The sequence below is a fragment of the Priestia sp. FSL W8-0001 genome, from assembly GCF_038050335.1.
Classification (GTDB): Bacteria; Bacillota; Bacilli; order Bacillales; family Bacillaceae_H; genus Priestia; species Priestia flexa.
In genome coordinates this window covers 2,145,620-2,202,298 of record NZ_JBBPAL010000001.1, presented here as the reverse complement: position 1 = coordinate 2,202,298, position 56,679 = coordinate 2,145,620, and the positions used below count along the sequence as shown (strand labels likewise).

Here is a 56,679-nt window from a genome sequence, read left to right as displayed (position 1 = left end):
TTACATTCTTAGGACTATGTCTTATTCAAGATTGGCATGTCTGCCATACATCTTATTGGTATCTAATCCCTTTTTCTCCATGAATCTCAAGATGACGGCATCATAAAAAAGTAAAAGAGTCTGCTCAAATAGTGAGTCGTCTGCATCTTAGGATTAACCTGCTGTAACCGTTTGTTCTTTGATCATTTGTTGCATTTTGGCAGCAGCAGCTTTTATATCAGCTTGTCCAGTAATCCCGCCACCTACAATGACAAGGTCTGGTTGTACTTTGATGACTTCTGGAAGTGTATTTAATTTAATACCACCTGCGATTGCAGTTTTAGCATTTTTTACAACGCCTTTGATGGTTTGTAAATCTTCAAAAGAGTTCTTTCCAACTGCTTGAAGATCATAACCAGTATGAACACAAATATAATCAACGCCCATAGCGTCTACTTCTTTTGCACGTCCAGCAAGGTCTTTTACAGCAATCATATCAACAAGGATTTTTTTACCTTGTTTCTTCGCTTCTTCAACAGCACCTTTGATTGACATATCTTCAGCAGCTCCAAGAATAGTGATGATATCTGCACCTGCTTCAGAAGCTTTCATCACTTCATATCCAGCAGCATCCATAATTTTCAAGTCTGCTAATACTTTTAAGTTAGGAAATGCTTCTTTTACTGCCTTTACAGCATGAAGACCTTCATTGATTACAACCGGCGTACCGATTTCAACGATATCAATATGTTCCTCTACTTGTTTTACCAGCTCAATTGCTTCTGGGATGTTGACTAAATCTAATGCTAATTGTAATTCCATCTATGTTCCACTCCTCATCATTTTTTTAATGTGTTGCCCAGTAGTAATAATGCCCATTGCTCACTTTCATTTCTCATGGCAACTGTAACCAATGCTCTTGTTAACAATGGTACAATGTTAGTATAGTATGTATATTAAAAATGTGAAAGTACGCACTTTATTTTTACATAGTGTTAAAAAGTATACTATGTTTATTCTATTTATAGAAGTGGAGGTGAAACAAATGTCACGTATGCAGGACAAAATGTTTATAGGTCGCTTATACTACCGAAAGCAAATCCTTCTAAATAATAAAGCTTAATATATGCTTATATTAGGTAGCCACAGTATATCCCCATTATAAACCAATTCGCAAAGGTTTGATAAATGCCTGTGCAAACGAAAAGAGCAAAGAGTCAGCAGTAAGCAAAAACATTACAACGAGTCGTGACCTCAAGGATATTCCTTTATTTATCATGAATCGATAAAACTATTTTTAAAATAATGACTCTAAGGAAATTTTGAAAGATCCTCGTAAATAACGAAGATCTTTTTATTTTCAATCCTCTAACTGAAAATCTCACAACACCATATAGTATATAAAAGTATACTAAGTGAATTTTTAAACATTATATAATAAAAAAGTGCGTACTTTTAATTATTTGTCGTAAATATTATACTAACATCAATGCTGCAACCAATTTTTTTTAAGCGACAATTGTTAAGATGAAAAGGCACATATACATTAGGCCTTTTAACAGGGGATTGAAGAATTCTCCTTTGTATTTTGAAAATAAGATCGGATTTAAGATAAATCTAATCTTTATAAACTGTAACAATATAAAATACAGTTGTTAGGTGGAAGTTATACAGCATTATTCAAGATAGATCATCTATTAATGTATGAGATGGATTTTAGTAAACAAGATGATTAAATATTAAAAGAATTCGCAAGGTGAAAAAGGGGGTGAAATCATGAACGTAATGGATGCAAAAATCATTAGTACCCAATATGGTTTGAAGACCTATTTAGACGTTGTAAAAAGTGTTGATGTAAGAGGTCTACATTATCCTACAGAGACAGAAACCTTTTTGAAATCACAGTAGGGATAGAGTATTTTCTATTAAAAGAAGAAAGATATTATGACAGGTGATGGGAAACACTTATGACGTACTCTATTTTTAAAAATGAATAAGAGAACCTTAAAGTTACTAATTTCACCACAGAAAAGGAGAATTTACACATATGAATCGATTTACTATTCCGAGAGATGTTTATTTTGGAGAAGGATCCCTAGAAGTTTTAAAAAACCTTGAAGGGAAAAAAGCGACGGTTGTTATTGGCGGTCAATCGATTAAAAAATCCGGTTATCTCGATAAAATCCAAACTTATTTACGAAATGCAGGCATTGAGACCCAACTAATCGAAGGTGTTGAAAACGATCCATCTATTACAACCGCTCAAAACGGAGGCAAGAAGATGGAAGAATTCCAGCCGGATTGGATCATTGCTGTCGGCGGCGGATCTCCGCTTGATGCGGCTAAACTGATGTGGATTTTTTATGAAAATCCCGAACTGCCGTTTGACCAAATCAAAGCTCCCAATGTACTGCCAACATTACGTAAAAAAGCTCGCTTTATTGCCATTTCAACTACTAGCGGAACAGGCAGTGATGTATCTCCATTCTCCGTTATTACGGACTATGATAAGGGCGTGAAGTATCCGGTTTTTGGATATGAAATCACGCCTGACATTGCAATCGTTGATCCTGAACTGACGTATTCCATGCCTGCTTCGATTGTAGCCTATACAGGGATGGATGCCTTGACGCATGGGATTGAGGCATATGTATCCACCCTGCACAACTCTTTTACTGATCCGCTGGCTATGCAGTCGATTAGGCAAGTGGTAGAAAATATTGAAAAATCCGCAGTAGGTGACAAACAGGCAAGGGCAGAAATGCATTATGCCCAGGCCATAGCCGGCATGGCCTTTTCCAATGGATTTTTAGGAATTGTCCACAGCTTAGCCCATAAGAGCGGAGCCATTTTTAAAATTCCGCATGGTACAGCAAATGCACTCTATTTGCCATATGTGATTGATTATAATCGAAAGGTGGAAAGCTCAAGATATGCAGATATTGCAAGGATGCTTGGTTTAACTGGAAATACGGATGACGAATTGATTGACTCGTTAACAGACCTCATCCGTCGTTTAAACAAATCTTTGAACCTGCCATTAACACTAAAGGAATTTGGTGTGGGAGAAGCAGAATTTGAAAAACACCTGAACCAGATGGCAGCAGGAGCTGTTGAGGATCCTTGTACACCATCCAATCCACGAGAAGTATCGGTGGAGGATATGAAAAAAATCTATATTGCGGCTTACAACGGAGATAAAATTAACTTCTAATGAAGATAATCAGAGCATGGTACGTAAATGAATATTTTTACTTCTGTTCTATGATTTTAAGGAGGTTAATGAACATGAGCAAAAAAATCGCTACACTTATAACAAACCTATTTGAAGATCTGGGGTACACTGAATCAGCACAAGCACCTGGTATTGTTGACACTCCTCTTTATGGCGGAATGTCAGAAGATCAAAGACAAGTTATGTACCATGGGATTGCTAAGCAACTACCTGTCGGACGTGTTGCTCCACCTCAAGGTATAGCTTACCTAGCGAAAAATAGGTTTACACCTGGCACATCCGTTCTTATCGATGGAGGAGCTCATCTGACCTAATCCCTTGATATCAAAGTCGATTGATAAATTGATTTAGAATAGAAGTGGTGAGGATGGCTCGAAGTGTCAGACGCTTATAGGTCATCCTCACTTTCTTTGATTTTTTTGCACAAACAGAAATGGCGATATCATGCAATAAAGAATAGATTTGTTGGTTACGGAAATTCTAAATATATGCGTACTTTATACGTAGAGACGTTAACAGTCTACTTCTATGATAACCAAATACATAAAAGAAAGGGTCGAGTCTAATGGATGAAAAGAAAAGAATGGAAATTAAAATTGCATTAGCTAAACACGTGGTAACACTACCTGACGGCTCTTCTTTACCTAGTTTAGGACAAGGAACATGGTACATGGGGGAAGATCCCCAAGTGAGAGACAAAGAAATAAAAGCCTTGCAGCTCGGCGTAGAATTGGGCATGACACTTATTGACACTGCTGAAATGTACGGAAATGGCGATTCTGAACGCTTAGTTGGCGAAGCCATTAAAGGACGCAGAAATGAAGTCTTTTTAGTCTCAAAAGTGTATCCCCATCATGCAGGTTTAGATATGATTTCAAAAGCATGTGAAAACAGCTTAAAACGACTCGGAACAGACCACTTGGACTTATATCTTCTTCACTGGAGAGGAAGTGTTCCCTTAGAGGAAACAATTGAAGGAATGGAAAAACTACGTGAAGAAGGGAAAATTTTAAGATGGGGCGTCTCTAATTTTGACACGGTTGATATGGAAGAGCTATGGAATACTCCGAATGGAAAAAATTGTGTGACGAACCAAGTGCTATACCATTTAGGTTCAAGAGGAATCGACTTCGATCTTTTATCATGGCAGCGTGAACATAACATGCCAATCATGGCCTACAGTCCCCTTGCTCAAGGAGGCTCTTTAAGAAGACAGCTTTTAAACGATCCAACTATTCATGATATTGCTGACAAATACAATGTCCAACCATTACAAATCGCTCTTGCTTGGACCATCCGTTCGAATAACGTCATCGCTATTCCAAAAGCGGTCCAAGATGAACATGTTTTAGCAAATGCTGAAGCAGCAACAATTGAGTTTACTGAAGAAGATCTCAGTAGAATTGATCAAGTATTTCCTAAACCTACTAGGAAAATGCCATTGGATATTATTTGAAAATTCACTTTGAAAAAGGACTCTTGTTGGAGTTGCTGATAATCTAATAGGAATTTCAAAAAAGAGTTTGGGACATAACAAAATGATGGCTTCTAAAAGACGAACACTAGCTGTTCCCATCTCTTTAGTTTGTCTCAACCCGTTCGTTCCATTGCGCTACGGTCACTCGCTTTCCGCGGGGAGGAACCTGAGCTTCCTCGCTGCGTTGCGGGATCTCAGTTTTCCCTCTCTTTCCCGCAGGAGTCGAGTGTCCTACGCTCCATTCCACCCTGTTTCCAACATTGTTTTCACAATCAAAATAACCTGAACGATTAAAAGTTATGAACTCTCAATCGTTCAGGTATAGTAGAGGCTGAACTACTTATGTCTCAGTCTCTTTTTTAACTGAAGTAAATAATTACTCATCGATAGGCGTCCCGCATTTACGAAGGGTTTTAATAGTTTTAGCCCAACTGTCGTTTGTGCAAATAGTACAATCACCATCATGTAAAATAATGCGATGAGTGCACCACTTTGTGCCTCCTGTAAAGTATTGGTCGTCCACTACTAATTTGGCTTGGTGAATGGTTTGGTTTTTCACTGAAATGGAGTAATAAGGCAGAACACTGGATTCGAAAATACGGATCCCCGGCCATTATCGTCAGCTATTTTATTCCTGGCATGCGCCATGTTACGGGGTACTTTTGTGGAATTTCGCATATGTCTCTAAAATCGTACATGCTATATGCTGGGGTGAGTGCTTTACTTTGGAGTCTACTATTTTTAACAATCGGATGACGATTATCATCGCCCATCGGTTATCCACGATTACAAGTGCAAACCAAATTCTTGTCTTTGAAGAAGGACGCCTGTCAGGTCAAGGCACACACGAAGCATTACAAAAAACACATCCGTATTATCAACAGCTTTGGCGTAATGGTCATTTGACTGAAGACTAAAGGATGCAAAAAGGTTTCTAGAAAGTTACTTACGTGTTCTCTTTAGAAAAACGAAGACATTAAAATAACTAATGAAATGGAAGTGGGATAGAATAAAATTCCACTTCCTAAAATAATTTTGCATATCAATCAGCCTTTAAATAACAACAAAACTAACTATATTTGATTTATTAGCTAAATAGCACCAACCATCTCTTACCGTAGGAATGGGTGGCTTAGGTCATATGGCTGTTAAAATCGCAAGCGCTATGAGAGCAGAAGTTACCGTACTGTCACAAACCTTAAACAAACAAGAAGACGGTTTAAACTTTGGTGCGAAAGATTATTACGCTACAAACGATCCTCAAACGTACGATGAATTCTGATTTTTATAGGTAATACCTAATTTCTAAAATACTTTTTTAGCCATTTCATCCTTTGATTTCGTGATTAGTAATTCTAATTAACATTAGGGGAGTTTAATTTTGAGAAGAAAACATCATGTTGATAATAAAATAAATTAAGTTGACACTGTATTAGTGTTTTGACTACTATACGTATGTTCACTTTATTGTTAAGTCAGAGAAAACAGGAGAGCAGTGAGATGAAGCAGGTAACGGAATTAACCACTATTGAAATGGTAGACGAGTTTATCACTAGCAATGAACTAAGCTTTTTGTACGTATTTACACCAGAATGTAGTACGTGTCATGCGATATTTCCAAAGCTAAGAGAGGTATTGGAACACTATCCGCAAATTAATTTAGGTCGTGTTGACGCGACACAGGTGGAAGCAGTAGCAGAACGCTTTTTGATTTTAGCAGCCCCAATTTTACTTTTGATGATTAATGGAAAAGAGTATGTGCGAGCTGATCGATTTGTTCGTTTTGAATTATTGGATGAAAAGCTAAGTAGAATTTACAAGATGTACAAGCGGTAATAGTGGATAATGATAAAATCATTTAAAGCAGCCAATAAGTAGGCTGTTTTTTATTTTATAAAAAAGACAATACATTTGACAATTTTCGAATAGGGTCATAGTATAGCACTGAATTTGCGTTAGGGAAAAATATTAGACAAGGGGAAATATATATGTGTGAATCTAAAAAAATTTGTTGAGCCAAGGGTTAAAAGGAGACGTGATAAAAATTACTTCTTTGTTATTAGAAGGAACGATGAGGAGAAGGCTGTTGGATTTAGGTTTTGTACCAGGTGCCTTCGTAGAAGTGGTCAAAAAAAGTCCGCTTGGAGATCCGATTGCGTTTCGCGTTAGTCAAACCACCATTGCGCTTAGAAGAGAAGAAAGTAGATTAATTGAGGGGGATTTAGTTCATCATGGGTAGCTTATATCGTATTGCTTTAGCAGGAAACTCAAACACCGGAAAAAGCACGCTATTTAACGCATTGACAGGATTAAGACAGCATACGGGGAACTGGACCGGGAAAACCGTTTCAATGGCAGAGGGAACTTTTACACATAAAGATAAGTCGTACTGTATTTCAAACGGCTAAGCTAATGGGCTGGGTGTAAAGAAAATAACTATTTAAAGAAACGCAGGTGCTATGTCACCTGTTTTTCTTTAAATTATATGTTAACCTATTTTTATTTTTAGTTTACATAAATGGTGGATTGTTATAAACTATTTTCATAATCTTGGAAAGGAGATGAGGCATTGAAGACGAGTAAAACAAAAGAAATGACGCTGATGGCGATGCTTGCCGTATTAATTGCGGTGAGCGGAATGTTTAAAATTCCGTCACCTTTCGTTGGAACAGAGTTTCAGCTTTCGGCTCCCATTGCTATCGTCATTGCAGCTACGTTTGGGTTTAAACGTTATTTTTGTGCAGGCATTGTAGCAAGTATTATTAGTCTACTATTAGGAACCCATACGCTTATTCATGTTTTAGTTGCCATGATCTTTCGGTTAGTAGCTGGAGGAATCATTGGCTTATTTGGTACGGCTTTAGTCGTTGTTATGGTAGCTGGACCTTTAGGGACAATCGCTGCACGCTACGTATTAGCGGCAATTATGGACGTTGATGTGACGGTTTTGCTGCTTGCTGCTTTGCCAGGGATGGTTTTTACAGCCATTTCATCAGGTATTATGTATCCCATTATAAAAAGAAATATGAAATCAACAATCTTTCAAGAGTTTGTTGTGGATGATGAGAAGAAAGGAGAACCCAGAAAATATGAATCTATTTAGCTTAAAAATGAGAGCTTCCAATAGCAATACCGGTCATCTTTCCGGAGCGGAGAAGATTGTGAATAAACATGAATTACATACGTATACCAATGCTTTACTACATAGAGCTCTCCATCATTCCAAAGGAGCAGCAGATGAAATTACGATGAAAGTCGAGCCCGTACAGCTTAGCGATATTCAACGTTTAGAAGCGTTACCTGTTAAAACTGTAGAAGTGGCTAATCATTATGAAGGAATAAAAGAAGTAAAAAAGCTGCTTTTACAATTAGGTTTACAACAGGCTGAAGAAATCATTGAGATGCTGAGCTCGTGTTCTTCTATGCGCGGCGCAATCTTACTAGACGTTGATACAATGAAACGTCTAGAGCCAGATCAAGAACGAGGGATTCGAGCAACGTATATGGATGCGAACCGCAGTCACTTTCAAGAAGACCTCACAAAGAAAAATCATTTCCAAGAAGCGCTTGTATTAGCGACAAAAGTAGCCCATGCGCCAAATGTTATTGGTGAAATTTGTATCTCGGATGATCCTGATTACGTAACTGGCTACGTCGCCTCTAAAGAGTTCGGTTATGTTCGAATTACAAAGCTAAAACAAAAAGGAAGTCACTTGGGCGGGCGCATCTTTTTATATCGTCATTCTGAGAGCGGCGTGAACGAAACGATTGCGTATTTAGAAAAGCAAAAAATAGTTGTAGATTTAGGCCTATCAAAAAGATTAAACGAAGCAAAACAGCAAGACAAATGGAGAAAGATAAAAAGCGACTTAGCCTCTTTACAAGAAAATCATCTTTATCGATCATTCAACGAAATTCAAACAGCTCAAGAGGCGCATGTGAAAATGCACGACAGAGAGTACGTGATGCTTGCGTCAAACAGCTACTTAAATTTATGTAATCATCCAGGCGTAAAGAGTTATGCGCTTCAAATGGGAGAAGCATATGGTATTGGCTCAGGAGGTTCGAGGTTAACAACGGGTACGACAACTCTTCATCGGTTATTGGAAGAAATGATTGCCGAGTTTAAAGAGACGGAAGCAGCTCTTGTGTTTAACACGGGATACATGGCCAACGTTGGTGTTATTTCATCGCTTCTTTCTGAAGGAGACGTGATTTTTAGCGATGAGCTAAACCACGCAAGCATTATTGACGGATGCCGGCTCAGTAAAGCGAAAACCGTTGTGTATAAGCATAATGACATGAACGATTTAGAAGAAAAAATTTTAGCTCACTCTTGTGAAAATGGCTTAATTGTGAGCGATGCTGTTTTCAGTATGGATGGAGATGTTGTGAACCTTCCTGAGCTGATGCGCTTAGCGAATCAGTATGGCTTGTTTTCAATGATAGATGAAGCACATTCAACAGGCGTCCTTGGAGAACGTGGTCGAGGAGTTTGTAAGTATTTTCAGCTGACACAAAAGCCTGACATTATTATGGGAACGCTGAGTAAAGCGCTCGGTGGAGAAGGTGGGTTTGTGTGTGGAGATAAGCTGCTTATTGAATACTTGAAAAACAAAGCGCGCAGTTTTATCTTTTCCACTTCGCTATCTCCCGTAACCAGTGCGTCGGCTATAGAAGCACTGAGGTTAATCATGAATGATGATACACAAGTTACAAAGCTTCAAGAGAATATTGCTTACTTTAATGAATGCTTGCAGGCTCATGGAATCTCTGCACGTTCAAATTCAGCTATTTTTCCAATCGTTGTTGGAAGTGAACAAGCAGCACTGGATGCATCAGCAAAGCTTTTTGATCATGGCTATTTTATTTCAGCCATTCGCTATCCAACCGTTGCCAAAGGGAGCGCACGTCTTCGAGTGTCACTGATGGCTGATCATTCAAAGAAAGAGCTGTCAGAAGCAGCTAAATTAATAAAAAAATACATCGGTAATGTATAGGAGGTAGAAACAAAGATGGGAAAAGGCTTATTTATTACTGGGACAGGAACAGATGTAGGAAAAACATACGTGACGGGTTTACTTGTGAAAAAGCTTCGAGAACACGGCTATGACTGTGGTTATTATAAACCTGCGCTTAGCGGAGCGGAAGTAGAATGTGAACAATTAATTCCAGGAGATGCTAAGCATGTGCTTGAAACCGCAGGAATTCGTGAGAAGCCAGAAAATACGGTGTCTTATATTTATAAACACGCCGTATCACCGCATTTGGCAGCCAACCTTGAAGGAAATCCTGTCGATCTCAACATTATTAAGAAAGACTACCAAAAGGCTAAGGAGAAGTATGATTATGTAGTGGTTGAAGGAAGCGGAGGAATTCTTTGTCCGATTCGTTGGGATGATCAGCAGCATATTTTACTAGAAGATATTGTAAAAGAGCTGAACTTATCTACGATTGTTATTGCGGATGCGGGGCTTGGAACCATCAATGCGACGGTGTTGACAATTGAATATTTAAGAGCACGCAATATTCAGGTGAAAGGAATTATTTTTAACCGTTCACGCGAAGGCGACGTTATGGAAGAAGACAATCAAAAAATGGTCGAAGTGCTAACTGGAGTTTCAGTAATTGGTTTGGTGAAGGAAAATGATACAGAGCTTGCAATGGAAGCAGAAAAAGTAGCGGAGCTGTTTGCATAATGAAAAGCATTGAAAACATGAACTTAGTAGAAAAAGACTTAAAATATATTTGGCACCCGTGCTCACAAATGAAAGACTATGAAGAGCTTAAGCCCATTGTCATCGAAAGAGGAGACGGCGTGTATTTATATGATAAAGAAGGGAACTCTTATTTAGACATTGTGAGTTCATGGTGGTGTAACCTTCTTGGCCACTGTAACCCCGTCATTAACGATAAAATCAAAGATCAACTCGATCAACTCGAGCACGTGATTTTTGCCAACTTTACGCATGAGCCTGCAATTAAACTATGCGAAGCGTTAATGGAAATTATTCCTAAAGAGCTAAGCAAATTTAATTTTTCCGATAACGGTTCAGCAGCTGTAGAATGCGCGTTAAAAATGGCGTTTCAGTACCAATATCAAACCGGTCATAAAGAAAAAACGAGGTTTATGTGCTTTACAGATGGCTATCATGGTGAAACGATTGGCGCTTTATCGGTGGGAAGCCTAGATTTGTATGCGCAAATCTATAATCCAATGCTGATGGATACAATTCGAATTGATGCGCCGGATTGCTATCGATGTCCTTACGGGAAAACAAGAGATTCCTGTCAGGTGGAGTGCTTCGTACAGGCAGAGAAAGCATTTGAAAAGCATGGTCATGAAACGTGTGCGATGATTGTCGAGCCTATTTTACAAGGAGCAGCGGGAATGAGAATGTATCCATCTCGCTACCTTCAAAAGCTAAGAGCCTTATGCGATGAGTATGGTGTACTGTTAATTGCCGATGAAATTGCAACTGGCTTTGGAAGAACAGGTAAGATGTTTGCATGCGATCACGCGGAGATTACACCGGATATTATGTGTGTTTCAAAAGGACTCACTGGAGGCTATATGCCGATGGCAATTACGATTACGAATAATCAAATTTATGAAGCATTTTACGCAGAATATAAAGAAGGAAAAGCCTTTATGCACAGCCATACGTATAGTGGTAACCCATTAGCGTGCTCTGCAGCTTTAGCGGTAGTGAATATTTTGAAGCACGACCACGTTTTAGAAAAAGCAACCGTGCGAGCAGCTTATTTAAATAGAAGAATAAACGAAGCGTTACTGCATCATCCTCATGTTGGTGAAATTCGCAACATAGGATTAATAAACGCTGTTGAGCTTGTCAAAAATAAAGATACGAAAGAACCATTTAGCTCAGAGAATCGAGTTGGTTATCAGATTTACAAAGCAGCGTTGAAGAAGGGGCTCATCCTCCGTCCACTAGGAGACGTTCTATACTTTAACCCCCCTTTAACTATTGATGAAGAGGAGCTAGACGAAGCTATTGACAGCTGCGTAAGCGCTATTAACAAAGTAATAGGATGAAAAATGCAAAAGAGGCTGGGACAAAACCCTCCTCTGAACCGAAAAAGCCGGTGAAATTTTACGACGAGTAAAATTTCACCGGCTTTGTTTATTTTTACATTAAAATAAGGACCACTTCTGATAAAATAAAGTTACCATACAAAATCTTATCGGAAAGAAGGGTCCTTATGTTTAAAGATTATAACATGAATCAAGTGGTTTTGCCTTTAGATTTAGAAATAAAATTACAAGAAAATGATATTGCCTTCGCCGTTCACCATCTCGTTGAACATATTCCAGATGAAGCCTTTGCCGGCTTCTTACAGAAAACGGGGTGTCCTGCTTACCATCCACGCATGATGATGAAAATCATTTTATGTGCCTACACACAGTCAGTTTTTTCAGGAAGAAAAATTGAAGCGCTTCTCAAAGATAGTATACGTATGATGTGGCTAGCTCAAGGTTACGAACCGAGCTATCGGACAATCAATCGATTTCGTGTTCACCCAGAAGTTCAAGTGCTTCTTCGTGAGTGCTTTGTCCAGTTTCGATGTCAGCTTATTCAAGAGAACGAGATTGATAATGAAGCAATCTTCATTGATGGAACGAAGATTGAAGCAAATGCCAATAAGTTCACATTTGTCTGGCGCAAATCAATCGAAAAGTATAGTGCGAGCCTCTTGGAGAAATCAACCCAGCTGTATGACGAACTAGTAGAAAGAGAAATTATTCCACAGATCGAACGAGAAAGTTCGGACGAACTTTCTGTTGAAGAATTATCTCTAATCACTAAAAAATTAGAAGAAAAGGTTGAAGAGTTGACAAAAGAAATTGAAGCAAGTGAAGATGCCGATGAACGAAAACAACTGCGATCAAGCAGAAAAGAACCGAAGAAAGCGTATAAGCAATTTCAAGACTTTGTGAAACGTAAGTTAAAGTATGAAAAAGACATGGAGATTTTTAACGAACGGAATAGTTATTCAAAAACAGATCATGATGCCACGTTTATGCGTATGAAGGATGACTACATGAAGAATGGCCAACTGAAGGCGGGGTATAATGTGCAAATTGCGACAGAAGGTCAATATACACTTGCTTACGATGTCTTTTCAAATCCAACGGACACACGAACACTTTGTCCGTTTCTTGACGCAATTGAACATCACTACTTCGAACTCCCAGACTATATTGTCGCAGATGCGGGATATGGAAGTGAAGAGAATTACCTCGATGTGCAGAACAGAAAGCGTACGCCTCTTATCACATATAGTATGTATCGAAAAGAGAAGAAAAAACGCGTTAAGAATGACCCATTTCAGACAGCGAATTGGGATTATCATGAAGAAGATGATTCCTTTACTTGTCCCAACGGGAATAAGTTGACGTTTCGTTACAAATCGCATCGCACAGACCGTTACGGATTTACAAGGTTATTCAATGTGTACGAATGTGAAGACTGTTCAGGTTGTCCTTTTCGTTCACAATGTACGAAGGCGAAGGAAGGAAAGAACCGAAGAATCCATTATAACGAAAAGTGGGAACAACAAAAGAAAAGCATTCAACAGCTGCTTTCAGAAGAAAAAACGGGTAAAATCTACGGAAAACGTAAGATTGACGTAGAACCAGTTTTTGGATATCTGAAGGCTAATTTGCGTTTCACTCGAATGTCCGTAAGAGGCAAAGAGAACGTGAAAAACGAATTAGGGTTTGCGTTCATGGCGGTGAATGTACGAAAGTACATCGCCTCCAGCGTAAAATGTGCATAGACCAATCAAACAGATCAACAAAAAAGGGTTCTCATCATCAAAATGCGATGATGAGAACCCTTTTTCATTATTTTTGGCTAGTTATGTCCCAGCCTCTTTTATGCAGCTGAATTTAAGTAGATGATATAGCTTGCTATAAAGTAACAAGCAATAATTAAAATTGATGGTACAACATAAAACCATGAAGATGTGATGTTCTTTCGTGACATTGAAAATAGGCTAATGGAGATGAGTATCATTGACGCAACAATTGTATATAAGTGACTGCCGCTGGCTGCGCTTAACAGTGCCCCTTTGCGATAAAAGACGTCTGTTCCTGCTAAAATCAATAAGTTGAATAAGTTACTTCCGACAATCCCACCAATCGCTAACTTATAATTTTTTAAACGAATGGCGATAACAACAGAGACTGCTTCAGGAAGTGACGTGCTGGCTGCGACTAAAAACGAACCAACAAAGGAAGCGCCTAAACCTGTAATAACAGCGATACGATCACCTGAGATGGTTAAAATACTTCCAAATACCATAATAAACACTGCTGCTATGGAAAAACCAACAACGGCTCTTTTTAAAGTTGGTCCTCTATCTTGAAGGTTCTCTTCTTGTTTTTCCTCTTCTTCAACATGCTCTGCTGCATAGGTAGAAATGATTTTTACGCCTATAAAATAGACAATGATTAAAATAACAGTATCAATTCCAATCCCAAAGATATGGTAAGGGATGTTAAAGAATAAAGAAGCTGCAACTAAAAAAGAGAGAAAAATGGTTAACAAAGAAGTATATCGATTTTCTTTGCTAGCATAGATCATAATTTTGTGCTTTCGAAAAAATAAATCTAACGTAGCTAAAATCATTACGTTAAATAAGTTGCTTCCAAGAACATTTCCTACAGCTAAATCGGGATTTGAAATAATGATGGACGTGACGCTTGTTGTAATCTCAGGTAATGATGTGGCGCCTCCTAATAAAAGAGCAATCAATATGCCGCTTAAAGCAGATTTCCGCTCAATAGTATCTGCATAAATAGATAGCCGAATGGCTAGGAATATCGTAATAGCAGCTGAAATACCAAAAGCTAAAAATACCAATAAAAGCAATCCTTTCTATATTAAATTTTAAGAGTCGTTAACATCATATCAGATATGGTAAAAACAAGCATGCAATAGCTCTCTTTAGTGTGTGCTAAAAGGTAAAATTGAATAAGCGAAGTTAGCAAAAAATACAGTTTAGCTTAAGATAGGTAGGGAAACGTAAACAATAGAAAATGATCTGTATTTCTAACACTTGACTAAATACCTATAGGGGTATATAGTGTAACTATAAATTAATTGAATCTCTTTAAAGAGGCGGTGAGTTAATGAGCTACTTTATAGGAAGTTTTCTCGTTATAATGCTAGGTGCTTTAGCATATAAACGCAATTATCCCGTTAAGGGTGTGCAATGTGTTAATGACCCTAATGAGCTAAAAGATGACCGGTTACTTGTTGATATTCGTCATTACAACGAAAGAAGCGAAAGTGAATATAGGAACGTTATAAACATTCCCTATGCGTATTTAAAACGCTTTTATTCTGAAATACCGAATCAACAAATTCACATCATCGCAGAAGATAAAATAGAGCTACATTTAGGAATTCGCTTTTTACGTCAGAAAGGATATATTGTGTCAAGCTATCAGTTAGCGACTTGTCCGTGCAAAACAGAAAAAGAACTAGTTGGTTGTGGAGTGTGAGTTTAATTTGTATCCTTATATACCTACCAGGGTAAAATAGAGATGGATTAAGGATATCAATATGAAGAAAAAGGAGAATGAATATGTTACTTAAATACTTTTATGATGAAAAATTAGCACAAGCTTCTTATCTGGTAGGGTGTCAAGCTGCAAAAGAAGCTGTTGTTGTAGATCCTGCTCGAAATATTGAACCATACATTCAAGAAGCAGAAAAAAATGGAATGAAAATCATTGGTGCTTTAGAAACCCATATTCACGCTGACTTTGTGTCTGGAGGTCGCGAGTTAGCTGAAAGAGTAGGGGCTACGTTATATGTATCAGACGAGGGAGATGCAGATTGGAAGTATCAAAACATTGATCACTTACCTCATAAATTGCTAAAAGGTGGGGACCAGTTTAAGATTGGGAATCTAACATTCGGTGTAGTGCATACGCCTGGTCACACGCCGGAAAGCATTTCGTTTACGTTAACGGACGGCGGTGCTAAAGCAGATGAACCAATGGGGATTTTTACAGGAGACTTTGTATTTGTTGGAGATGTTGGTCGCCCAGACTTATTAGAAAAAGCAGCGGGTGCACAGGGAACAGCACAGTCAGGCGGATATCAATTGTTTGAATCGCTTCAAAAGTTCAAAGAGCTGCCTGATTTTATGCAGGTTTGGCCGGGACACGGAGCAGGAAGCGCATGCGGAAAAGCCCTTGGTGCCGTGCCTTCTTCAACTGTAGGGTATGAGAAACGCTTTAACTGGGCGCTTCAGCATACGGAAAAAGAAGCGTTTGTAAATGCTTTGTTAGATGGACAGCCAGAGCCACCGAAATATTTTGCAGTGATGAAAAAGGTGAATAAAGTAGGACCAAACAGCTTATCAAAGCTTCCAAAGGTTAACAAGCTAGCAGACGTAATCGAAGTAGAAAAGCAAATTCAAGCAGGATATCAGGTAATTGATACAAGAAGCGCAGCGGAATTTGCTGAAAATCATATAGAGGGAACGATTAATATTCCGTTTAACAACTCATTTGCAAATTGGACCGGCTGGATTGTGAATTATGATCGTCCATTATATGTTCTAACAGCGGATGAACAGATTGGTGAAATTGAAAAAGTGTTACATTCTGTTGGGATTGATCAGCTGGTTGGCTACTACGATGCAAACAAAGCAGTAGTAGAAGCTTCTACGACACAGTCTTATGAAAGTATTACGCCACACCAAGCAAAAAACATGCTTGATCAAAACAAAGCACAGGTACTAGATGTTCGAAGCTTAGAAGAGTGGAAAGCAGGTCACATTGAAGGTGCCACTCACATTATGCTTGGAACCTTGTTAGATCGAATTGATGAGGTGCCAGCTCACCGTCCGCTAATTGTTCAGTGTGGTTCAGGAGTTCGTTCTGCGATTGCGATCAGCCTCCTTCAATCGAAAGGAATAACGGAGGTTTACAATTTAACAGGTGGTTATGGTCAGTGGAAACAGGAGATTCAAGAATAAGATAAAAAAACCGCTATGCGTTAAGGAGATTGATACGCATAGCGGTTTTTTATTATGTAATAAAATTTAATGTTTCAAACTATTCACTTTTTGTATAACTTCTCTACAAATTCATTAGATCCACACGTTGATTCTAGCTATGTGCCACTGCGAGCAGGAATTACGGAAACACTTATTCGACTTGATGAAGAAAATCTAAGCATTGAGCCATGGCTAGCAGAGAGCTGGGACGGAGAAGATGGTCAAAACTGGACAATTAAGCTTCGTGAAGATGTAAAGTTTCAAAATGGAAAGCAGATGGATGCTGAATCTGTAAAAAAATCGTTAGAACGAGCGTTGAAAGAAAATGTGGCTATTCAAAATGCACTGAAAATTGATACAATTAGTGCTGATGGTTTTACGCATACTATTAAAACAACAGAGCCGTTTCCAGAGTTTATATCAGAGCTTGTGAATCCAAACGCCGCTATTATTGACGTATCTGAAGAAGACTTTGTGAATAAACCGGTTGGTACAGGTCCGTTTAAGCTTGCGTCGTTTACACCAGGAAGCAAACTAGAGCTTGAGCGCTTTGATGATTATTGGGATGGCGCTTCAAAGCTTGATTCTGTGACGTTTGCGTTTAACGAAGATGCAAATGCGCGTACCTTAGCATTGAAGTCTGGACAAACAGACATTGTGTATCGTCCAGAGGTAGAAAGTTTAGATTCACTTAAAGAAGATTCAAAAATGAAGGTTGAATCAACGGCAACGTTCCGCGTGTATCAACTTACAATGAATATGCAAAGAGAAGAAATGAAAGATATCAATGTAAGAAAAGCGCTTGATGCATTAATTGATCGCCAGAAGATTGTCGATAAAATTCTATTAGGTCATGCTGAGACAGCAAGAGGTCCGTTCTTACCTTCGTTAGCTTTTGCACCAACGTATGATAAGCGTGAAACAGGTTCAGATGAAGCAGTTAAACATCTAGAAAAAGCAGGATATACGTTAAAAGATGGCAAGATGCAAAAAGACGGAAAGCAGCTGATTATGTCGATGAAAATGTTATTAACTCGTTTGTGTTACATCCATCAACAATCGTTGCTTACAACAAAGATAAAGTGGAAAACTGGTTTACGACTAAGAGCGAATACTACATGACTATAAATAAGCTGGATGTGAAAGAATGATTAAAATCCTTTTCCAAAAGTTTTCGGAAGTTCTATTTTTTATATTGTTTATAACCTTTGTCAGTTTTATCTTTATTCGGTTAGCACCGGGAGATCCCGTGCTAACCATTTTGAACGTTGATGAGCTCTCAGTCAGCCAAGAGCAAATAGAAGCACTTCGTGAAGAAATGGGATTTAATGAGCCTGTTCTTGTGCAGTACGGACTATGGTTAGAGAAATTTGTTCAGATGGATTTTGGGCAGTCGTTCGTAACGGGACAAGACGTTATGAGTACAATTATGGCTGCTCTGCCTGCTACATTAGAGCTAGCAATCGGCGCAATTGTAGTAATGCTTATTGTTGCAATTCCGCTGGGCTCGCTATCTGCACTTTACAGAGACAGTTGGATAGATAAAATAAGCCGAACGCTTTCAATTATTGGAGCTGCTGTTCCAAGCTTTTGGTTGGGACTTATTTTCATTGATTTATTTGGCGTTCGCTTAAATTGGTTCCCTACGATGGGGAGAGACGGAATACTGTCGCTTGTTCTACCTTCTATTACGTTGGGTTTAGCAATTTCAAGCGTATATGTTCGCTTGCTTCGTTCAAGTTTACTAGACTCTTATACCCAAGAGTTTATTCGTGCAGCACGAGCGCGTGGGTTATCAGAAGGGAGAGTCTTTTTAATGCATGCTTTTCGCCACAGTATTCCACCGGTGATCACGGTGTTTGGCATGAGCTTAGGTAGTTTGATAGGCGGGGTCGTTGTTATAGAGGTGCTGTTTGCATACCCTGGAATCGGCAAGCTCATTGTCGATGCGATTCGTCAGCGTGACTATCCACTTATTCAAGGCTACATACTCGTAATGGGGGGCATTGTATTTATTGTGAATACATGTGTAGACCTATCATATCGTTATTTAAACCCTGAAATGAAATACAAAGAAAAGGAGAGTAAGTGATGAAAGAGTCCTCAGTGTATCTGCCGGCTATGAAAAAACAGCGTAAAATCATTATACCGCTCGCCTTTCTCTTTCTTATTGTTGTTGCAGCATCTATCTATACCTTTTTCTACTTAAAATATGATCCAACTCTTACGAACTTAGAGAAACGACTTGAAGGCATGAGCATGGCACATCCTTTGGGGACCGATCATTTAGGGCGAGATATCTTAACGCGCTTGTTGCTCGGTGCACAGCAAACCATTGGCTTTAGTGCACTTGCCTTAGGCGTAGCTTTGCTCGTAGGGATTCCAATTGGTCTGATTTCAGGCTACAAACGCGGTGTAGTAGACCGATTGTTTATGAGAATTGCAGACAGCTTTTTAGCGTTTCCTGATACGGTGGTAGCTATTGTACTAAGCGGGCTATTAGGCCCTGGAATTGGCAATCTTGTATTTGCAATTGTGATGGTCAAGTGGGTAAACTACGCGCGACTTGTTCGAAGCACCGTGTTATCTGAGTCACAAAAAGAATACGTATTAGTCGCTCGTACAAACGGACTGTCTGCTTTACAAATTATGAAAAAGCACTTAGCACCACATATCATTGGTTATGTTCTTGTCATGGCAAGCTTAGACTTGGGGAAAATTATTCTTTTAATTTCGTCTCTATCTTATATTGGATTAGGTGCACAGCCTCCTGTACCAGAGTGGGGAGCTATGCTGAATGACTCACGTCCGTATTTTCAATCTAATCCTGAGCTGATGATTTATCCTGGCTTAGCAATTGTAGGGGTAGTACTAGTCACCAACATTATCGGTGACTATTTACGCGATCAATTTGATGTAAAAAAGGAAGTGTAAAAATGATTTTGTCGATTGAAAAGCTCTCGGTAAGAAGTAAAGAAAAAAACATTCTTGATAACGTATCACTACAGCTTGAAAAAGGTGAGTGGTATGCGCTTGTAGGTCAAAGTGGCAGCGGGAAAAGTGTTTTATCGCAAACGATTGGTCAAATGCTGTCACCTAACTTAACAGCTGAAGGCAAAATTAATTTCAACGGAGAAAATACGCTTTCATTGAGGCGCAGCGACCTAAAAAGAATCCGAGGCCAAAAAATTGCGTATATTTTTCAGGATTACCAAGGGTCATTTACACCATTTCGAACGATTGGCCAGCATTTTCAAGAGTATCAAAAAGTGCATGGCGTAAATGATAGAATAGTTAGAAAAGATAATGCAATTCAAGCTTTAGAATCTGTAGGGTTAGATGAAAAATTCTACAAACGCTATCCCTTTCAGCTGAGCGGTGGGCAGCTTCAGCGCACCTCGATTGCATTATCCCTTTTATTATCACCTGAGCTCGTTATTGCCGATGAAATTACAACAGCGCTTGATAGTATATCAGCTCATCGGATTTTACAAGTATTAAAAGAAAAACAACAAGAAACAGGCTGTACAATTTTATTTATTACGCATGACTGGCGACACGTTAGAAAATATGCGGACCGCTTAGCTGTTATGAAGGAAGGCAAAATTGTAGAATGTGGTGATAAAACAAAAGTACTCACGAACCCTCAGCATGAATACACAAAGCAGCTAATCGCAGCGGCACCGGTATTAAAAGCAAGCGAGTTAGCGGTTAAAGAAGGAGTATTATAAGATGAGTTTATTGTCGGTTCAAAACCTTACTAAAACGTATGGTGGTCAACAGGTCTTAAAGAACGTTTCGTTCGATTTGAAAAAAGGAGAGTGCTTGGGGCTTGTAGGTGAGAGTGGGTGTGGGAAAAGTACGCTTTCACGCTGTTTGATGCGTTTAGAACAAGTGAATAGCGGTAAAATTCTATTCAGAAATCAAGAAATTCAAAGCCTGAGTAGTCGTAAGCTAATGCCAATTCGCAAAGGCTTTCAAATTGTGTTTCAAAACCCAACGGCTGCATTAAATCCTAAACTTAAAATAAAAGATTCCCTTTTAGACCCTTATTTACAGTACAGAAAGCAGTTAAGTCTGCGCTATTTTTCATTTTCATCAAAAGAACAGTTTGTGTCAGAACTGCTCAATATGGTTGGGTTGCCTGCAAGTATTGCTGAAAGATACCCTCACGAACTAAGCGGAGGACAAAAGCAGCGCGTGACGCTTGCTCGCGCAATTAGCATTGAACCTGAACTTGTTATACTAGATGAACCAACGGCAAGCCTCGATGTTATTTCACAGCGAAGCATTTTGCATTTGCTGGAAGATCTTCGCGACCAACTAGATTTATCCTACTTGTTTATTTCACACGACCTTACAGCAGTTAAAGAGCTGAGTCAACGCATTATGGTAATGAAACAAGGTGAGGTTGTGGATATGTTTCGGACTGAAGAGTTATTTCACGCTCAAAGAAATCCCTATACAAAAGAACTCGTATCCATTTTTTAAGCAGTGTATCATTTGAAAAGATACACTGCTTTTTATATAGATAATAATATTATTATGTTAACTAGAGTGTATGAAGAGGTGAAGATTACTTGAAGATTATTTCATTTCAACAGCAGCAGGCGGTTCCAGTTACACGATATAACTCTGAGCTATCAAGCTATTTGAAGATAGCGAATCTAAAAGAAGCTTCTATAGGAATTATGTATATTGAACCGGGAGGAATTACAGGTCATCATGAGGCGCCAAGTAAACAACTGTTCTTGGTAATTGAGGGTGAAGGTTGGGTAACAAGTGATGATGAAGTCCAGGTACAAGTCAAAAAAGGACAAGCAGCATTGTGGGAAAAAGACGAGTGGCACACGTCAGGAAGTGATGTGGGAATGATAGTAATTATTATTCAAGGTTCATCTCTTATAGTTTAAATAAAAGGAGCTCTAATCTATTAAGGCTCCTTTTATTGCGGTTCTGGGTAGTACATCAACAAGAAAAAGCTCGCTTCTTTTTCCATTCGATTTATATAGCTATGAGGTGACGAGCCTGGAAACTGAAGCGCATCTCCAGATGTTAGCTCATGTTCTTCACCGTCTACTATAACAGACAAATCACCGTCTTTTACCAGCAAGTATTCTTCTCCAAGGTGAGATTTTGCTCCGTGCGTACACCCAGGGGCAAGCGTAACGATATATACTTCAAACTTTTTTTCAGGATGGTAAGGAAAAAATGGAAAGACAACGTAGCTGCCTTCATTGTCTGTAATAGGTTTAAGATCGTTTAGCTGAATTTTTTTCACCTGTGCTTTTTGCTCTTGGATAAACGATGAAAAGGATACTTGAAGGCCATTGGCAATCTTCCATAGCGTCGTAACAGTTGGGCTGGATTTTCCATTTTCAATTTGCGCGAGCATTGCTTTACTGACACCCGTTAGCTCAGAAACTTGCGTGAGAGATAAGTTTCTTTTTTTTCGAATGCTAATTAAGTTAGCCGCAATTGTTTGCTGGATATGGTCCATAATAGATCTCCTTTAACATTTTTATATAAACAGTATAACATACAGTTGTTTGTTATAACAGTTGGTTGTATAATATAATGAACAGAGGAGGGGGTTACGTGATCACTGAAAAAGCGTTTGTTGAAAGAGAAAGTGCTATCCCAACCTTTTCACAAGGAGTGAAAGACTGTGTTCCCACGCTATTAGGATACATAAGTATTGGTATTGCTTGTGGAGTAGTAGGAGTAGCTTCAAAGCTTAGTGTTTTAGAAGTAGCGCTATTAGCCATATTTGTTTATGCAGGAGCGGCTCAGTTTATTTTTTGTGCGTTGCTTGTCGCTGATAGTCCGGCTTCAGCCATTATTTTAACCATTTTTATTGTAAACTTAAGGCATCTTTTATTATGTGCAACTCTTGCTCCACACTTTACGCGCTATTCGTTGGTAAAGAATATAGGCATTGGAGCTCTTATTACGGACGAATCATTTGGTGTTGCTGCTAATAAAATCGCAAAAGGTGAACATATAACGGACCGCTGGATGAATGGCTTAAACATTACGGCTTACTTTTCATGGATTTGTGCCTGCGTTGTGGGAGCGTTATTTGGAAACGTGATTGTAGATCCTGAAGCTTTAGGTCTTGATTTTGCTTTAATCGCTATGTTTGTCGCGCTTCTTGTTCTACAGCTGCAAAGTCTTGCTCCCAAAAAGCTTAGACATTCTCTTACTTTAATTGCATACATGACTATTGCCATGATTACGCTATCGTTTTTTATGCCTTCGCACGTAGCCGTTATTGTGTCAACTATCATTGTTGCAACGATTGGAGTGATGACTGAAAAATGAGCTTAGATCTATCAACACTGCTCATTATTTTAGGGTGTGCACTTGTAACGTTTATTCCAAGGGTTGTACCATTTGCAATTGTTCGAAACATGACGCTGCCAGAACCGGTTCTTAAGTGGCTTTCATATATTCCCGTTTGTATCTTAACCGCTTTGGTAGTAGAAAACTTCACCGTACAAACAGAAAATGCTCTTCAAGTGAACTGGGAAGTTATCATTGTAATTATCCCAACGATTTTCATTGCGATTCGAAGCAAGAGCTTATCCGTTACGGTTTTAAGCGGAGTAGCCTTAATGGCCGCAGTTCGCTTCATTATGGGATAAATAAAAAACGACTAGCCAATTGGTTAGTCGTTTTTGAATTAATTTTGTTTTGAAAACGCAAGCTTAACTCCAAAGCCAATCAGTACTAAGCCAGTTGCTCTATCCATTGCGCGCTGAACCTTGGCCGATAACAGCCAGCTTCGCAAATAGTTAATGAAAAAGACATAAACAAAAAACCAAGAAATAGATAGAAACGTATATATAACACCCATCATTAGTAATTGCTGAATAGAGCTTGAACCTGGGGTGACGAATTGAGGTAAAAACGTCAGAAAAAACGTCAGAAAAAACATCGCTACTTTTGGGTTTAATACGTTTGATAACAATCCCTGCTTAAATGCAGACTGACCAGGTTTTATTTGGTCTTTTAAATTCTCTTCTGTTTCTTGTTTTTTTCTTGTCATAAATGAAGAAACGCCGAGGTAAATCAAATAAATAGCTCCCACGTATTTTACAATTTCAAATGCTAAAGCAGACTGCATGAGAATGGCTGAAAGGCCAAACGCTGCGGCAAACGTATGAACTAATGAGCCCGTAGTAATCCCTAAAGCCATTCGATAACCAGAGGCTTGCCCTTCACTAACGGTGCGTTTTGTAATAAGCGCAGTATCAACACCAGGACTCATTACAACAAAAGAAGATAGTAATAAAAACGTTAATAAGTCATTCAAAACGTTCACCTCTTTCAGAAATAATTAAACTATATAGTAGCATAAAAGACGCATATTTGTTAGATTATTCTTATTTTTTTGTTAACAATATTAAAGAGATGAGATATTTTTGGTTTCAAAAACAAGTTGAAAAACTATTGAAATAGGACGAACTTGTTCTTAAAAGCTAACTATTGTAGAACATGATCCGTTCTTGAGAAAAAAATATTTTGTTATGTGCTAGCCTCGTGCTTACCTTTCTTGTAAACCGTCCGGCTCTGGGTGAATCATAATGTGAGCGTTCGGAAACTTTTCAAGAATTTTATCCTCAATGCGATCACATAAGTGGTGAATGCTTTTGATGCTATTCTCTGGCGGTACGATGAGGTGAAAATCAATATGTTCGTGGGCTCCTGCTCTTCGTGTTTTAAAACACTGAATTTCAATATACTCACTTTGAAAGGTACGAATAGCCTGGAAAACCTCTTCTTCTTCACTTTTGTTTAAACGAGCGTCCAGCAGAGGAGGGAAGGCCTCTTTCATTAACTTCGTTGCTTCAATCATAATATAAAGCGCCAAGGCAATCCCGATAATAGGGTCTAGAAACGTCCAACCTGTTACGGCAACTAATATTAAGCTAAGTCCTACACCAAGCGATGTGTATACATCTGTAAGAAGGTGAAAGGCATTTGACTTCATTGCAACAGAGTTAATACGATTTGCTTCCTTATTTACAATTCTAGAAACTACAAAGTTAATAAGAGCACCCAGAAGCATAACACCAATAGCTAGAAGCGGAAGTTTAATCGGTTCAGGTGAAATCAACTTATGTACACATTCATAAATAATCCAAATACCTGCTACGTAAATAAGCAACGTCTCAATTGTTCCTGAGATATTTTCGATTTTTCCATGACCGTAAGGATGATCGTCATCTGCTGGCTTACCAGATACTTTAACAGAAATGAAAGCGATAAAAGAGGCCAATAAATCAAGTGCTGAATGAATGGCTTCTGATAAGACGGCTACAGAACCGGTCAGAATGCCTACGCTAACTTTTAGTAGCACAACAAGTGAGTTGCTAGCGACAGATAAAAAGGCAATGTTTGAGGATGAGCGTTTCATAAAAAACTCCTTTCAGTTAAATGATTTTATCGTAACAAGCTAGCAGCAAGTGGGTCTACAGCAACGTTTTTAGAAGGAAACAACGGTTTTTAAAGTCGCTAAAAAAGTTGAATAAAGACAAAACTATTTTAGGAAAAATGCCTGCTTTTTATTCTTCTTATGATAGTAGTTTGCGCACTTTAAACGGCTTTACTTACAAAACTGTAAGCTAACTGTAAGGTAATGACATCGTTACAGATGCGATAAGCGATTACAATGAAAAAGAAGGGAGGTTTTACCAATAGAAGTGAAAAAGCATATCATTTTTTTTGACGGAGACTGTCATATGTGTAATCAAACAATTTTATTTATAATGAACCATGACCCAACAGTTACGTTTTGTTTTGCTTCCCTACAATCATCTTTGGGTGAAAAACTGCGAACTAATCACATAATCCCTCAACAATACAACTCAATTGTCTTATTTCAAAATGAGTTGATCTATACAAAGTCAACGGCCATGTTACGTATTGTGAAAGAGCTCACAGGGCCGGTCAAATATGCATATGTCTTTATTATTGTGCCTAAACGCATTCGAGACAAAGTGTATGATTACGTAGCTAAACACCGGCACAAGTTTATGAAAAAAAGAGGTTGTCGGCTGCCTACTGCAGAAAAGAGAAGTCGATTTTTAACAGAAAAAGAGGTAAAGGAGTGGGCAAATGAAAGGTTCTAAATGGGTTTCAGTTTTTCGTCAATCAATTCCAGCAACGTTTCGGATTTTTTTAGGGGTTGTGTTTCTTATTTATGGCTCTGTAAAGATTGTATTCGGCCAGTTTGGAGAGCCTACGCCTGAAGCACTTGCGCTAAATGGTGAAGGGTTTGTTATGGCTTGGAGATTTTTTGGTTACTCCAAAGAATATGAAATCGTAATTGGAATTGGAGAGGTAGTAGCGGCTATTCTCATTATGATCCCGCGCACGGCGTTGTTTGGAGCAATCTGTTATTTTCCAATCGTTGTAAACGTAATGATGGTTAATTACTTTTTTGATATCGGCGTACAAGATTTAAGCACGGTGTTAACGCTAATGTGCCTAGCACTATTACTTTTTGAAAGAAAGCGACTTATTCAAGCGCTGTTTGTAAAAGAAGAAAGGAGAGCGTAGGATGACACCGTTTATGATAAAAATGCTGGTAGGGATTTTTGTTGGAACCACCTTATACTATTGGTGGAAAGAAGTAAGAAAAAAGGCAAAGCGCAAACCAAAGCATGAGTTTCCACTGAACTAAGAGTAGTAAAAAATGTAGCCATGCTTGGAAGAGGTTCACTCCAAGCATGGCTATGATCAATCTATAATGAATACTCCCTATTAAAACGCATCAAAGAGATGTTTTATGTTTCTTATAAGGAATCGCACTGGCCAAAGTAAAAGCTGGGGAACTTCCAAGAGTAAATCAAAAAGAAAATCAAAAATGGTATATCGATCACGTGACGTTTTCTTTTTACGCTTTTGTTTTCTTGGCATCAACTGAGCACCTACCACCTTTTTATTATTTATTTCATTATACTGTTTTTTCGATAAAATGTATATTTCTTTCAAAACTACACAGATGTGGTAAAGTAGAAATAGACGATAAAAAGGAGTATTGATAGTATGAACATCAGAAAAGCAGAAAAACAAGAAGCAGGCGTTATAAGCGAGCTATTATATAGCATGCTTGGTCAAATTGCCCGCGACCATACTGCTAGTTCAGCGGACGACGAGGCTCTTCGCGTGTTACAAACATATGTGGAGTCAGACTGCAGCCGATATAGCTATAAAAATATTACGGTTGCTGAACTTAACGAGGAAATCGCGGGAGTCATGATTTGCTATGAGGGTGAACAAATTGAAGCTTTCGATCAGCCAATGGTTTCGTATGTTCGTGAAAAAACAGGAAACAGCAAGTGGCTTCCAGATAGGGAAACAGAAGCAGGAGACTTTTATCTTGATTCAATCGTTGTGGGTGAAAGTTATCAAGGTAAAGGCATTGGATCTATGCTGTTACAGAGTGCTTTTCAAGAAGCAGAAAGTAGGAAGCTTCCTTTAACCCTAAATGTTGAGTTTGACAATGAAGGAGCTCGTGCTCTCTACGAAAAAATGGATTTTTACGTGACGGGTACGCGTTACATTAGCGGAAAGCCATTTTATTATATGAAGCGAAACGCATAGTGATGAAAACCTCTTTCCACAGATGAAAGAGGCTTTCATAAATATTGTATGTACTGCAAATTTAGGGTACAATTATATAAAATGGATATATAAGGAAGGGTTCTTTATGGATATAAAGCGTATTCCCTTTAATATGAATTATAGTTTTAGCCAGAAGCTCCGCGAAGTGCCTTTTAATGAAGCTGATATCCGAAAAGGGATTGCTTATTTAAAAAAGAAAGCAATCTCAGAGGAAGATGAGAGAATAGCTGCGGACATGTACCGGATAATTGGTAAATATGAACGCATTGTAGGCGCATTAGAAAGCAGCGTAAGACATTTGCAGCTATCCATTTATTTATATGAAAGGTATCATGAACACGAGCAAGTATTTAAAAGTTCTATTTATTTAGGACAAACATTCCATTGGCAAAGTAATTGGTGTAAAGCAAATGAAACGTTCGAAACTCTCCTCAATCAGCTTCACATAAAATCATCGCTACATACATATGCAGATTTCTTGTATCAACAGTACGGAAAATGTTTATTAGATCAACAAAATCTTTCAAAAGCCCATCATTATTTTCAACAGTCGCTTGAAATTCGTTTGAAAGCAGGAAATGATAAGTTTATCGAAGAGGCAAATGAATGTATAAAGCTTTGTTTAAGAAAGTTGAAAAACTCATAAGTTTCCAAAGCTTCCATCTTTATTCTTACTAATACACTGTGTATAATGAGATATAAAGAGGAGGCTATTTGTCATGGGGATTCCAAAACCACTTGTTCAGTTCAATCAAGCTTTTATTGTAGCGAGCGTCGTTTTATCGTTTTTCACAACAACATGGGTACTGCTTGCTCCGTTTATTGTAGGGATCATTACTCTCCTAACAAAACAAAATCCCATCATGAAGGTGGGAAAACAATTTCTTAGAAAAGAAGCTTCATTCTATCCGTTAGAAGATCGCGATCAGCAGCTTTTCAACCAGTGGATTGCGACTAGCTGTTTAGGATTATCACTGTTGTTTTTTATGGTAAATCTACCAGTTGTATCAGCGGCTTTTAGCATCATGGTGCTTATTGCAGCAGGTGTAGCTTTAATGGGATACTGCATCGGATGTACGATACGTTATCGTTATATGATGTGGAAGTACAAGAGAAAGAAGCAAAAGCAAGCTGCATAAAGAAAAGGCGAAGTGCCTTTTCTTTTTTAATTGAGAAAAAGATTGACAGAAATGTCTTATATTCAGTAATATAAGGGTAGATAGTCAATTGAGAATGATTATCGTAGAACAGATGTGAGGGTAATCGTATGAGAGTAATATCATTTAAAAGCTACGAAGAATACCGGGAATTTATGATTCAAAAGTTTATCCATAAAGCAAAGCGTAAAGGCGCAAAACTTGAAAATGAAGAGTTTCAGAAGCGACTTGATGAACATATGGAGCAAGTTAAAGAGTTTTGGGATGAGAGAGAATGTGAAAAGCAAATTGCTGATCGAGGAAGCGCGACGTTATCCGTACATCGAGGGATGTTTAAAGAAGACCAGCGCAAAGTTTCAAAACATCTTGATAATACAAGGCTTACCGAATCTATTCATGTACGCTTAGATGCCAATACATATGATAAACTGCTTACATTTTGTGAACAACACGATATGGATATTTCGCAAGCCGTGCGATTTTTAATTCAAAATAGCTAACACAATCTATAGTTGAAAGGAACGATTCAGATGTCAGCATCCATTCGAGACGTAATAAGAGAAAGAAGAACCATTCGTACATTTAATAATGATCCAATTGAGAAAGAAGCTATTATCCAACTTTTAGACGATGCATCATGGGCTCCAAACCATAAGCTACGTCAGCCGTGGAGACTTGTGATGTTTTATGGGAAAGGCAATGAATCATTAAGTGAACAGATGAAAAACTTGTCCAAACAAGTTTCTGATGAAGGAGCAGCAAAAAAAATAGGGAAGATGGCAGAGAAATTTTCTCAATCACAGGCTAATATTATTATTACGGTCCCTAAAGATGAAAATGAAATGAAGCAAGAAGAAGATTTCAGCGCTGTGTCTGCTTTTATCCAAAATTTTCTACTGTTAGCGTGGGAGCAAGAAATTGGAGTGCTATGGAAAACTGGTAAACTCATTCATCAGCCGGGGTTTAGAAAAATAGCAGGAATAAAAGAAGATGAAGCTATTGTCGGTGTATTGATGTTAGGTAAATTTGATGACGTTCCAGCACCTAAGCCACGTGAAGCAATTATAGAAAAGCTAACGTTGATTGAAGCGTAAGAATAAAAGCTCTTGTAAAACAAGGGCTTTTTTGTATACTTGTATAAAACAATCAGTGGAGTGTATTCGCACAATCGGTTAAAAAGGAGAGGACTATTTGACAAATGTTCAAAGAGCGTTTGGCTCAGCTTTTTTATATGCAATCATTACAGGTTTTGCGCTCATGATTGTAAAAGTAGCGCTAAACTATGCAGGGGTTATTGATGTGCTTGCCCATCGCTTTACGCTATCTTTTATAGTTGCTTCCTTGTTTCTATTTGTGAACAAGCAAAAAATGCAAGTGAATGGGCACGATGTTCTTCGTATTGTACCTCTAGGTCTTTTATTTCCGATAAGTTACTTTGGCTTTCAAGCGCTTGGTCTTTTATATACCACATCTTCTGAAGCGAGCATTATTCAAGCGTCGGTTCCAATTTTCACTTTGCTTCTTGCTACCTATCTATTAAAAGAAACGTCAACGTCTCGCCAAAAGTTTTCAATTCTATTATCTGTTTCCGGTATTGTATACATTCTAGCAATGAAAGGCGTAAATTTCTCAGCAAGTGGAAGTTTAGGTGCCCTGTTTATTTTACTAGCATCCTTATCAAATGCTTCTTATAACGTACTCGCTCGTAAAATGACACGCTCATATTCTACCTTGGAGCTTACATGCGTCATGATGTTTGTTGGGTTTGTCGGCTTTAACGGAGTGGCCGTTGTTCATCATAGTCTTAACGGCTCGCTGGCAACATTTTTCGAACCGCTTTTTCAACTGGAATTTTTGCTTTCAGTAGCATACTTAGGTATATTTTCTTCTCTTATTACAGCTTTTCTATCCAACTACTCGTTAAAAACAATTCAAGCAGCGCAGATGAGCGTGTTTACTAATTTAGCTACGTTAATCGGTGTGATAGCAGGCGTCGCATTTTTACATGAGAGTTTGTCTTACTTCCATTGGATTGGAGGTATAGCTATTATGGTTGGTATTATTGGGACGACGTATAAAGGACGCTCCAAAGGTCAAAAGCTAAGCAAAGAGCTGATTGACAAAAAGTTAGAAAACTCGTAAACTTTTGAAATTATGATTAGCATCATTTGCTAAGATACATACCTTGGAGGATTACGACATGAAAAGACAGATATGGAAAACAGCAATCATGATGGGAGTTGCGGCGTGCATGCTTACAGCTTGCTCTGGAAATAAGGAAAACAGCTCTGTAGATTCCGACCGCAACAAGCTTACCTTTTTATCCAACTTTCCAACAGATACCCTAGATCCCCAGCTTAACTACACGCCGCTGCGAGCAGGCATTGTGGAAACATTGGTCAAAACAACAGAAGATTCACAAATTGAGCCATGGTTAGCTGAAAGTTGGAAAACGTTAGACAATGGAACAACTTGGGAGTTTATTATTAGAGACGAAGTTGTGTTTCAAAATGGAAAAACGTTGGACGCTAAAGCGGTGAAATCGTCATTAGAACGTACGATGAAGGTGAGTGAAGCGATGAAAGCCTCATTGAAAATAAAAGAAATGAAAGCGGATGGTCAAAAACTAACGATTGTAACGCAAGAGCCTGTAGCTTCATTTCCGTCTGAACTCGTTCATCCCAACGCAGCTATTATCGATGTAACCGAAAAAAATATTGAAGCACATCCAGTAGGTACAGGACCATTTGAAGCGGTATCTTCTCAGCCAAACAGTAAGCTAGAGCTGAAAAAAAATGATCAGTATTGGGACGGTGAATCTAAATTGGATCGCGTTACAATGCTATACAATGAAGATGCAAATGCAAGGACAGCAGGGCTCCAATCCGGAGAAGCAGATATTGTGTATCGTCCTGAAATTGAAAACCTAGAGCTGTTAAAGAAAGACGAGTCGCTTGTAGTTGACGTCGTTCCAAGCTTACGAACGCAAATGCTTTTATATAATACGAACATTGAAGCGTTTAAAGATGTTAACGTGAGAAAAGCATTTGATGTTCTCTTAAATCGTCAAGATGTGGTAGACTACACGCTTGCAGGACAAGGCGTAGCAGCCAACGGTCCGTTTTTAAAGGAGTTTTCTTTCGCTTATGATGCTCCGAAAAAAGAGTTTGGCACTGAATCTGCAAAAGAATACTTAAAAAAAGCAGGCTACAAATTTGAAAGCAACCAAGTAGTCAAAGATGGTAAGCAGCTATCGTTCACAATCTTAACATATCCATATCGCCCAGAGCTTCCCTTGATGGCACAGCTCATTCAATCGGAAGCGAAAAAGATTGGGGTCAAAGTAGAAATCCAGCAGGTTGAAAACATAGATGAATATATGACCACAAATTCCGACTGGGGCATAGCTACATACAGCTTAATTACGGCCCCGCGCGGTGATTCTTCTTATTTTTTAAATAGTGTTTATGGAAAAGATGGTTTTTATAACGTAGGTCACTATGATAATCCAGCACTTAGTGATGTAATTAAGCAGTTAAATGAAACTGTTGACGAGCAAAAGCGCGTGGAGTTAACAAGACAAGCGGGAAAAATAATCAATGATGGAGTCCTGCACTCTGCTATTGTCCATCCAAATAATTTTGTTGCGTATAAAGAAAACGTAAAAGGATGGCAAATGACGAAAAGCGAGTACTATGTCATTACTAAAGATTTAGCTCTACAAGAATAATAGAAAGAGGCTGGGACATAACAAAATGATTGCTTCTAAAAGACGAACACTAGCTGTTCCCATCTCTTTGATTTGTCTCAACACGTTCGTTCCATTGCGCTACGGCCACTCGCTTTCCGCGGGGAGGAACCTGAGCTTCCTCGCTGCGCTGCGGGATCTCCGTTTTCCCTCTCTTTCCCGCAGGAGTCGAGTGTCCTACGCTCCATTTCACTCTGTTTCCAACATTGTTTTCACAATCAACAAAAACCTGAACGATTAAAAGTTATGAACTCTTAATCGTTCAGGTATAGTAAGGACTGAACTACTTATGTCTCAGTCTCTTTTTTATAAAGTAATTGAAAAAGGCGCTTCAGCAGATTTGATCTTTCAAAGCTTAGCGGGAACGCAAGCAGGAAACGAATCGTTTGGTATTTCGCTTTCGATGCTAAAAGAAGCCACTGCATTGATTAATGAAAAAGGCACTGCGGTAGGTCCTCATCGCTGGTATTTCGAAACTGGTCAAGGCTCTGAGCTTTCTGCTGAAGCTCATTACAATATTGATCAAGTCACGCTTGAAGCAAGATGTTACGGCTTAGCACGTCAGTTTAACCCCTTTTTAGTCAACACGGTTGTTGGGTTTATCGGTCCAGAGTATTTATACGATTGAAACACGAAAACTCCTTCAAAAGAGTCATTATTTACACAGAGGTAGTAGTTCTTTTGTTGAAAATACACAAATAAAAAACTGAAAATTCATTCTTTTTCCGATGAATTAACAATAATCATCCTGTAAACTAAAAAAACTAGATGTTATATTTTATAACACAAAAAGTTAGGTTTAGGAGGATGAGTAATAAATGGAACAAAACGCTGATTTACGTCCAATTGCGCACGAGAAATATCGTATTTTAGGTCCAAAAGCGTATGTGGCAATGTGGTGGGGAGATGCCGTAATGGTTGGTTCATTTATGTTAGGTTCAAGTTTAATTCCACCTTTTGGGAAGTTGAATTTGACGCAAGCTTTTATCGCTTTAATTCTAGCAAATATTCTCGCTGCTTTGTTATTTGCGTTAAATGGACGAGTAGGATGGAAACACGGGATTCCAATGGTTGTTCAGCTTAGATCTTCCTTTGGTCCGGTAGGTTCTCGAATTCCAGCTTTAATGCGAGCGGTCCCCGCGTTATTCTGGTATGGAGTCCAATCTTGGCTGGGGGCTCAGGCGCTGAACCAAGTGTTTATGGGACTTATCGGTTTTGATAACGTTTGGGTCTGGTTTTTTGCATTTCAAGCGCTCCAAATCTTCCTATCAGCTAAAGGCATTCAATCGATTAAGTGGATTGAAATTGTAGGATCTGTCATTATTATGCTGGGCGTTGTGTATTTGATTTTTCTCTTTTTATCCACCTTTGGATTCGAAGTTGAGAAAGTCGCTAACACCGAGGGTTCCTGGGGAATTCCATTTTGGCTTGCGATGACGGTGTTAATCGGTCAATTTGCTGCACTGCTCATTAATATTTCAGATTACACTCGCTACTTCCCACGTAAATCTTCAGCTGGTACGTTTGTAGGAGCTCACGTTGTAGGGATTGTTCCACCGATGATTTTATTGCCATTCGTCGGCATTTTAGGAGCAGCCGCCGTCGGCGTCTGGAATCCTGTTGATATTATCTCAAATCATATTTCGAATGTAGCAGCCAGTATTATTGTGTTAATCTTTATTGCTCTAGCCCAAGTTACAACAAACTTAGTAGCTAATATCATGCCTCCAGTACTTGTGGCAATGGATTTATTTAAAATCTCATGGGAAAAAGCCTGCGTAATTGTCGGAGTACTAGGAGTAGTAACGTGTCCATGGTTTATTATGACGGATTCATTATTTTTAACATTTATCGCAGTTGTTTCAGCTTTTTTAGGTCCGATTTTTGCGATTATGGTAGCAGACTTTTACTTTATTCATAAAGGTAATTATAATGTGGCTCCGCTATATGAAGGTAAACTATTTACGGCATTTAAAGGGTGGAATCCTGCCGCTATTATCGCCACAATTGTTGGAACGTCTCTCGCGTTTATTAACGTGGAACTTTCGTGGTTTTTAGGTTTAATTCCTGCAGCCCTTGTGTATGTTGTGTTAATGAAAACATGGATCATGAAGCATGAGCAGTATGTAAGAGAAGGGCTTAATCAAACATTCCGTCATTCAGCCCCATTAAAACGTGAAGAAGCGAGCTGAATCCAGGTAGGGAAACTCCTACCTGGATTTTAGTGTGTTTAGTGAAAGTTTACTAATAAAAGATAAAAATTTATTGAAAATTTCAAAAAAATATATTGAAAGCGCTTTATCTATATGTTATTCTTCATTTATCGAGGTAAAATTTACTGAAAAATAAGTAAAAAACACATGTAGTGAGGTAGTGTATATGACCACGTTAAAAGAGGTAGCAACTGCTGCAAAAGTTTCAAGCACCACCGCATCTAGGGTGTTAAACAATGATCACACACTTTCTGTTTCTGATGAAACCAGAAGTCGAGTTTTAAAAGCTGCAAAAGCATTGAATTATACACCCGTAAGAGCGCGTAAAGGAGAGACGGGAGATGCAAATCTTACTCCCCGTATTGGTATTATGTTTGCCCAGACTGTTGAAGAAGAGCTGGCAGACCCCTTCTTTTCATCTATACGACACGGAATTGAGAATGCTTGCATAGAGAGAGGAATTTTAACAAATCGAATGTTTCGTCTAAAAAGCATGCGTCGAGAAGAAGTGCTTCATGACCTAGATGGTTTAATTGTTGTCGGGCGCATTAGTGCTGAGACGATTCAAACTGTTAGTAATCATCTCGACAATATTATCTTTGTCAATCACTTAGCGGATGAAAATACATATGATTCAGTCATCAGCGATTTTGAACGCGCAACGGAAAGTGCGCTTGAGCATTTAATAAAGTTAGGTTATCAGCGTATTGGCTACATCGGAGGACGTGAACGAGAACATTTTATAAACGGAAATCAGGTTATTGAAGATAAGCGCCAAACAACATTTGAAAAAATACTAGAGAAAAAAGGAATGTTTTGTTCTAGCGATGTTCATATTGGTGAATTCGCCATGGCTCAAGGGTATGAGTTAATGGAGAAAGCGATTAAACAAGGAAATTTGCCAGAAGCTTTTTTCATAGCGAGCGATTCAATGGCGATTGGCGCAATGCGAGCTCTTCAAAAAGCGAATCGTAAAGTGCCAGAAGATGTTGCGATTGTAAGCTTTAACGATGTAGATGTTGCAGAATTTACGAGTACGCCTCTAACCACGGTCAAGGTCTACACGGAGCAGATGGGCCAGTTAGCGGTCAACTTACTAATGGATCGAATAAATGGGCGCAAGATTCCGCTAAAGGTGACGGTACCTACAAAATTAGTAATTCGAGATAGCTGTGGTTTAACAATGAAACGAATGGCTAGCGGGGCGTAAACAGTATAACTGAAAGGAGGTGATGCACGAGCCTTATTGGAACGTAAATGATTGTAAGGGGGAGAAGAAATCGAAAGTAAAAAACACATAAAAAAAGAGATTAAAAAACCTAGAGCAAATGCTTCCGTTTTATTGGCAGATAAAGCGGAACAAGAAAGATGGCAGTCCTTCTTATCTAGGGGTTTTTAACCTCAAATAAAACATATAGAAGCCTATTATACTTACTTTTTTATTTTCTGGCAATAAAACCGTTTTATCCTAATTAATCAGAAAATTCTAAATAAATAACGTGTAGGAGGAGCACATGAAGAACGTGACGCGTTTGTTAATTTTGTTTATGGTTTTTGCGGTATTTGCGGCGGGGTGTGGAAGCAAAGGAGCTTCTTCTGGTGATGGTGGTAAAGTCACACTAACACTGTTTTCCACAATGAGTAATAAAGGAGAAAGAGCAGCATTAGAAAGCGTAATTGCAGATTTTGAAAAGGAAAACCCTGATATAGCGATTGAAGCAAACTTTCCTGGAAACGGATATGAGGATATGCTTCGTGTGAAGATGGGTGCCAACGACATGCCAGATTTATTTGATACGCACGGTTGGTCACAGCTTCGATACGGTGAATATGTTGCAGATTTAAAAGACATGAATTGGGTGAAAGACTTAGATCCTGCGCTTGATCAAATTTTAAAAGATGAAAGCGGCAAGGTGTACGCTTACCCGTTAAATCAAGCTAAAGATGGGATTAGCTATAATGTGAAATTACTAGAACAATACGGAATTAAACCACCACAAACAATGGATGAGTTTGTGAAAGCATTAGAAGTAGTAAAAAACAAAAGCAAAGGTGATGTCGTACCGCTTTGGATTCCTGGAGGAGAAAACGGAAATATTGCGCAAATCTTTGACCAAATCGCTACGCCATATCTTATTACTGACAAAGAGAATGGACATGGAGACGAGCTGTTAGATGGAAGCTTCAACTGGTCAAAATACGATCAGCTAGGAGAGTTGATGGTCGATTTAAAGAAAAAAGATTTACTCAACAAAGATGTATTAACAGCGAAACAATCCCAGGTAACGGAGCTTATGGCACAAGATAAAATTGCGTTTACATTCGTAGGAGGCTCCTTAGGTCCTGATGCAACAGAACTAAATCCTGAAGTAAAGGTTGGAACAATTCCTGTACCAGCTGTTCATAAAGGGGATGCACAAAGTTGGATTGGCGGCGAGCGCTTTACACTAGCAGCATGGAAAGATTCTAAAAACCTAGACGAGGCAAAGGAATTTATTGAATTTGCGGCTAAGCCGGAAAATGTAAAGAAAATAGCTGAAGGCACATCTTCTACAGCAGCATTAAAAAATGCGGAAGCAGATAACTACTACTCAGAGTTTTATAAGCAATATGAAGAAGTAAAGGTAGAGCCATACTTTGATCGTAAGTACTTACCAAGCGGTATGTGGTCTGTGATGTCAACAACAGGTCAAGAGCTATTAGCTGGAACGCTTACAGCAAAACAGCTTTCTAAGAAAATGGAAGAAGAGTATAACCGCTTGCGAAAGCAGTAAAAAGTTAGGGAAAGCAGTGCTTAATTGTGCTGCTTTCTGCAAACTGCATCTAGCTGAAATAGGAGTGAGGTTATGAGCGAATTAGTAAGAAACGAGCGGCTACCCAAAGAGTCTACTTCAGTTATAAAGAAAAAAAAGTCAACTAAGCTCAAAAAAGAATCATCTTTATGGTGGATGTACTTACCTGGGCTTGTCATTGTTACGCTGTTTATTATTTATCCATTCATTAATGGCATCCAGCTTTCGTTTACAAACTGGAATGGTTTTTCGCAAACATATGATTGGATTGGAGTTGAACAGTATCAGAGGTTACTAGCGGATCCAACAACGTGGCTGGTTGTGAAAAATACGCTATTGTACGGAATTGGAAGTACAATTTTTCAGAATATACTGGGCTTGTTGTATGCACTTTTGTTGAATCAAAGTATTCGAATGAAAACATTCACGCGTACGATTGTTTATTTACCGGTTATTATTAGCCCGATTATTATGGGATACATTTGGTACTTTTTCTTCTCATTTCAAGGTGGAGCGCTGAATGATGTGCTGATGCTCTTTGGGTATGAACCGGTTAACGCACTAGGGAATGCAAGTTTGAATCCATGGATCATTGTATTTGTTAATACGTATCAGTTTGTTGGGATTGCGATGATTATTTATCTTGCGGGACTTCAAGGGATTTCAAAAGATTATTATGAAGCAGCTCAGTTAGATGGTGCTTCTGGTTGGCAGCAGTTTAAAACGATTACTCTTCCTTTACTAATGCCGTCTATTACAATTAACGTTGTTTTAAATATTATTGGAGGACTAAAGTTGTTTGATGTAATTGTTGCCTTAACAGGCGGGGGGCCTGGAGATGCATCACAATCTATGTCAACGTTTATGTATGATTTATACTTTAAACGACAAGACGCAGGTTACGCTGCAACGCAGGGTGTATTTATGGCTGTGATTATTTTAATTATTAGCATCGGAGCATTGATTTACTTTAAGAGGAAGGAGACAGAAGCATGATTGATTACACGAATAAGAAGAAAAAAAGATGGCTTACAGTTTTGGCTATTGTGATCACCATCTTTCATATTGTGCCGTTCTATATTCTTGTGACAACATCGCTTAAACCAGCGGGAGACTTCAGTTCAAAGTGGGTATTTCCATCACAGCCCAATGTTCAAAATTTTGCTGATGCGTGGAGTCAAGCAGGACTTGGTACAGCGTTCTTAAATACGGTTATTATTACGTTTTGCTCAGCCGTTTTACTTATTGTATTAGGTTCGCTCGCTGCTTATCCACTAGCACGTCGTCAAACAAAGCTAAATAAATACGTCTACTTTATCTTTATTGGAATTATGGTCATCCCCCCGCTAACAGCACTTGTTCCCCTTTACAAAATGGTGGTTAACATGGGGATGATGAACACATACCAAATTGCTATCTTAAACAATGTGGCAGCATTTTTACCATTAACAATCTTTCTATATGCAGGATTCATTCGCTCGACGATTTCAAAAGAGCTCGAAGAAGCAGCGAAAATTGATGGAGCAAGTACGTTAGGTATCTTTTTCCGCATCGTCTTCCCACTGTTAAAGCCAGTGACGGCGTCTGTTTTAATCATTTCATGCGTGTATATTTGGAACGATTATCAGTTTGCGATTTTCTTCTTGCAAGATAAAGAAATGCATACATTAACGGTTACGCTTGCCAGTTTCTTTGCACAAAATCAGCATAATTTGAGCTTAGTAGGAGCAGCAGCTTTAATCGCTATGTTGCCAATGACAATTTTATTTTTACTTCTACAAAAATATTTTATTGCCGGCTTAGCTTCGGGATCTGTTAAAGGCTAAATGATGAAAAGAGAGGGAGAGAATTAATGACAAAAATTACGTTTATCGGTGCAGGAAGTACAGTATTCGCCAAAAATATTTTAGGAGACTGCATGTTTGTTCCGGCTTTGGCAGGATTTGAATTTGCCCTATATGATATCGACGAGCAGCGTTTAAAGGATTCAGAAAACATGCTTAATAACTTAAAAGAAAACTATAAAATCAACGTGACGGTTAAATCGTACCTTAATCGAAAAGAAGCGCTTAAAGGCGCAAAGTACGTAATTAATGCCATACAGGTAGGGGGATATAAACCAAGTACAGTAATTGATTTTGATATTCCAAAGAAATATGGTCTTCGCCAAACGATTGGTGACACGGTTGGCATTGGTGGTATCTTTAGATCTCTGCGCACCATTCCAGTGATGCTTGATTTTGCAAAAGATATGGAAGAAGTCTGCCCGGATGCGCTGTTTTTAAATTACACAAATCCAATGGCTACTTTAACGGGTGCGATGTTACGCTATACGGATATTCAAGCGGTCGGGCTTTGTCATAGCGTACAGGTATGTACCAAAGATTTATTTAAGGCGCTTGAAATGGATCACGAAGGAATTGAAGAAAAAATCGCAGGTATTAATCATATGGCATGGCTATTAGAAGTAAAGCGGGATGGAAAAGACTTATATCCTGAAATTAAGCGCCGTGCTCGTGAAAAGCAAAAAATAAAGCATAATGATATGGTGCGTTTCGAGCTTATGGACAAGTTTGGTTATTATATTACGGAGTCGTCTGAACATAACGCAGAGTATCACCCATATTTTATTAAGAACAACTATCCAGGTTTAATCGACCAATTTAACATTCCGCTTGATGAATACCCAAGACGATGCGAAGAGCAAATTAGCCAATGGGAAACGATGCGAGAAGAGCTTGTTCATAACAGAAATCTCACGCACACGCGCTCTCATGAATATGGTTCACATATCATTGAAGCGATGGAAACGAATACGCCATTTAAGTTTGCAGGCAACGTATTAAACACAGGTGGTTTAATTAGTAACCTGCCACAAAAAGCGTGCGTAGAAGTCCCGTGTATCGTTGATCGTAGCGGTATTATTCCAGGTTATATCGGAGAGCTACCAGAGCAACTAGCAGCGCTTAATCGTACAAATATCAATACGCAACTTTTAACAATCGAAGCAGCAGTGACCAAAAAGCGTGAGCATATCTACCAAGCTGCAATGTTAGACCCTCATACAAGTGCTGAACTATCAATGGATGATATTGTTTTACTATGTGACGATTTGATTGAAGCACACGGTGATTGGTTACCACAGTTTTCAGGAAAAGTGTATCAGTCTATCTAATAATAAATGAGTAGGGAAAATTCCCTACTCGTTTTGAACATTTAAGAAATGATTAATAACAATTGAGACAGCACCTAATGCAGGTGCATTTTTTCCTAATGAAGAGGGGAGTAGTTCACATGTATTTTCTAAATGAGAATGTACCCTAGAAGCAACTTCATTTTTAATGGTGTTTAACACAATCGGGTGAGATTCGATAATATTATTCCTTAGAATAATGGCTTGTGTGTCAAAAGTATTGAGAATGTTAGTGATGCCAATACTAATATAGAATCCAAAGTTTTGTAGTGCATTTAAGGCATCCACATCATTTTTATTTGCACGTTCAATAATTTCTTTTCGTACCAAATTTTTTTCATTTTTTTCTTCTACAGAAGAAAAAGAAGCTAGTAAAGCTTTTTCAGAAGCAAAAGCCATTTTGATGGATATCAAACAAACTATTACAATGAATGCTTCTTCTCAAAAGTTATTCGCCTATGGGAAATTGGTGATTATTGTAGGAATACTACTTTCTGTTTTTCAACAATTTGTAGGTATAAATGTAGCTTTATATTATGCCCCACGTATTTTTGAAAGTATGGGAGCTGCTAAAGATTCTTCAATGTTGCAAACCATTATTATGGGATTAGTGAATGTTGTTTTTACAATTATTGCAATTTTAACAGTTGATCGATGGGGGAGAAAGCCCTTATTAATAGTAGGTTCAATTGGAATGTCTATTGGAATGTTTGGTGTATCAAGTATGGCATTTTCTAATATGATTGGAATAGGGACACTTATATTTATTATTATTTATACAGCTTCATTTATGATGTCATGGGGACCAATATGCTGGGTGCTGATTTCGGAGATTTTTCCTAATAAAATTAGAGGCCGAGCTGTAGCTATCGCTGTAGCAGTTCAATGGGCGGCTAACTATTTTATTTCCTCTACATATCCTACAATGATGGAGTATAGTGGAGGATTAACATATGGTTTTTATGGTTTGATGAGTGTACTTTCTGCTTTATTTGTCTGGAAGCTTGTTCCGGAAACGAAAGGAAAAACGCTTGAACAGATGGAAAATACATGGAGAAAAAGAAAAGAAGACCAAAAAGATAGTCAAATTATTTAAATTAGGAGAATCATTCAAAGTAAACCATAAAATATACGTTTCCGGATTTTTGTAGATTGACGAGTAGGGAGTTCCCTACTCGTTTTCTTCTTGTTCCAAACGTTTATAGTGTGTCTTCCCCATTTGATAGACGAAAAATAAAAAAATAGGCAAGAGAATGATAAGAGAAGACATGCGAATTAGCGTGTCCACAATGGCTCCTTTTGTAATAATTAAGTTCACGATAAACATTAAAACAAAAATTACAATACCTACAGTTGTTAGCGTTTTTTTCAGCTTTTCTACTTTCACTTTTATCACCTAGTTTTAAAAATAATGGATGAAGCACTGAAAATCAACTCTTTCGATGAAAAGAGAGCAAAGAGGTTTACAGGATAAAAGATATGTTGTACGATAAAAAAAGTTTAATTCTTACTAAATCTATAAGATATGAGGTGTATATCATGGCATCAACAACTGTACAAACTTCTAAGCATACTAATTCAGCTCGCACAACGGTTGTTACGGAGCTTAGTCCAATGCAAAAGCCGTTAGTTATTGTCGGAATTTTAATTTCGGTCGTGTTACTAACAGCGATTGTAAACACAACAAATTGGACACAAGGTGTATTATTTATTATCGGTCTCGCTCTTGGCGCCACGTTACTATATGCACGATTTGGTTTTACTTCAGCGTTTAGACGATTAATGTCGGTCGGAAACGTACAAGGTTTACAGGCACATATGCTTATGCTAGCAGTAGCTTCCACGCTGTTTGCTATTATTTTAAGCACTGGGTTTAGCTTTACCGGTACGACACCGGCAGGTTATGTGTCACCAGTAGGCGTGAGTGTGGTGGTAGGAGCATTTTTATTCGGAATTGGAATGCAGCTAGGAAACGGATGTGCATCAGGTACTCTTTATAATCTTGGTGGCGGTTCGTCTTCTATGATCATTACGCTCGTTTCATTCATTGGAGGTTCACTACTTGCAGCGTATCACTTTACATTTTGGATGGAGGATATGCCATCGTTCCAACCAATTTCGTTAGCTGAATCAACTGGGCTTGGCTATTTCGGTGCATGGGTTGTTCAAATGGTGGCATTTGCAGTTATTTACTGGATTACAGTTCAGCTTGCTAAAAAGAAAAATCCGCCAATGATGAAGCAGCTTCCAACAACAACAGGATGGAAGAAAGTTATTCGTGGTTCTTGGCCATTATTTGCGGCAGCAATTATCTTAGCACTTTTAAATGCTCTAACGCTAACAGTACGCGGTAACCCTTGGGGCATTACGTCAGCATTTGCTTTATGGGGTGGTAAAGCGTTAATGGCAACAGGAATTGATGTTTCGACTTGGGGTTATTTCCAAGGAGCGAATGGTCAAGCGTTAACGCAAACGGTTCTTGCCGACTCTACAAGCGTAATGAACTTTGGCATTATTTTAGGCGCGTTTATCTCAGCGGCAGCTCAAGGAACGTTCAAGCCTGGTAAAATTAAGCCAGGAGTTGCAGGAGCAGCAGTTGTAGGTGGCCTATTAATGGGCTATGGTTCTCGCTTAGCATTTGGTTGTAACATTGGTGCTTATTTTGGAGGAATCGCATCGTTTAGCTTACACGGTTGGGTATGGATGGTTATGGCAATGTTAGGAACAACGCTAGCCTTATTTATTCGACCATTGTTCGGATTAAAGAATCCAAAACCAAACGATTCGATTTGTTAAGAGAAAACCTACTTGCTTATTCAGCAAGTAGGTTTTTTTCTTGTACTTATATGAGAAGTGAGATAGAATGAGAAAATAGAAAAACTAAAAATGTTTTATGAGTTTATCACGAGGAGGACTGATAATGAAAGAGCGAATTATGCAGGCATTTATCGAAGAGATTCATCATAAAGGAATGAAATTTACAATGGATGACTTAGCCAAAAGGCTAGGCATTAGTAAACGGACGCTGTACGAACATTTCTCGTCCAAAGTAGAGATTTTAGATACCATTATCACTCAAACGCTACAGGATTTTGATCAGAAAACCGAAGCGATTGTGAATAATGAAAATCTATCTTTGGTGGACAAAATCAAGCGAGTTATTACCGTTATTCCAGAGTATAATGACTTCTATGACTTATGTATCATTGAGCAGATGAAGCGCTACTACCCAGCACAGTGGGAGCAGTTAAATGTGGCTTTGAACCAGTGGGACTCACTGAGAGAGCTCATAAAGCAAGGAATAGAAGAAGGAATTATTGTAAATCGAAATCTTGATTTAATGATGAAGGTAATCATCGACGCTGTGAATTCGACTTTAGATCGAAGCTTTTTTTTAGAAAATCGATTAACCGTATCAGATGCGCTCGATACGATTGTTGATATGCTATTGCACGGCCTTTTAACAAGTAAGGTAAAATCGGAACTTTAAAATAGAGCGCATACGACAGAGTCTGGCATATCTCTTGTTTTCATGGGAGTCAGTCTCTTTTATCGGTCGATAAAAACTAAAAAAACAAAAATAGTTTTCATGTTTTATGGAGAATATAGGAGAAAGTTGGAGGGTTATTTATGTCACTACTGTTAAGAAATAAAGGAGCCATGCTGCTTTTAATGCTTAACATCTTTTTGGTGTTTATGGGAATAGGTCTTGTAATTCCCATTATGCCAACTTATATGATTGAGCTTCAAATTAGCGGAAGTATCGTTGGAATGCTTGTCGCTGCATTTTCGTTAACACAGTTTATCTTTTCACCTGTTGCAGGGAGATTATCGGATTCTTTTGGGCGTAAAAAAATGATCGTTACCGGTATGTTGATCTTTGCCGTGTCAGAGTGGCTATTTGGAATTGCCAATGCACCGGCGCTATTGTTTGGCGCTCGTATGCTGGGCGGAATTAGTGCAGCATTAATTATGCCAGCCGTTATGGCTTATACAGCTGATATTACGACGCCAAAAGAGCGCGCAACAGGAATGGGGTATATTAATGCAGCAATCACAACAGGCTTTATCATCGGCCCTGGAATCGGTGGATTCATTGCTGAATTTGGCATGCGAGTCCCGTTTTATTCAGCAGCCGTTGCAGGAGTTTTCGCAGCCTTACTTACCTTATTTGTTCTGCCTGAATCACCAATGGAAGAACGCGTGAAGGCTGACCCGCTTCAAACAGAAAAGCAGAGCTTATTTACACAGTTACGTAATTCGTATAAGGAACCGTACTTTTTAAGCTTAATTATTGTGTTTGTTGCTTCGTTTGGCTTAGCGAATTATGAGACGGTATTTGGTTTATTTGTAGATCGTAAATTCGGCTTTACGCCAAAAGATATAGCATTTATTATCACGTTTGGTTCCATTGCAGGAGCTGTTGTTCAGCTCACTATTTTTGGGTGGATTGTCAATAAGTTTGGTGAGAAAAGGGTTATTTCAATCTGTCTGTTTGTAGCAGGCTTATTCGTACTTTTAACTTTGTTCACGCATGCATACTGGTTGATTGTTGTCGTAACGTTTACGCTGTTTTTAGCAATCGATATTTTACGACCAGCTATTAGTACACAAATGTCAAAACTTGCTCAAGAACAGCAGGGCTACGTAGCCGGCTTAAATTCTGCTTACACAAGTTTAGGAAACATTGCAGGACCTCTTGTTGCAGGGATTTTATTTGATATTGATATCAACTTTCCATATGTAGCAGCGGCCATCGTTTTATTCGTTTGTTTCGTCTTAACGTTAACAGTAGGAAAGCGAGTAGCTCAGTCAAATCCAGTTGTTGAGAAGTAAAAGTGGTTGAAGAACGTTCTATTCCTAGTGGATAGGACGTTTTTCATTGACTTTTGACAGGTTGTTTCATACACTTTTAGTAAAATATTTCAGCTTAGGCTGTATGTTGCTACTTATTAAAGTAGAGAAGATACATAAGGAAGGAACGAATATATGAATGAAACCTCATCTGTAAAGTCGATGGGCTATTTAATTAGTCGTAAGCTTATTGCAGGACTAATCATGGTTGTTGCCATTAGTGTCTTAGCGTTTGTCACGGCGATTATACCTGCGGATAAGCCAGCTGACTTTACTATCCTTAACTTTATTCAGGAGTTTAAGAAAGAAGGGAGTTTTTTCGCGCTTGGGTACTACTTTTTTATTGTAGGCTCAGCTGTTATCTTAACCTCTTTTGTGGTAGAGCTAATTGCGCAAACGATTACAAATCGCTGGGAAGGTAAGTACAAGTGGTGGATTACGGGTGCTTTACATTTTGTTTTATCACTTTTTTTCATCCCGATGCTGCTTTTTTTCTTTATTGTGGATCGCTTATTGGCATTTAAAAAGACGCCATATCATTGGAAGCATGTACTTGGATTTTTTGTAGCTCCAATTGCGCTATTTAGTTTATTTGTTGTTACCGTTTAAAGCCTCTCTGCTTCAGAGAGGTTTTTTTATGGAAGCGTTAGGGGGAACTTTGGTGAATAAGATGCTAAAAGGAAGAAAATAACGAATTTTATAAAAATAATGATATACTAAACTCATTAGTACTGTAGGAGGTTATTGTGTGAAAGGATACTTCAAGCCATTTGCCATTATAATAGGTGCGCTTTTACTTTTTCTAGGAGGATACGTATTTGGAAAATCCACGTCTGATCAAGTCACTCGGGAAATCTGGATTGGCGACGGGAAGGACGGAGAGACAGACGTTCAAAAGGTCATTACGGACTTAGAAAATCAAGCTGCTGTTGATAACTTATCGCTGATTTACGCTCACCGAGAAAGCATTGATACTGCGGATGTAGATATAAACAATCCGGATCTTTACGTAGCATTTAATAGTCCAAAGCAATCGGCATTATTAGTTGAGTCTCGTCTTTGGCTAAACGATAAGGGAGCTGTTATAGCGGAACGTACGGGTGAGACGTGGGATGAAGTTGACTATTCTACAATTCCTGTGGAAGATGCTCTTTATATTCAAAGTTTGTTGAAGAACAATAATGAAGAATAATTTCTTTTATTTTCCATAAAATGAAACTTTTTGGATGGTCGTTCGTAATAGAAATAAAGGGGGGGATTCATTGAAAAATTACATAGCCTTCATTGCTAGCTTTGTAATGTTAATGCTTGTATTGCAAGTAGGTAGTGGTATGCTGTTAACGATGCTGTATGAGCCAGGCTTGACGGAAGAAGTTGGAACGTTAGGAAGCACGGTTACCTTTGGTGAAAGTACTTATATGTTTCCGCTTGTAGTAGCAATGCTAGCAGCAACAATTTCCTTTTTTATTTCAAAACGACTTTCATAATGTAGTAGAAAACTAGGCATGTACGGTGCCTAGTTTTTTCTTTTATATGTTCGAGCTCCAGGCTGTTCTTTTACTGCACGCCACGCTGCAATTGCATCTGCACGGCTTTTCCCTTTGTTGGTTGGGTCTGCAAAGAAATCTCTTGTAAACTGGTTATATTCAAACTGGGCTCCAATTTCTCGCTGATAGGAAGGATCTTTTTTTCGGCTTTCTTCTTCATACCAGGCCGTCACAACATCACGATATGTCTTGCCACTGTTCTGTTTAAAGTAGTTTTGGATATAGGTTGAAAAATGAAAGTTTGGAATGATAGTTTTGAAAAATGTCCGTACGCTTTGGTTACAGCGATGGTGTTTTGTAATAACAGTGTCAAGACTCAGTTCTTCTAACTTGTTACCGTTAGGAGCACCCGTCTTTTTATGAACAGGACGTTTTATTTCTCCAGTTTGCAAAAAGAGATGAATTCGCTCTGTTAATTCTGCTTTGGAGCCACTTCTGGGGATGTGGTGGTCGTGGCAAAAACCTTGTAGTTCTTTCTTTAACCAATAATAGCTGAGAAATTCTTTTGTCTTAATGTGTTGATTCAGTTTAGGTCTCATACATAACCATCCTTTCCATCTATTTCAACATTAGAACATTAGTTCTTATTTTGTCAATGGCATAATAGAGAAAATATACCATTCATAACGATTCACTTTACTACACCTTATTTCCACCTTTTAGTATAATTAGTCATATCATTTAGAGGAAAGGAGCCGAGCAAATGCCTGCTTATAATAAGCTAGTCCGTGATTACATTCCGCAGATTATCGAACAAAGCGGAAAGAAGTATACAACAAGCAACCTAACTATTGATGAATACAAAAAGGAACTAAAGAAAAAAGCTGAAGAAGAATGGAGCGAATATAAGGAAGCCAAAACGGAGCACGAGGCAGTAGAAGAGCTTGCGGATTTACTAGAAGTTGTTTATGCGCTTGCTGCATTAAACGGCGCAACTCCTCAGCAGCTGGAACATGTGCGTCAGCAAAAAGCAGATGAGAAAGGTGGCTTTAACGAAAGAGTTTTTTTAGTAGAGGTGGAAGATCAATAACTCTTAGTATATAAACCTTTTTTAAAACGATAATTGTCCAAAGAAAGACGCTCCTTTTTAAGCACAACTAAACTCAAGTTGTGCTTTTTTATGGTACACTAAAACTAAGAAAAGAGATCTACATCAGGGGGCACAATTGTGATTACAGATTTACAGTTTGGTGAGGCTTTTGTACGAGGAAAGCGATATCGCCGCAAGCAAATTCATGATCTTTATAAAGGGCAGGAGCAAAGTGAAATTTCAACGCCAAAGGAATACCCATACATCTTTATTTTTACAAAGATGAGCGGTGAAGAATACGGTACTTCTCATGGATGGAACGACGATCAAACAACCTTCTTTTATACTGGAGAAGGACAGCGTGGTACGATGCAGCTAATCAAAGGAAATAAAGCGGTGATGGAACACGCGGCAAACGGTGAAACCATCTATTTATTTCAGTACGTAGAGTCTGGAATTGTTGAGTTTTTAGATGAGATGACGTATGTAAACCATCAGCTTGAGTTGATGTGGGATGCAGACGGAAGCTTTCGGGAAGCGATTATGTTTGAACTAAAACGCAACCATGTATTAGAAGAGAAAGCGAACGCAATTAGCATTAACTCAACGGTACAAGAAGAGCTGTTAGAAAAATTCTATGAGGAAAAGAACTTAACGAAAAAGGTAGCTTTCCTTCATCGTTATATAAAAGCGCGAGCGAACGGAAAGTGTGAATCATGCGGTGCACCAGCATCGTTTAAAGATAAAAAAGGAATGCCATATCTAGAGCTTCACCACATCAACCACTTAACCGACAGCGGGTTAAATAGAGTGGACCAAGTTGCGGCCCTTTGTCCAATTTGTCATAGTCATATTCACCATGGACAGGGTGGCGGAAATTACAATGCAAGGTTGGGGAGACTAATTAAAGAAAAAGAACTAGAAGCTGTTCAATAACTGAACGAATAGAAAGGCGTGAAAGTAATGGAACTATTAGGTCTACATCACGTTTCAATTTTAACGGGAAAAGCTGAAAAAAATTATGACTTCTTTACAAACGTACTGGGAATGCGTCTTGTAAAAAAGACGGTTAATCAAGATAACCCGCAGTCATATCATCTGTTTTACGCAGATGCAGAAGGAACACCTGGAACGGAAGTCACTTATTTTGATATTCCTGGCCTTGGTAGAACCTACCCGGGAACAACGGATATTTCAACCGTATCCTTGCGTGTGCCGACGACGGAATCCCTTCACTATTGGAAGCAACGCTTTGAAGAGCTAGGAATCGATCACGATGAGATGACAAACCAAGCAGGTCGCAACGCGCTTGCGTTTCGTGATTACGAAGGTACACGACTGATGCTTGTTGCAGATAACGGAGAAAAAGGTGTACGTGCCGGTGTTCCATGGAAGCGAGAAGATATTGAAGAAAAGCATGCAATTATTGGCTTAGGTCCGGTTACGTTAACAGTTGCAGAAGCGAAGCTAACAGCGGATATCCTAACAAACGTTATGGGATTTCGTCATGTGAAATCTTATAATTCAATGAAAGTTTATGCAACAGGAGAAGGGGGAAGCGGAGCTGAAGTACATATTGTAGAAGAACCCGGGGTGCCAAAAGCAAGGCTTGGAAGAGGTGGCGTTCATCACGTTGCGTTTCGTGTCCCAAATGAGCAAGAATACCGCTACTGGCTTGAACGCTTAAAGCAAGCTCGTATTCCTCACTCCGGCGAAGTCGAACGCTACTATTTTAAAGCAATTTATTTTAGAGAGCCAAACGGTATCTTATTTGAACTTTCAACCGATACGCCTGGCTTTGCGACCGACGAGCCCAAAGAAACGATGGGAGAGAAGCTCGCTCTACCGCCATTTTTAGAACCGCGTCGAGCAGAAATTGAAGCGAATTTACGTCCGTTGGATATATAGAAAGCACAGCTGTTTTTATAGCTGTGCTTTTCTGTTGTTTTTCGTTGCGTGTTTTTTAAGGCGAGCTGCAAAGCGAGTGGAATGGAAACAGCTGATGTGTTGCCGTAATACTCGACGCTCGTTAGCATTTTTTCGCGCGGAAACTCAGCTTTTTCGCAAATGGACTCAATCATTCGCAAGTTGGCACTGTGCGGGACGAACCAGTCAATGTTTTCTTTTTGAAGATTGGTTTGCTGTAACAGCGAATCAATACCTGCTGGAACGGTTCTGGTAGCCCATTTGTACACTTCGCGTCCATTTTGAACCATTTTACCAGGTGTTTGAAGCTGCTCTCCGTTCATCGTTGTGGATAAGTTCGTTCGATACACGTGCTTACCGCTGCTGCCTCTTTGCCAAATAGGATGCAGGTAGAGCGGTCTTCATAATCCGTTACTTTTGATAGTGTCTCTGCTGTAACAACTAAGACTTTTTGGTGTAATCCAGACGTAATAAAGCTATCGGCAATATGTAATCTGTAAGTAAAGCCAGCGCACGTTGCGTTAAAATCAAATGTTCCTGCACTATTAAAACACCTTTCTTTATGACTAGGTTATATCATTAAATATTAGTGCTATATAACAAAAAAATGTAAATAATTGTATATTTAAATATTCTTATAATTAAACGGACCTTATTCAAACCAAAGTAGATTTTGTCGAAAAATAGATGTAGAAATTAATAGTTTTATTAGAAAAATAGTAGTATTATAGTCGTGAGTAAAAAGTAACCGAATGGGACTTAGGGGGATTTTTTGATGAGTAAGAAGAAGGTTGTTACAGCATTAACTGCAGGTTTATTGGTTTCTTCGTTATCGATGGGGACAGGTTACGCAGAAGAGAATAATTATGATGTATCAAAAAAAACAATTGAAGAGCAGGCAGAGGTTAGCAAAAAGCTAGAAAAAAACATTGTGAAGCCAGAAATAATAAACGAGGTAAAGTCAGATGTTTTGAAGTCGTTAAATATGCCAGCACCATTTTCAAATAAAGCAGCAAAAAGTCTTCAGCGATCAAGCGTAAGCTTTGATAATGAAGAAATTGTTTTTGAATCAGAGCCCAATGATGATTTTCATACAGCAAATATAATGTCTTACGGTAACACAGTCATTGGTCAGCTTTTACCACTTTACGATTTGGACATGTATAAAGTGAATGTTCCTACAGCCGGCGCATTCATTATAGCAGGAGGTGCCTCTTCACCTGCAATCGATTTAGGCTTTACGGTTACCGAAAAAGATTATAAAGATAATAATAATGTCAGCTACTTAGGCAGCGAGTTTGACGAAGAGATTGAAACGCAAGTGTATCAAGTAAACAAAGCTGGTACTTATTATGTTCCAGTTATTGACTTTGATAATATCGATGACCTTGATGATAATTCGGAAGAAGATATTTATATTTTGTCAGCGGCGTTTGTTGATAACGTTGCGCCAGCAAAGCCAGTAGTGAATCAAGTTACTAACAATGATAAACTAATCACTGGAAAAGCGGAGGCGAACTCAACGGTAACAGTGAATGTTGGTAAAAATCGAATCGGCTATGCGAAAGCAAATGCGAGCGGATCGTTCTCTGTTAGTATTCCAGCTCAAAAAGTAGGAACAACGCTAAACGTAACGGCAAAAGATGCAGCTGGAAACGTCAGCAGCTTGACCTATGTCAAAGTGACAAGCGTTGACGTGACGCCACCTGCGAAGCCAATTGTTAATCAAGTTGATGATAATGATAAAGTCATTACAGGAAAAGCAGAAGCGAATTCAATGGTAACGGTGAACGTTGGTAAAAATCGAATTGGCTATGTAAAAGCAAGCTCAAACGGATCATTTTCTGTTAGTATTCCTATTCAAAAAGCAGGAACGACGCTAAACGTAACGGCAAAAGACGCAGCTGGAAATGTCAGCAGCTTATCCTATGTCAAAGTTGTAAAAGCTGATGTGACGCCACCTGCAAAGCCAACGGTTAATAAAGTAAAAGAAACTGATAAAGTAGTAACGGGTAAAGCGGAAGCAAACTCAACGGTAACGGTGAATGCCGGTAAAAACAGATTGGGTTATGCGAAAGCTAACTCTAAAGGCGTGTATTCCGTGAAAATTGCTGCACAGAAAAAAGGGACTCTTTTAAACGTAACGGCAAAAGATGCAGCTGGAAATGTGAGTAAACTTTCATACGTAACGGTTGTAAAGCGTTAATAACCATAAAAAATGCACTTCAGAATATTAGCTGAGGTGCATTTTTTATGAGAGCTCATTGTAAATAACGAGGGGTATCCGTTTTTGGATAGTTAATCTCTTGAAACAGATCCTTTTGAGTTCCTGTGTCACTAGATGGACTGTTCTCTAACTGCTGAGCTAAATGAGGAAAATAAAGATTCATTAAGTTTTTAAATTCTCCGATTGTTAATGGCTTTTCCGATTCTTTTAGCTCATAGCCAAGTTGTCCATTGGGTTCAATCGTGGCAGATTTTACGTGTTCTAGCTTTGCCACGCCTTGATTACGAAGCCGCATTTCAAGCTGATCAATGGTTAAACGCAGTTTTTTTTAATTAAGCTGGCCATTTTCAATTACAACTTTTGGTTTGCCTGTAATGAACTTTTCTAGCGCATTGGATTTCACCTGTACGTATTTTAAAACCAAGATAGCTAGTACAAAAACAGCAGCGCCTATAATTGCTTTAAACATGCTTTTTTCGACAATAGGCTGAACGATAATAGTTCCTAGTGAAATCATTACAACGGTTTGAGCTAGCGTCATCTGAGCAATGGATTTACGTCCAGCTATCCTGAGTAAAAGTATACCTGTTAAGATTAAAATAAGCGATTGCCATATGAAATTCATTCTTTCACCCTTTCCTATTTATTCCTGAATTTTAGGTTGGTTAAAAAGGAGTTTTTTTATGTATAGATAGGAGGTGAGAGATTTCATATGGTAAAATATATGAATCATATAAATTTAAATAGTATCAATGGAGGAAAGTATGAACGAGTCTATGAGCAGCCATTTTAAAAACTTAGAAGCAGCTGATAAAGCCCTTCAGTATGAAGCTTTTCAAGAAATTCTAAACGCAACTTCTGAACCGGTAGATTGGGCTTATGAAGTGTGGGAGGAGTTAATGAGGTGGTTAGGAGATGCTGATAACCATAAAAGAGCAAGAGGAGCTCAAATTCTTGCAGGTCTTGCGAAAAGTGATCAGGAAAAACGAATACTAACTGATTTTGGTTCCTTGTGGAAAGTAACCAAAGACGAAAAATTTGTTACGGCTCGTCACGCCCTACAGGCAATCTGGAAAGTGGGCTTAGCAGGAGACGGACAAAAAGAGTTAGTTCTCAAGCACTTAGTTGATCGCTTTCATACATGTGAAGGCGAAAAAAATGCCACTCTTATTCGCTTTGATATCATTCAAGGCTTACGAAATCTATACGATGAAACAAATGATGAAAAATTAAAGCAGCAGGCACTAAAGCTAGTAGAGATAGAAACAGATGCGAAGTATCAAAAGAAGTACCTTAAAGTATGGAAATGAAAATCTGTAATTAAAAAACAGAACGCTTCGATACAAGTAAAAAGCATTGAATGGAAGGAGGCCTTTATATGCTTACAGGCTCTAAACTAACACCTGAGCTATCAGTTTCAAATATAGAGAAGAGCTTGAACTTTTACATCAACTTGTTAACATTCAAGGTAAAATACGAACGAAAAGAGGACAAGTTTGCCATGCTGACCTTGGGTGGGTGTGAAATCATGATTGAACAGGTAAACGGATATTGGAATACAGGTGAGCTAGCTTATCCATTTGGGCGAGGTATTAATTTTCAGATTATGGTAGACGACGCTGAGTTTATTTACAGTCGATTAAAAAAGTATGATTATCCAATTAAGTATAAACTTACAGAAAGCTGGTATCGCGTTGATGATAAACTTTATGGACAACAAGAGTTCTTGGTTATGGATCCAGACGGTTATTTATTACGGCTGGCTGAAGATATAGGAAAGAAAGCAGTATGAACACGCTAGAGTTGCACTATCATATTTATCAAGACAATGTAAAAGTTGCTGAACATTACTTGCCATGGGCTTTTTCTATGATAGAGAGTGACTATGAATCTACATCTTTGTATATTCTGGCTGCTCTTCAAAAACCTTATAATATTTTTGAAGCGGAACACTATTTTCGAAGAGCTGTGGAAGAGCTTGAACTAAAAGTACCAACTGAACAAGAATGCACCACATATGTTGTATACAAAAGGCTTGAAGAATTAATCAATCAGTCAGATGATCTTTTCAACAAGGTATACGACTTGTCTACCCTCATCATATATGAGTTAGATTCTCCAAAACAACTGGCATCATTTGTAGAAATTAGTGATTTAATTGATGACTTTCTATACGGTGATAACTACTTAAAGTTGACAGAAACTATGTTGAAAGAGGAGATTTTGAGGAGAGCTGAAAAGTTGATAAAGTCAGTGAAAGAACTGGATGGAATAGACTAGCACATTTGTGGAATTAACAAAGGTTTTTTATTGATAAGATGTATTTAATATGTATATTTTATTGTAAAAAATCACACTCTATTCGAATGTGTTTACAGTAGGGGGGATTTGCTTTTGTTTACTATTTTGCAGTTTTTTAAAGTTAAATGTCCCAATCTTCTTTTAGTTGATCGAATAAAAGCCTGGCACCAGATGGGCTTAAAATAAGACCTTCTGCGTACTGCTTATTTTCTGGCGTTACTTCTCCTGTTATAAGGCATTTATTTTCTAGCTCAAATTTCCTTAACATAAGCTCGCCGTCTTTTACGAAGATTTCTAAAGGATCTTTTATGTTAATTCCCAACACTCTTCTCATCTCAACTGGAATGACAACGCGCCCTAACTCATCTACTTTTCGTACGATTCCTAGACTTTTCATAAGTTCCTCCTCACGACCCTTCAAATGAACAGGATTGTTTTAATCCTTTAACTAAAATATGTGAAACGACAGCAATACATGTTTACTTTTTTTAATTTGAATAGTAATTTGTAAATATTTTCACTTGTAAAATAATGTCTATAAATATTCTGAATGTACATAAATATCAAGGTTAATAAAATAAAATTATTTTACAAATGGAGCGTTTCTTTCTTGAAATATCTGTTTGTTATCATCAGTTAATGTAACAGCCGTGATAACTAAACTTTATGAAGAAGAATCCCTCTCATTGTTTGTATTAAAAAAATGGTAAGTATTTTGTTTGAATTTATCGATTGGATTAGATTCTTGTGGTTGGAAAAATATATTAGGATAGTTTACTTGTTTAATATTATGGGTGGTTTAGGAGGGAGAAGCTATATTTTAATTTCATAAGTAGCCACAGGGTTTTTCTTTCTCACTTCTTATCGTATAATCAGTCGTATAAAGAATAAGGACTGATACAACAATGACGGTGGAGAATAATGCTTATTTATTAGCTTATGGCAGAGTGAAAGGAGAGTTTTTATGATTGATAAAAGCTCTTCTACACCTCTTTATTATCAAATTAAAGAAATGATAAAAGAAAAAATTATGTCAACAGAATGGCAAGCGGGAAGTGCGATTCCATCCGAGAACACGCTTTCTAAGCTATTGTCTGTCAGTCGACTAACTGTGAGACAAGGAATTCAAGAATTAGTTGATGAAGGCTATTTGACAAGGAAAAGAGGAGTAGGAACGTTTGTACTTGAGAATAAGATTGAACAAAAATTAGTAGCAGCAACGAGCTTTACCTCATTAATGCATCAGAAGGGGAAGGTTCCTACCAGCACTATTTTATCCATTGATGAAATTACCGCTTCAAGATCTGTCAAACATAACCTAGCGCTGAAGGATGATTCAAAAGTGTTATCCATAAAGAGGATACGATACGGAGATGACGTGCCAGTAGCACTAGAGACGGTTTTTTTGCCCCTAGAATATAGGGATTACGTGCTAGACAACAATATTACGCATTCTCTACATGGCTTTATTGAAAAGAATTTTAATGTAAAAATCGGTGACGCGAAACAAACGGTTGAAGCTACGCTTGCAAATGAGCAAGAAGCAAACTATTTAAATTTAGAAATGAATGCACCTTTACTGTTAATTAAAACGGTGACATACCTTACAAACAATAAGCCTTTTGAATATGTCATTTCAGTATATGCAGGCGAAAGATTCAAGATATCGTCTCAAATTGGAGAGCTTCGTACTAATCAGGTGATGTAAAGAAATAGAGATTGGTGTGTATGTTGTTGGTCTTATGTTAGGAACACCTTTATGTGATATCGACGCAGCGCTTATTCATGACGAAGAAGAATGATTAAACGTTTAGTAGGTGAATCCGGTGAGTTATTAACATAAAAGCAGCTGAATCATTCAGCTGCTTGTTTGCTTATCGATTTCCCGCATAGTTAAAGATAGGATCACGAAGCTCAAATTCATACGTGTGCCCGTCTACAATACCGACAGTTTTATCTCCGTCATATAAATCTAATAAGAAGCCTGCCATCTCTTTTGCTGTATGATATTTTGGTACATTACCTTTATAGTCAAATCCTGCTGTTCCACGAGCACGATTAGCAAACTCGGTTTCAGTAGCGGCTGGTGCCAGCACTTTTGCCTTCATTTTTGCACCTTTTGCTTGAAGTTCTTGGCCAAGGCCTTCTGTAAATACACTGACGTAGAACTTTGAAGAAGGGGATAAGACAGCTCAAGCTCGCCTTGAACTTTTAGAGAATCATCACCTTGCTATCCAAGAGCAGCTTCAAACCTTAATCATTACAGAAGAGATGTTAACTCATAAGATATCAACCTATAAAAAGATGCTAGCAAAGCAAAACG

The 56,679-nt window shown here is 38.4% G+C and carries 61 protein-coding genes and 10 pseudogenes; 57 read left to right on the top strand and 14 right to left on the bottom strand.

The window, feature by feature from the left end:
• Positions 1-21 precede the first annotated feature (21 nt).
• Together MKZ18_RS11760 and hxlA are read right to left on the bottom strand one after the other, a co-directional pair.
• A pseudogene (locus MKZ18_RS11760) lies at positions 22-135 on the bottom strand (6-phospho-3-hexuloisomerase); the annotation flags it as partial.
• Between the two features lie 18 nt (positions 136-153).
• Entirely contained in the window at positions 154-801 is a 648-nt protein-coding gene (gene hxlA, locus MKZ18_RS11755) for a 3-hexulose-6-phosphate synthase (RefSeq protein ID WP_138116896.1), read from the bottom strand.
• A gap of 954 nt (positions 802-1,755) precedes the next feature.
• Between hxlA and MKZ18_RS11750 the strand changes: the two genes are divergently transcribed.
• The 4 genes from MKZ18_RS11750 (at position 1,756) to MKZ18_RS11735 (ending at position 4,670) form a co-directional block, all read left to right on the top strand.
• A complete protein-coding gene (locus MKZ18_RS11750; protein WP_260864964.1) occupies positions 1,756-1,887 on the top strand; it encodes a hypothetical protein in 132 nt (43 codons plus the stop codon).
• Positions 1,888-2,026: 139 nt separating this feature from the next.
• Positions 2,027-3,193, top strand: coding sequence for an iron-containing alcohol dehydrogenase (locus MKZ18_RS11745; RefSeq protein WP_076513982.1), 1,167 nt, complete (start codon positions 2,027-2,029; stop codon positions 3,191-3,193).
• Between the two features lie 74 nt (positions 3,194-3,267).
• Positions 3,268-3,528, top strand: a complete 261-nt coding sequence (locus MKZ18_RS11740) for a hypothetical protein (RefSeq protein WP_078989636.1) — start codon at positions 3,268-3,270, stop codon at positions 3,526-3,528.
• 251 nt (positions 3,529-3,779) lie between these two features.
• Positions 3,780-4,670 carry an aldo/keto reductase gene (locus MKZ18_RS11735; RefSeq protein WP_076513978.1) on the top strand — a complete coding sequence of 297 codons (891 nt, stop codon included), beginning with the start codon at positions 3,780-3,782 and terminating at the stop codon, positions 4,668-4,670.
• A 357-nt stretch (positions 4,671-5,027) separates the two neighbouring features.
• Here the strand turns inward: MKZ18_RS11735 and MKZ18_RS11730 are convergent.
• A pseudogene (locus MKZ18_RS11730) lies at positions 5,028-5,186 on the bottom strand (DUF418 domain-containing protein); the annotation flags it as partial.
• A 15-nt stretch (positions 5,187-5,201) separates the two neighbouring features.
• On the opposite strand from MKZ18_RS11730, the gene MKZ18_RS11725 reads away from it, so the two are divergent.
• From MKZ18_RS11725 to MKZ18_RS11675, 11 genes and pseudogenes are all read left to right on the top strand, one after another.
• On the top strand, positions 5,202-5,447 hold the full coding sequence (locus tag MKZ18_RS11725; protein ID WP_078989639.1) for a VTT domain-containing protein: 246 nt from the start codon (positions 5,202-5,204) through the stop codon (positions 5,445-5,447).
• Positions 5,417-5,608 (top strand): hypothetical protein, encoded by a 192-nt coding sequence (locus MKZ18_RS11720; protein WP_220473454.1) that lies wholly within the window; start codon positions 5,417-5,419, stop codon positions 5,606-5,608. The genes MKZ18_RS11725 and MKZ18_RS11720 overlap by 31 nt, the downstream gene beginning before the upstream one ends.
• A gap of 200 nt (positions 5,609-5,808) precedes the next feature.
• Positions 5,809-5,967: pseudogene (locus tag MKZ18_RS11715) on the top strand (alcohol dehydrogenase); the annotation flags it as partial.
• A 224-nt stretch (positions 5,968-6,191) separates the two neighbouring features.
• On the top strand, positions 6,192-6,527 hold the full coding sequence (locus tag MKZ18_RS11710) for a thioredoxin family protein (protein WP_025909764.1): 336 nt from the start codon (positions 6,192-6,194) through the stop codon (positions 6,525-6,527).
• 172 nt (positions 6,528-6,699) lie between these two features.
• Positions 6,700-6,930, top strand: coding sequence for a FeoA family protein (locus MKZ18_RS11705; protein ID WP_061785472.1), 231 nt, complete (start codon positions 6,700-6,702; stop codon positions 6,928-6,930).
• Positions 6,923-7,087: pseudogene (locus MKZ18_RS11700) on the top strand (FeoB small GTPase domain-containing protein); the annotation flags it as partial. The gene MKZ18_RS11705 and the pseudogene MKZ18_RS11700, both read left to right, overlap by 8 nt.
• A gap of 173 nt (positions 7,088-7,260) precedes the next feature.
• A complete protein-coding gene (locus tag MKZ18_RS11695; protein WP_174521185.1) occupies positions 7,261-7,794 on the top strand; it encodes a hypothetical protein in 534 nt (177 codons plus the stop codon).
• Positions 7,781-9,691 (top strand): 8-amino-7-oxononanoate synthase, encoded by a 1,911-nt coding sequence (bioF, locus tag MKZ18_RS11690; RefSeq protein WP_061785473.1) that lies wholly within the window; start codon positions 7,781-7,783, stop codon positions 9,689-9,691. Before MKZ18_RS11695 ends, bioF begins: the two co-directional genes overlap by 14 nt.
• Positions 9,692-9,706: 15 nt before the next feature.
• The gene (bioD, locus tag MKZ18_RS11685; protein ID WP_025909768.1) at positions 9,707-10,390 is read left to right on the top strand and encodes a dethiobiotin synthase; all 684 of its coding nucleotides are present in this window, start codon (positions 9,707-9,709) and stop codon (positions 10,388-10,390) included.
• Complete coding sequence (gene bioA / locus MKZ18_RS11680; protein WP_235859215.1) at positions 10,390-11,748, top strand: adenosylmethionine--8-amino-7-oxononanoate transaminase; 1,359 nt, start codon at positions 10,390-10,392, stop codon at positions 11,746-11,748. The genes bioD and bioA overlap by 1 nt, the downstream gene beginning before the upstream one ends.
• 167 nt (positions 11,749-11,915) lie before the next feature.
• The gene (locus MKZ18_RS11675; RefSeq protein ID WP_138116520.1) at positions 11,916-13,493 is read left to right on the top strand and encodes an IS1182 family transposase; all 1,578 of its coding nucleotides are present in this window, start codon (positions 11,916-11,918) and stop codon (positions 13,491-13,493) included.
• Positions 13,494-13,591: 98 nt separating this feature from the next.
• Here MKZ18_RS11675 and MKZ18_RS11670 read toward each other — a convergent pair whose 3' ends face one another.
• A complete protein-coding gene (locus MKZ18_RS11670; protein ID WP_061785474.1) occupies positions 13,592-14,581 on the bottom strand; it encodes a sodium:calcium antiporter in 990 nt (329 codons plus the stop codon).
• 269 nt (positions 14,582-14,850) lie between these two features.
• Between MKZ18_RS11670 and MKZ18_RS11665 the strand changes: the two genes are divergently transcribed.
• The 8 genes from MKZ18_RS11665 (at position 14,851) to MKZ18_RS11630 (ending at position 21,646) form a co-directional block, all read left to right on the top strand.
• Complete coding sequence (locus MKZ18_RS11665) at positions 14,851-15,225, top strand: hypothetical protein (RefSeq protein WP_025911781.1); 375 nt, start codon at positions 14,851-14,853, stop codon at positions 15,223-15,225.
• An 83-nt stretch (positions 15,226-15,308) separates the two neighbouring features.
• Complete coding sequence (locus tag MKZ18_RS11660) at positions 15,309-16,712, top strand: MBL fold metallo-hydrolase (RefSeq protein WP_025911782.1); 1,404 nt, start codon at positions 15,309-15,311, stop codon at positions 16,710-16,712.
• A 69-nt stretch (positions 16,713-16,781) separates the two neighbouring features.
• Positions 16,782-17,855, top strand: coding sequence for an ABC transporter substrate-binding protein (locus MKZ18_RS11655; protein WP_311302471.1), 1,074 nt, complete (start codon positions 16,782-16,784; stop codon positions 17,853-17,855).
• 25 nt (positions 17,856-17,880) lie between these two features.
• Positions 17,881-18,825, top strand: a complete 945-nt coding sequence (gene nikB, locus MKZ18_RS11650) for a nickel ABC transporter permease (RefSeq protein ID WP_061785477.1) — start codon at positions 17,881-17,883, stop codon at positions 18,823-18,825.
• The gene (nikC, locus tag MKZ18_RS11645; RefSeq protein WP_078989644.1) at positions 18,825-19,667 is read left to right on the top strand and encodes a nickel transporter permease; all 843 of its coding nucleotides are present in this window, start codon (positions 18,825-18,827) and stop codon (positions 19,665-19,667) included. The genes nikB and nikC overlap by 1 nt, the downstream gene beginning before the upstream one ends.
• 2 nt (positions 19,668-19,669) lie before the next feature.
• On the top strand, positions 19,670-20,464 hold the full coding sequence (locus MKZ18_RS11640) for an ABC transporter ATP-binding protein (RefSeq protein ID WP_025911787.1): 795 nt from the start codon (positions 19,670-19,672) through the stop codon (positions 20,462-20,464).
• 1 nt (position 20,465) lies between these two features.
• Complete coding sequence (locus tag MKZ18_RS11635; RefSeq protein WP_061785479.1) at positions 20,466-21,224, top strand: ABC transporter ATP-binding protein; 759 nt, start codon at positions 20,466-20,468, stop codon at positions 21,222-21,224.
• Positions 21,225-21,313: 89 nt separating this feature from the next.
• Positions 21,314-21,646, top strand: coding sequence for a cupin domain-containing protein (locus MKZ18_RS11630; protein WP_251385760.1), 333 nt, complete (start codon positions 21,314-21,316; stop codon positions 21,644-21,646).
• Positions 21,647-21,678: 32 nt separating this feature from the next.
• On the opposite strand, the gene MKZ18_RS11625 is transcribed toward MKZ18_RS11630, so the two are convergent.
• Entirely contained in the window at positions 21,679-22,233 is a 555-nt protein-coding gene (locus tag MKZ18_RS11625) for a helix-turn-helix domain-containing protein (RefSeq protein WP_144593898.1), read from the bottom strand.
• Between the two features lie 98 nt (positions 22,234-22,331).
• Here MKZ18_RS11625 and MKZ18_RS11620 point away from each other — a divergent pair, with 98 nt between their 5' ends.
• Positions 22,332-23,057 (top strand): AzlC family ABC transporter permease, encoded by a 726-nt coding sequence (locus MKZ18_RS11620; RefSeq protein WP_061785480.1) that lies wholly within the window; start codon positions 22,332-22,334, stop codon positions 23,055-23,057.
• A complete protein-coding gene (locus tag MKZ18_RS11615) occupies positions 23,054-23,380 on the top strand; it encodes an AzlD domain-containing protein (RefSeq protein WP_025911794.1) in 327 nt (108 codons plus the stop codon). Before MKZ18_RS11620 ends, MKZ18_RS11615 begins: the two co-directional genes overlap by 4 nt.
• A gap of 38 nt (positions 23,381-23,418) precedes the next feature.
• On the opposite strand, the gene MKZ18_RS11610 is transcribed toward MKZ18_RS11615, so the two are convergent.
• Positions 23,419-24,051, bottom strand: coding sequence for a LysE family translocator (locus MKZ18_RS11610; protein WP_061785481.1), 633 nt, complete (start codon positions 24,049-24,051; stop codon positions 23,419-23,421).
• Between the two features lie 231 nt (positions 24,052-24,282).
• Entirely contained in the window at positions 24,283-25,155 is an 873-nt protein-coding gene (locus MKZ18_RS11605) for a cation diffusion facilitator family transporter (protein WP_025911798.1), read from the bottom strand.
• Positions 25,156-25,441: 286 nt separating this feature from the next.
• Between MKZ18_RS11605 and MKZ18_RS11600 the strand changes: the two genes are divergently transcribed.
• From MKZ18_RS11600 to MKZ18_RS11520, 17 genes and pseudogenes are all read left to right on the top strand, one after another.
• Complete coding sequence (locus tag MKZ18_RS11600; protein WP_169799846.1) at positions 25,442-25,870, top strand: thiol-disulfide oxidoreductase DCC family protein; 429 nt, start codon at positions 25,442-25,444, stop codon at positions 25,868-25,870.
• Entirely contained in the window at positions 25,857-26,300 is a 444-nt protein-coding gene (locus MKZ18_RS11595) for a hypothetical protein (protein WP_061785483.1), read from the top strand. Before MKZ18_RS11600 ends, MKZ18_RS11595 begins: the two co-directional genes overlap by 14 nt.
• Before the next feature lies 1 nt (position 26,301).
• Positions 26,302-26,424 carry a hypothetical protein gene (locus MKZ18_RS11590; RefSeq protein ID WP_257788882.1) on the top strand — a complete coding sequence of 41 codons (123 nt, stop codon included), beginning with the start codon at positions 26,302-26,304 and terminating at the stop codon, positions 26,422-26,424.
• 365 nt (positions 26,425-26,789) lie between these two features.
• A complete protein-coding gene (locus tag MKZ18_RS11585; protein ID WP_061785484.1) occupies positions 26,790-27,347 on the top strand; it encodes a GNAT family N-acetyltransferase in 558 nt (185 codons plus the stop codon).
• Positions 27,348-27,453: 106 nt separating this feature from the next.
• The gene (locus tag MKZ18_RS11580) at positions 27,454-28,014 is read left to right on the top strand and encodes a hypothetical protein (RefSeq protein WP_061785485.1); all 561 of its coding nucleotides are present in this window, start codon (positions 27,454-27,456) and stop codon (positions 28,012-28,014) included.
• Between the two features lie 73 nt (positions 28,015-28,087).
• Positions 28,088-28,507, top strand: coding sequence for a DUF4395 domain-containing protein (locus MKZ18_RS11575; RefSeq protein WP_025911804.1), 420 nt, complete (start codon positions 28,088-28,090; stop codon positions 28,505-28,507).
• A gap of 128 nt (positions 28,508-28,635) precedes the next feature.
• Positions 28,636-29,025, top strand: coding sequence for a hypothetical protein (locus MKZ18_RS11570; RefSeq protein ID WP_061785486.1), 390 nt, complete (start codon positions 28,636-28,638; stop codon positions 29,023-29,025).
• A 30-nt stretch (positions 29,026-29,055) separates the two neighbouring features.
• The gene (locus tag MKZ18_RS11565; RefSeq protein WP_025911806.1) at positions 29,056-29,619 is read left to right on the top strand and encodes a nitroreductase family protein; all 564 of its coding nucleotides are present in this window, start codon (positions 29,056-29,058) and stop codon (positions 29,617-29,619) included.
• Positions 29,620-29,716: 97 nt separating this feature from the next.
• A complete protein-coding gene (locus MKZ18_RS11560) occupies positions 29,717-30,667 on the top strand; it encodes a DMT family transporter (protein WP_163071304.1) in 951 nt (316 codons plus the stop codon).
• A gap of 58 nt (positions 30,668-30,725) precedes the next feature.
• Entirely contained in the window at positions 30,726-32,255 is a 1,530-nt protein-coding gene (gene nikA, locus MKZ18_RS11555; RefSeq protein WP_061785487.1) for a nickel ABC transporter substrate-binding protein, read from the top strand.
• Between the two features lie 328 nt (positions 32,256-32,583).
• Positions 32,584-32,898 (top strand): annotated as a pseudogene (eutB, locus tag MKZ18_RS11550) (ethanolamine ammonia-lyase subunit EutB); the annotation flags it as partial.
• A 193-nt stretch (positions 32,899-33,091) separates the two neighbouring features.
• A complete protein-coding gene (locus MKZ18_RS11545; protein ID WP_078989656.1) occupies positions 33,092-34,465 on the top strand; it encodes an NCS1 family transporter in 1,374 nt (457 codons plus the stop codon).
• 187 nt (positions 34,466-34,652) lie between these two features.
• Positions 34,653-35,696: a LacI family DNA-binding transcriptional regulator gene (locus MKZ18_RS11540; protein WP_163070938.1), complete on the top strand. Its 1,044-nt coding sequence runs from the start codon at positions 34,653-34,655 to the stop codon at positions 35,694-35,696.
• A gap of 304 nt (positions 35,697-36,000) precedes the next feature.
• Positions 36,001-37,260, top strand: coding sequence for an ABC transporter substrate-binding protein (locus MKZ18_RS11535; RefSeq protein WP_062954620.1), 1,260 nt, complete (start codon positions 36,001-36,003; stop codon positions 37,258-37,260).
• Between the two features lie 174 nt (positions 37,261-37,434).
• Positions 37,435-38,274: a carbohydrate ABC transporter permease gene (locus MKZ18_RS11530; protein WP_374699988.1), complete on the top strand. Its 840-nt coding sequence runs from the start codon at positions 37,435-37,437 to the stop codon at positions 38,272-38,274.
• Positions 38,271-39,104, top strand: coding sequence for a carbohydrate ABC transporter permease (locus MKZ18_RS11525; protein ID WP_242529514.1), 834 nt, complete (start codon positions 38,271-38,273; stop codon positions 39,102-39,104). The genes MKZ18_RS11530 and MKZ18_RS11525 overlap by 4 nt, the downstream gene beginning before the upstream one ends.
• A gap of 26 nt (positions 39,105-39,130) precedes the next feature.
• Complete coding sequence (locus MKZ18_RS11520) at positions 39,131-40,453, top strand: alpha-glucosidase/alpha-galactosidase (RefSeq protein ID WP_206782668.1); 1,323 nt, start codon at positions 39,131-39,133, stop codon at positions 40,451-40,453.
• A gap of 24 nt (positions 40,454-40,477) precedes the next feature.
• Here the strand turns inward: MKZ18_RS11520 and MKZ18_RS11515 are convergent.
• A pseudogene (locus MKZ18_RS11515) lies at positions 40,478-40,864 on the bottom strand (ROK family protein); the annotation flags it as partial.
• On the opposite strand from MKZ18_RS11515, the pseudogene MKZ18_RS11510 reads away from it, so the two are divergent.
• A pseudogene (locus MKZ18_RS11510) lies at positions 40,854-41,567 on the top strand (MFS transporter); the annotation flags it as partial. The pseudogenes MKZ18_RS11515 and MKZ18_RS11510 sit on opposite strands and share 11 nt — an antisense overlap.
• Before the next feature lie 75 nt (positions 41,568-41,642).
• Here the strand turns inward: MKZ18_RS11510 and MKZ18_RS11505 are convergent.
• Complete coding sequence (locus tag MKZ18_RS11505) at positions 41,643-41,858, bottom strand: hypothetical protein (RefSeq protein WP_061784931.1); 216 nt, start codon at positions 41,856-41,858, stop codon at positions 41,643-41,645.
• A gap of 152 nt (positions 41,859-42,010) precedes the next feature.
• On the opposite strand from MKZ18_RS11505, the gene MKZ18_RS11500 reads away from it, so the two are divergent.
• The 6 genes from MKZ18_RS11500 to MKZ18_RS11475 all read left to right on the top strand — a co-directional run bounded on the left by MKZ18_RS11500 (position 42,011) and on the right by MKZ18_RS11475 (position 46,812).
• Positions 42,011-43,267 carry a YeeE/YedE family protein gene (locus MKZ18_RS11500; RefSeq protein WP_025911829.1) on the top strand — a complete coding sequence of 419 codons (1,257 nt, stop codon included), beginning with the start codon at positions 42,011-42,013 and terminating at the stop codon, positions 43,265-43,267.
• A 124-nt stretch (positions 43,268-43,391) separates the two neighbouring features.
• Positions 43,392-43,961, top strand: a complete 570-nt coding sequence (locus MKZ18_RS11495; RefSeq protein ID WP_025911830.1) for a TetR/AcrR family transcriptional regulator — start codon at positions 43,392-43,394, stop codon at positions 43,959-43,961.
• A 140-nt stretch (positions 43,962-44,101) separates the two neighbouring features.
• The gene (locus MKZ18_RS11490; RefSeq protein ID WP_061784932.1) at positions 44,102-45,307 is read left to right on the top strand and encodes an MFS transporter; all 1,206 of its coding nucleotides are present in this window, start codon (positions 44,102-44,104) and stop codon (positions 45,305-45,307) included.
• A 153-nt stretch (positions 45,308-45,460) separates the two neighbouring features.
• Entirely contained in the window at positions 45,461-45,934 is a 474-nt protein-coding gene (locus MKZ18_RS11485) for a hypothetical protein (protein WP_163070933.1), read from the top strand.
• 139 nt (positions 45,935-46,073) lie between these two features.
• Positions 46,074-46,517, top strand: a complete 444-nt coding sequence (locus MKZ18_RS11480) for a hypothetical protein (protein ID WP_025911833.1) — start codon at positions 46,074-46,076, stop codon at positions 46,515-46,517.
• A gap of 70 nt (positions 46,518-46,587) precedes the next feature.
• The gene (locus tag MKZ18_RS11475; protein WP_025911834.1) at positions 46,588-46,812 is read left to right on the top strand and encodes a hypothetical protein; all 225 of its coding nucleotides are present in this window, start codon (positions 46,588-46,590) and stop codon (positions 46,810-46,812) included.
• 29 nt (positions 46,813-46,841) lie between these two features.
• On the opposite strand, the gene MKZ18_RS11470 is transcribed toward MKZ18_RS11475, so the two are convergent.
• Positions 46,842-47,411, bottom strand: a complete 570-nt coding sequence (locus tag MKZ18_RS11470; protein ID WP_144593821.1) for a DUF6434 domain-containing protein — start codon at positions 47,409-47,411, stop codon at positions 46,842-46,844.
• A 164-nt stretch (positions 47,412-47,575) separates the two neighbouring features.
• Here MKZ18_RS11470 and MKZ18_RS11465 point away from each other — a divergent pair, with 164 nt between their 5' ends.
• From MKZ18_RS11465 to MKZ18_RS11455, 3 genes are all read left to right on the top strand, one after another.
• Positions 47,576-47,902 carry a nucleoside triphosphate pyrophosphohydrolase gene (locus tag MKZ18_RS11465; protein ID WP_025911836.1) on the top strand — a complete coding sequence of 109 codons (327 nt, stop codon included), beginning with the start codon at positions 47,576-47,578 and terminating at the stop codon, positions 47,900-47,902.
• Between the two features lie 138 nt (positions 47,903-48,040).
• A complete protein-coding gene (locus tag MKZ18_RS11460; RefSeq protein WP_277716462.1) occupies positions 48,041-48,838 on the top strand; it encodes an HNH endonuclease signature motif containing protein in 798 nt (265 codons plus the stop codon).
• A gap of 27 nt (positions 48,839-48,865) precedes the next feature.
• Positions 48,866-49,810, top strand: a complete 945-nt coding sequence (locus MKZ18_RS11455) for a ring-cleaving dioxygenase (protein ID WP_062686708.1) — start codon at positions 48,866-48,868, stop codon at positions 49,808-49,810.
• A gap of 53 nt (positions 49,811-49,863) precedes the next feature.
• Here MKZ18_RS11455 and MKZ18_RS11450 read toward each other — a convergent pair.
• Positions 49,864-50,360, bottom strand: a pseudogene (locus MKZ18_RS11450) (3-oxoacyl-[acyl-carrier-protein] synthase III C-terminal domain-containing protein); the annotation flags it as partial.
• Positions 50,361-50,603: 243 nt separating this feature from the next.
• Here MKZ18_RS11450 and MKZ18_RS11445 point away from each other — a divergent pair.
• Positions 50,604-52,034: an Ig-like domain-containing protein gene (locus MKZ18_RS11445; protein ID WP_144593820.1), complete on the top strand. Its 1,431-nt coding sequence runs from the start codon at positions 50,604-50,606 to the stop codon at positions 52,032-52,034.
• Between the two features lie 55 nt (positions 52,035-52,089).
• On the opposite strand, the pseudogene MKZ18_RS11440 reads toward MKZ18_RS11445, so the two are convergent.
• A pseudogene (locus MKZ18_RS11440) lies at positions 52,090-52,680 on the bottom strand (DUF421 domain-containing protein).
• A 139-nt stretch (positions 52,681-52,819) separates the two neighbouring features.
• Here MKZ18_RS11440 and MKZ18_RS11435 point away from each other — a divergent pair.
• The 3 genes from MKZ18_RS11435 to MKZ18_RS11425 all read left to right on the top strand — a co-directional run bounded on the left by MKZ18_RS11435 (position 52,820) and on the right by MKZ18_RS11425 (position 54,335).
• Positions 52,820-53,365 (top strand): hypothetical protein, encoded by a 546-nt coding sequence (locus MKZ18_RS11435; protein ID WP_061784937.1) that lies wholly within the window; start codon positions 52,820-52,822, stop codon positions 53,363-53,365.
• Between the two features lie 68 nt (positions 53,366-53,433).
• On the top strand, positions 53,434-53,847 hold the full coding sequence (locus tag MKZ18_RS11430; protein ID WP_061784938.1) for a bleomycin resistance protein: 414 nt from the start codon (positions 53,434-53,436) through the stop codon (positions 53,845-53,847).
• Positions 53,844-54,335: a hypothetical protein gene (locus MKZ18_RS11425; RefSeq protein ID WP_062954614.1), complete on the top strand. Its 492-nt coding sequence runs from the start codon at positions 53,844-53,846 to the stop codon at positions 54,333-54,335. The genes MKZ18_RS11430 and MKZ18_RS11425 overlap by 4 nt, the downstream gene beginning before the upstream one ends.
• Positions 54,336-54,477: 142 nt before the next feature.
• Here the strand turns inward: MKZ18_RS11425 and MKZ18_RS11420 are convergent, their stop codons facing one another.
• Positions 54,478-54,753, bottom strand: a complete 276-nt coding sequence (locus MKZ18_RS11420; RefSeq protein WP_062954612.1) for an AbrB/MazE/SpoVT family DNA-binding domain-containing protein — start codon at positions 54,751-54,753, stop codon at positions 54,478-54,480.
• 567 nt (positions 54,754-55,320) lie between these two features.
• On the opposite strand from MKZ18_RS11420, the gene MKZ18_RS11415 reads away from it, so the two are divergent.
• Positions 55,321-56,064, top strand: a complete 744-nt coding sequence (locus MKZ18_RS11415) for a GntR family transcriptional regulator (RefSeq protein ID WP_062686704.1) — start codon at positions 55,321-55,323, stop codon at positions 56,062-56,064.
• A 166-nt stretch (positions 56,065-56,230) separates the two neighbouring features.
• On the opposite strand, the pseudogene MKZ18_RS11410 reads toward MKZ18_RS11415, so the two are convergent.
• Positions 56,231-56,530: pseudogene (locus MKZ18_RS11410) on the bottom strand (SDR family NAD(P)-dependent oxidoreductase); the annotation flags it as partial.
• Positions 56,531-56,679: the final 149 nt, after the last annotated feature.

Excerpts from the sequence above, each read along its gene's own strand:
- hxlA (WP_138116896.1), bottom strand. The coding sequence starts at position 801 with ATGGAATTACAATTAGCATTAGATTTAGTCAACATCCCAGAAGCAATT.
- MKZ18_RS11750 (WP_260864964.1), top strand. The coding sequence starts at position 1,756 with ATGAACGTAATGGATGCAAAAATCATTAGTACCCAATATGGTTTGAAG.
- MKZ18_RS11745 (WP_076513982.1), top strand. The coding sequence starts at position 2,027 with ATGAATCGATTTACTATTCCGAGAGATGTTTATTTTGGAGAAGGATCC.
- MKZ18_RS11740 (WP_078989636.1), top strand. The coding sequence starts at position 3,268 with ATGAGCAAAAAAATCGCTACACTTATAACAAACCTATTTGAAGATCTG.
- MKZ18_RS11735 (WP_076513978.1), top strand. The coding sequence starts at position 3,780 with ATGGATGAAAAGAAAAGAATGGAAATTAAAATTGCATTAGCTAAACAC.
- MKZ18_RS11710 (WP_025909764.1), top strand. The coding sequence starts at position 6,192 with ATGAAGCAGGTAACGGAATTAACCACTATTGAAATGGTAGACGAGTTT.
- bioF (WP_061785473.1), top strand. The coding sequence starts at position 7,781 with ATGAATCTATTTAGCTTAAAAATGAGAGCTTCCAATAGCAATACCGGT.
- bioD (WP_025909768.1), top strand. The coding sequence starts at position 9,707 with ATGGGAAAAGGCTTATTTATTACTGGGACAGGAACAGATGTAGGAAAA.
- bioA (WP_235859215.1), top strand. The coding sequence starts at position 10,390 with ATGAAAAGCATTGAAAACATGAACTTAGTAGAAAAAGACTTAAAATAT.
- MKZ18_RS11675 (WP_138116520.1), top strand. The coding sequence starts at position 11,916 with ATGTTTAAAGATTATAACATGAATCAAGTGGTTTTGCCTTTAGATTTA.
- MKZ18_RS11665 (WP_025911781.1), top strand. The coding sequence starts at position 14,851 with ATGAGCTACTTTATAGGAAGTTTTCTCGTTATAATGCTAGGTGCTTTA.
- MKZ18_RS11660 (WP_025911782.1), top strand. The coding sequence starts at position 15,309 with ATGTTACTTAAATACTTTTATGATGAAAAATTAGCACAAGCTTCTTAT.
- MKZ18_RS11655 (WP_311302471.1), top strand. The coding sequence starts at position 16,782 with ATGTTTCAAACTATTCACTTTTTGTATAACTTCTCTACAAATTCATTA.
- nikB (WP_061785477.1), top strand. The coding sequence starts at position 17,881 with ATGATTAAAATCCTTTTCCAAAAGTTTTCGGAAGTTCTATTTTTTATA.
- nikC (WP_078989644.1), top strand. The coding sequence starts at position 18,825 with ATGAAAGAGTCCTCAGTGTATCTGCCGGCTATGAAAAAACAGCGTAAA.
- MKZ18_RS11640 (WP_025911787.1), top strand. The coding sequence starts at position 19,670 with ATGATTTTGTCGATTGAAAAGCTCTCGGTAAGAAGTAAAGAAAAAAAC.
- MKZ18_RS11635 (WP_061785479.1), top strand. The coding sequence starts at position 20,466 with ATGAGTTTATTGTCGGTTCAAAACCTTACTAAAACGTATGGTGGTCAA.
- MKZ18_RS11625 (WP_144593898.1), bottom strand. The coding sequence starts at position 22,233 with ATGGACCATATCCAGCAAACAATTGCGGCTAACTTAATTAGCATTCGA.
- MKZ18_RS11615 (WP_025911794.1), top strand. The coding sequence starts at position 23,054 with ATGAGCTTAGATCTATCAACACTGCTCATTATTTTAGGGTGTGCACTT.
- MKZ18_RS11605 (WP_025911798.1), bottom strand. The coding sequence starts at position 25,155 with ATGAAACGCTCATCCTCAAACATTGCCTTTTTATCTGTCGCTAGCAAC.
- MKZ18_RS11595 (WP_061785483.1), top strand. The coding sequence starts at position 25,857 with ATGAAAGGTTCTAAATGGGTTTCAGTTTTTCGTCAATCAATTCCAGCA.
- MKZ18_RS11590 (WP_257788882.1), top strand. The coding sequence starts at position 26,302 with ATGACACCGTTTATGATAAAAATGCTGGTAGGGATTTTTGTTGGAACC.
- MKZ18_RS11585 (WP_061785484.1), top strand. The coding sequence starts at position 26,790 with ATGAACATCAGAAAAGCAGAAAAACAAGAAGCAGGCGTTATAAGCGAG.
- MKZ18_RS11580 (WP_061785485.1), top strand. The coding sequence starts at position 27,454 with ATGGATATAAAGCGTATTCCCTTTAATATGAATTATAGTTTTAGCCAG.
- MKZ18_RS11575 (WP_025911804.1), top strand. The coding sequence starts at position 28,088 with ATGGGGATTCCAAAACCACTTGTTCAGTTCAATCAAGCTTTTATTGTA.
- MKZ18_RS11570 (WP_061785486.1), top strand. The coding sequence starts at position 28,636 with ATGAGAGTAATATCATTTAAAAGCTACGAAGAATACCGGGAATTTATG.
- MKZ18_RS11565 (WP_025911806.1), top strand. The coding sequence starts at position 29,056 with ATGTCAGCATCCATTCGAGACGTAATAAGAGAAAGAAGAACCATTCGT.
- nikA (WP_061785487.1), top strand. The coding sequence starts at position 30,726 with ATGAAAAGACAGATATGGAAAACAGCAATCATGATGGGAGTTGCGGCG.
- MKZ18_RS11545 (WP_078989656.1), top strand. The coding sequence starts at position 33,092 with ATGGAACAAAACGCTGATTTACGTCCAATTGCGCACGAGAAATATCGT.
- MKZ18_RS11540 (WP_163070938.1), top strand. The coding sequence starts at position 34,653 with ATGACCACGTTAAAAGAGGTAGCAACTGCTGCAAAAGTTTCAAGCACC.
- MKZ18_RS11535 (WP_062954620.1), top strand. The coding sequence starts at position 36,001 with ATGAAGAACGTGACGCGTTTGTTAATTTTGTTTATGGTTTTTGCGGTA.
- MKZ18_RS11530 (WP_374699988.1), top strand. The coding sequence starts at position 37,435 with ATGTACTTACCTGGGCTTGTCATTGTTACGCTGTTTATTATTTATCCA.
- MKZ18_RS11525 (WP_242529514.1), top strand. The coding sequence starts at position 38,271 with ATGATTGATTACACGAATAAGAAGAAAAAAAGATGGCTTACAGTTTTG.
- MKZ18_RS11520 (WP_206782668.1), top strand. The coding sequence starts at position 39,131 with ATGACAAAAATTACGTTTATCGGTGCAGGAAGTACAGTATTCGCCAAA.
- MKZ18_RS11500 (WP_025911829.1), top strand. The coding sequence starts at position 42,011 with ATGGCATCAACAACTGTACAAACTTCTAAGCATACTAATTCAGCTCGC.
- MKZ18_RS11495 (WP_025911830.1), top strand. The coding sequence starts at position 43,392 with ATGAAAGAGCGAATTATGCAGGCATTTATCGAAGAGATTCATCATAAA.
- MKZ18_RS11490 (WP_061784932.1), top strand. The coding sequence starts at position 44,102 with ATGTCACTACTGTTAAGAAATAAAGGAGCCATGCTGCTTTTAATGCTT.
- MKZ18_RS11485 (WP_163070933.1), top strand. The coding sequence starts at position 45,461 with ATGAATGAAACCTCATCTGTAAAGTCGATGGGCTATTTAATTAGTCGT.
- MKZ18_RS11470 (WP_144593821.1), bottom strand. The coding sequence starts at position 47,411 with ATGAGACCTAAACTGAATCAACACATTAAGACAAAAGAATTTCTCAGC.
- MKZ18_RS11465 (WP_025911836.1), top strand. The coding sequence starts at position 47,576 with ATGCCTGCTTATAATAAGCTAGTCCGTGATTACATTCCGCAGATTATC.
- MKZ18_RS11455 (WP_062686708.1), top strand. The coding sequence starts at position 48,866 with ATGGAACTATTAGGTCTACATCACGTTTCAATTTTAACGGGAAAAGCT.
- MKZ18_RS11445 (WP_144593820.1), top strand. The coding sequence starts at position 50,604 with ATGAGTAAGAAGAAGGTTGTTACAGCATTAACTGCAGGTTTATTGGTT.
- MKZ18_RS11435 (WP_061784937.1), top strand. The coding sequence starts at position 52,820 with ATGAACGAGTCTATGAGCAGCCATTTTAAAAACTTAGAAGCAGCTGAT.
- MKZ18_RS11430 (WP_061784938.1), top strand. The coding sequence starts at position 53,434 with ATGCTTACAGGCTCTAAACTAACACCTGAGCTATCAGTTTCAAATATA.
- MKZ18_RS11425 (WP_062954614.1), top strand. The coding sequence starts at position 53,844 with ATGAACACGCTAGAGTTGCACTATCATATTTATCAAGACAATGTAAAA.
- MKZ18_RS11420 (WP_062954612.1), bottom strand. The coding sequence starts at position 54,753 with ATGAAAAGTCTAGGAATCGTACGAAAAGTAGATGAGTTAGGGCGCGTT.
- MKZ18_RS11415 (WP_062686704.1), top strand. The coding sequence starts at position 55,321 with ATGATTGATAAAAGCTCTTCTACACCTCTTTATTATCAAATTAAAGAA.